Genomic DNA, 57,671 nt, shown 5'->3' on the forward strand with positions numbered 1-57,671 from the left:
AAAAACGGAATGTACTTGAGTTTCTTATTTAGTTTTGAGAGGTCTTGTGGGGCCTTAGCTCAGCTGGGAGAGCGCCTGCTTTGCACGCAGGAGGTCAGCGGTTCGATCCCGCTAGGCTCCATTGAATCGAAAGATTCAAGTATTGTCCATTGAAAATTGAATATCTATATCAAATTCCATATGTAATTAAATACATATAGATAGTAACAAGAAAATAAACCGAAACGCTGTGAATATTTAATGAGTTAGGTCGAAAGACCAAAATAAGGTTAAGTTAATAAGGGCGCACGGTGGATGCCTTGGCACTAGAAGCCGATGAAGGACGTGACTAACGACGAAATGCTTTGGGGAGCTGTAAGTGAGCAATGATCCAGAGATGTCCGAATGGGGGAACCCGGCAGGTAATGCCTGTCACTCATTACTGTTAAGGTAATGTAGAGGAAGACGCAGTGAACTGAAACATCTAAGTAGCTGCAGGAAGAGAAAGCAAAAGCGATTGCCTTAGTAGCGGCGAGCGAAACGGCAAGAGGGCAAACCGAAGAGTTTACTCTTCGGGGTTGTAGGACTGCAACGTGGACTTAAAGATTATAGAAGAACTACCTGGGAAGGTAGGCCAAAGAGAGTAATAGCCTCGTATTCGAAATAGTCTTTATACCTAGCAGTATCCTGAGTACGGCGAGACACGAGAAATCTCGTCGGAATCTGGGAGGACCATCTCCCAACCCTAAATACTCTCTAGTGACCGATAGTGAACCAGTACCGTGAGGGAAAGGTGAAAAGCACCCCGGGAGGGGAGTGAAATAGAACCTGAAACCGTGTGCCTACAACAAGTTCGAGCCCGTTAATGGGTGAGAGCGTGCCTTTTGTAGAATGAACCGGCGAGTTACGATATGATGCGAGGTTAAGTTGAAGAGACGGAGCCGTAGGGAAACCGAGTCTTAATAGGGCGCATTAGTATCATGTCGTAGACCCGAAACCATGTGACCTACCCATGAGCAGGTTGAAGGTGAGGTAAAACTCACTGGAGGACCGAACCAGGGCACGTTGAAAAGTGCTTGGATGACTTGTGGGTAGCGGAGAAATTCCAAACGAACTTGGAGATAGCTGGTTCTCTCCGAAATAGCTTTAGGGCTAGCGTCGATGTTAAGTCTCTTGGAGGTAGAGCACTGTTTGGGTGAGGGGTCCATCCCGGATTACCAATCTCAGATAAACTCCGAATGCCAACGAGATATAATCGGCAGTCAGACTGCGAGTGCTAAGATCCGTAGTCGAAAGGGAAACAGCCCAGACCACCAGCTAAGGTCCCAAAATATATGTTAAGTGGAAAAGGATGTGGGGTTGCACAGACAACTAGGATGTTAGCTTAGAAGCAGCTATTCATTCAAAGAGTGCGTAATAGCTCACTAGTCGAGTGACCCTGCGCCGAAAATGTACCGGGGCTAAAACATATTACCGAAGCTGTGGATACCTTTATAGGTATGGTAGGAGAGCGTTCTATGTGCGAAGAAGGTGTACCGTGAGGAGTGCTGGAGCGCATAGAAGTGAGAATGCCGGTATGAGTAGCGAAAGACAGGTGAGAATCCTGTCCACCGTAAGACTAAGGTTTCCAGGGGAAGGCTCGTCCGCCCTGGGTTAGTCGGGACCTAAGGAGAGACCGAAAGGTGTATCCGATGGACAACAGGTTGATATTCCTGTACTAGAGTATATAGTGATGGAGGGACGCAGTAGGCTAACTAAACCAGACGATTGGAAGTGTCTGGCCAAGCAGTGAGGTGTGATATGAGTCAAATGCTTATATCTATAACATTGAGCTGTGATGGGGAGCGAAGTTTAGTAGCGAAGTTAGTGATGTCACACTGCCGAGAAAAGCTTCTAGCGTTAATTATACTCTACCCGTACCGCAAACCGACACAGGTAGTCGAGGCGAGTAGCCTCAGGTGAGCGAGAGAACTCTCGTTAAGGAACTCGGCAAAATGGCCCCGTAACTTCGGGAGAAGGGGCGCTGACTTATGGTCAGCCGCAGTGAATAGGCCCAAGCAACTGTTTATCAAAAACACAGCTCTCTGCTAAATCGTAAGATGATGTATAGGGGGTGACGCCTGCCCGGTGCTGGAAGGTTAAGAGGAGTGCTTAGCAATAGCGAAGGTATGAATTGAAGCCCCAGTAAACGGCGGCCGTAACTATAACGGTCCTAAGGTAGCGAAATTCCTTGTCGGGTAAGTTCCGACCCGCACGAAAGGCGTAATGATTTGGGCACTGTCTCAACGAGAGACTCGGTGAAATTTTAGTACCTGTGAAGATGCAGGTTACCCGCGACAGGACGGAAAGACCCCATGGAGCTTTACTGCAGTTTGATATTGAGTATCTGTACCACATGTACAGGATAGGTAGGAGCCTATGACCTCGGGACGCCAGTTTCGAGTGAGGCGTTGTTGGGATACTACCCTTGTGTTATGGCTACTCTAACCCAGATAGGTTATCCCTATCGGAGACAGTGTCTGACGGGCAGTTTGACTGGGGCGGTCGCCTCCTAAAAGGTAACGGAGGCGCCCAAAGGTTCCCTCAGAATGGTTGGAAATCATTCGCAGAGTGTAAAGGTATAAGGGAGCTTGACTGCGAGAGCTACAACTCGAGCAGGGACGAAAGTCGGGCTTAGTGATCCGGTGGTTCCGCATGGAAGGGCCATCGCTCAACGGATAAAAGCTACCCTGGGGATAACAGGCTTATCTCCCCCAAGAGTTCACATCGACGGGGAGGTTTGGCACCTCGATGTCGGCTCGTCGCATCCTGGGGCTGTAGTCGGTCCCAAGGGTTGGGCTGTTCGCCCATTAAAGCGGCACGCGAGCTGGGTTCAGAACGTCGTGAGACAGTTCGGTCCCTATCCGTCGCGGGCGTAGGAAATTTGAGAGGATCTGCTCCTAGTACGAGAGGACCAGAGTGGACTTACCGCTGGTGTACCAGTTGTTCTGCCAAGAGCATCGCTGGGTAGCTATGTAGGGAAGGGATAAACGCTGAAAGCATCTAAGTGTGAAGCCCACCTCAAGATGAGATTTCCCATGATTTTATATCAGTAAGAGCCCTGAGAGATGATCAGGTTGATAGGTTAGAAGTGGAAGTGTGGTGACACATGTAGCGGACTAATACTAATAGCTCGAGGACTTATCCAAAGAAAGTAACTGAGACATATTGACAACGATTTGGTTTCTTGATATAGTATAGATATTCAATTTTGAGTTGAGAATACTCAGAGTTAAGTGACGATAGCCTAGGAGATACACCTGTTCCCATGCCGAACACAGAAGTTAAGCCCTAGTACGCCTGATGTAGTTGGGGGTTGCCCCCTGTTAGATACGGTAGTCGCTTAGCTTTTATCCGCCATAGCTCAGTTGGTAGTAGCGCATGACTGTTAATCATGATGTCGTAGGTTCGAGTCCTACTGGCGGAGTATAGGTTTCATTGCTGGATGTAGGTCTAGCTTTTTTTTGTTTTTATCACCTTTTATAGTGACATATATGTCGCTATTTTATTTCTTATCTATCTCTTATAATAGGTTTCGTAATTAATTTAATTACAAAAATTATATCTATTAATAGGAGGTTGAATGGAACAAGAAGTTTTTGTTCATGCATATGAAGTTGTAAGGCCGATTGTACTTAAGGCTAGTAGACAATATTTCATCCAACTTTGGGACCTTGCTGATATGGAGCAAGAGGCTATGATGACGCTTTATCAGCTTTTAGAAAAGTTTCCTGAATTAAAGTCTGATGATGATAAGTTACGGCGTTATTTTAAAACGAAATTTAGGAATAGGCTTAATGATGAGGTTAGAAGGCAGGAGTCTGTAAAACGACAAGCTAATCGACAATGTTATATTGAAATTTCAGATATTGCTTTTTGTCTTCCGAATAAAGAGTTAGATGCTGTTGATAGGCTTGTTTATGATGAGCAGCTTAATGCTTTTCGTAATCAGTTGTCTTCGGAAGATGCTACTAAGTTGGACCGTTTGCTAGCTGGGGAGTGTTTTAGAGGTCGAAAAAAGATGATTCGAGAGTTAAAATTTTGGATGGTTGATTTTGATCCTTACAATGAAGATGATTAATTCTTAATATAGAACCTTGGCTGGCAATATTGTTTAATATGAATAAAAAACACTTCGAAAGTAGATTCATCTTATCTATCTTTTGAAGTGTTTTTAATGTAATGAATTTATTTTACTGCTATAGGGTTTCCAATAAATCTTGGAAGTTCAATATTTTCTTTGATTAGGGCTTCTTGGTAAAGTTTCAAGAAGTCTGCATAGATATGAGTTTGTTGTCCATTTTTTGTAAAGATATCAATACGAAATACCAGTTGTCCAGAAGGAGTTGTGCTTAAACCAATGATATTTGGTGCTCCACAGATTTGAGGATAGTTTTCAATGTTTTCTTGATTTACTTCTTGGATGATGCTTGTCATCTTATTGATATCGGTTGACGGATAGACTGGGATATCAATTTGAGCTCTCATATTCCCTCGAGATTTGTTGGATACAATTGTGATATTTCTGTTAGGTATAAAATGAAGAGTACCATCAAATCCTCGAATTTGAGTAGTGCGAATACCTACGGTTGAAACAAGACCTGTAACGGTTCCTACTTCAACTGAGTCGCCGACTTCAAACTGGTTTTCTAATAAGATGAAAAAACCATTAACGACATCTGATAGGAAGCCTTGAGCTCCTAGACCAAGAGCAACCCCAGCAAGTCCTGCACCAGCAAGGAGGCTTGATACTGGAACCCCAAGGATACTAAGAAGCCAGTAAACAAGGAAAAAGTATAGCACGTAGTTCATGCAATTGTGTAGTAAACGTTCAATGGTTTTTTGTCGAGCAGGTGTTTGAATTGTCCAAGCTAGAGAGCGTCCGACTGTATGTTTAAAAAGGAAGTTGATAATCTTCTTACTAAGAAGAAAGATGATGAGAAGAATGAGGAGCTTAATTCCTTTTGTAATGAGTACCATTAGGGTCTCTTCAAAATTAAATTGTTGGACGTATCTTTGTAAAATATTCATAGCTTTAGTTTATCAAAAATTTGAAAAAGTAGCAGTTCCTAACGATTTTCTTGTGATTAAATTGGAGAAAAAAACTTTTAAAAGGCTTTGAAATATGGTAAACTAAACTGTATCTATAAAAAATTTTAAGGAGAATGACTACATGTCTGTATCATTTGAAAACACAGCCACTAACCGTGGTGTGGTGACATTCACTATCGGTCAAGATAAAATTCAACCAGCTTTGGATCAAGCGTTTAACAAGGTTAAAAAGAATTTGAACGCTCCAGGCTTCCGTAAAGGACACATGCCTCGTGCCGTATTTAACCAAAAATTTGGTGAAGAAGCTCTTTACGACGATGCTTTGAATGCAATTCTTCCAGCAGCTTATGAAGCAGCGATTGCTGAACTTGGTCTTGATGTTGTTGCACAACCAAAAATTGATGTAAAATCAATTGAAAAAGGTCAAGATTGGACACTTACTGCAGAAGTTGTTACAAAACCTGAAGTAAAACTTGGTGCATATAAAGATCTTGAAGTTTCAGTTGAAGCTTCTAAAGAAGTTACTGATGAAGAAGTTGATGCTAAGCTTGAAAACGAACGCAAAAACTTGGCTGAATTGGTTGTTAAAGAAGGTGCAGCTGAAAATGGCGACACTGTTGTTATCGACTTTGTTGGTTCAGTAGACGGTGTTGAATTTGATGGTGGTAAAGGTGAAAACCACTCTCTTGAACTTGGTTCAGGTCAATTTATCCCAGGTTTCGAAGACCAATTGGTTGGAGCAAAAGCTGGTGATGAAGTAGAAGTTAAAGTAACTTTCCCAGAAGACTATCAAGCTGCTGACCTTGCAGGTAAAGCTGCTGTATTTGTTACTAAAGTTAACGAAGTTAAAGCTAAAGAAGTTCCAGCTCTTGATGATGAGTTGGCTAAAGATCTTGACGATGAAGTTGAAACTCTTGACGAGTTGAAAGCTAAATACCGTAAAGAACTTGAAGCAGCTAAAGAAATCGCATTTGATGACGCTGTTGAAGGTGCTGCACTTGATTTGGCTGTTGAAAACGCTGAAATCGTTGAATTGCCAGCAGAAATGGTTGAAGACGAAGTTCACCGTGCTATGAACGAATTCATGGGTAACATGCAACGTCAAGGTATCTCTCCTGAAATGTACTTCCAAATCACTGGTACAACTCAAGAAGATCTTCACAAACAATATGAAGCTGACGCTGACAAACGTGTGAAAACTAACCTTGTTATCGAAGCTGTTGCTGCTGCTGAAGGATTCGACGCTACAGAAGAAGAAATCCAAAAAGAAATTAACGATCTTGCAGCTGAGTACAACATGGAAGTATCACAAGTTTCTGCACTTCTTTCACCTGAAATGCTTAAACACGATATCACTATGAAGAAAGCTGTTGAAGTTATCACAAGCACAGCAAAAGTTAAATAATATGACTAAAATCAAGTTTCTGTTGAGACTTGATTTTTTCTTCTATAAATGCTTTGACTATTGACTCTTTTTAGCGTAAAATAAAAGGTAGCGAAAAATTGATTGCTGAGCTATTTCTGATAGAAACTAGCTTGAGTAAGAATGAAGGAGAACCACTTTGGAACTAGACGTATTTGCTGGACAAGAAAAAAGTGAATTATCAATGATTGAAGTGGCCCGTGCTATCTTAGAAACACGTGGTCGTGATAATGAAATGTATTTCAATGATTTGGTCAATGAAATTCAAAATTACTTAGAAAAATCGGATGCTGATATCCGCAATGCTTTGCCATTCTTTTATTCAGATTTGAATACGGATGGAAGTTTTATTCCACTAGGTGATAACAAATGGGGCTTGCGTTCATGGTATGCAATTGATGAAATCGATGAAGAGGTCATCACATTGGAAGATACTGATGAAAATGCACCAAAACGTAAGAACAAGAAAGTTAATGCCTTCATGGATGGTGATGAAGATGCCATCGATTATAATGACGATGATCCAGAAGACGAGAACTTTACACCTGATTCTGATAGTCTTGAATATGACGATGATAGCGAAGATGATGAGAAAGCCGAAGTGGAATCTTATGACTCTGAGTTGAATGAAATTATTCCAGATGATGATTTGGATGATGTTGAGTTGTCAGAAGAAGATGATGACGATGACTATGAGGATGAGTCAAACGATTAAGTTTTCATTGACAAATGGTCTTGGATAGTTTAGACTATTTATCGGGCACCTCTTTTGAAGAGGTCATGATTAAGGCTCCCAGAGTAAAACTCTTGGGGGTCATTTTTGTTTTCAGTCATTTACTGGACTTGTCTAAGGTGAGGTACTTTGTACGGCTCCCATCAGGTACTAGGGAAGGACTATCGTGATTATCTGAGTGGGTAATCAATCTGCTATCTGTAGTTGTTTTGAATTATATTATAAGGAGTTAACATGACAAAATATATTTTCGTCACTGGTGGTGTGGTATCTTCAATTGGTAAAGGGATTGTAGCTGCAAGTCTTGGGCGTTTGCTTAAGAATCGTGGTCTTAAGGTTACGATTCAAAAATTTGATCCTTACATCAATATTGACCCAGGAACAATGAGTCCTTACCAACACGGTGAAGTTTATGTCACTGATGATGGTACTGAAACTGACCTTGACCTTGGTCACTACGAACGTTTTATTGATATCAATCTTAATAAATACTCTAACGTGACTACTGGTAAGATTTATAGCGAAGTTTTGCGTAAGGAACGTAAAGGAGAGTATCTTGGTGCGACTGTTCAGGTGATTCCGCATATCACAGATGCTTTGAAAGACAAGATTAAGCGCGCAGCGACAACAACTGATTCAGATGTCATTATCACTGAAGTTGGTGGTACGGTTGGTGATATTGAAAGTCTTCCATTCCTTGAAGCGCTTCGTCAAATGAAGGCTGATGTGGGCTCTGACAATGTTATGTATATCCACACAACGCTTCTTCCTTATTTGAAGGCTGCTGGTGAAATGAAGACAAAGCCAACGCAACACTCTGTTAAGGAATTGCGTGGTTTGGGTATCCAACCAAATATGTTGGTTATTCGTACAGAACAACCTGCTGGTCAAGGAATCAAGAATAAATTGGCTCAATTCTGTGATGTTGCACCTGAGGCTGTTATCGAATCACTCGACGTGGAACATATCTATCAAGTGCCACTTAATATGCAGGCTCAAGGTATGGATCAAATCGTTTGTGATCATTTGAAACTGGATGCTCCAGCTGCAGATATGACAGAGTGGTCTGCTATGGTTGATAAGGTGCTTAACCTTAAGAAAACAACTAGAATTGCTCTTGTTGGTAAGTATGTGGAGCTTCACGATGCTTACTTGTCAGTAGTTGAGGCACTTAAACACTCAGGTTTGGCAAATGATACTGCCATTGATATTGACTGGGTCAATGCTAATGATTTGACTGCTGAAAATGTTGCTTCTCGTTTGGCTGATGCTGATGGTATTATTGTTCCTGGTGGTTTCGGTCAACGTGGTACTGAAGGTAAGATTCAAGCTATTCGTTATGCACGTGAAAATGATGTGCCAATGTTAGGTGTCTGTCTCGGTATGCAATTGACATGTATTGAGTTTGCTCGCCACGTTCTTCACTTGGATGGCGCTAATTCAGCTGAGCTTGATCCAAACACAAAATATCCAATTATCGATATTATGCGTGATCAAATTGACATTGAAGACATGGGTGGTACTCTTCGTCTTGGTCTTTACCCATGTAAGTTGAAACCAGGTTCTAAGGCAGCTGCCGCTTATGGCAACCAGGAAGTTGTTCAACGTCGTCACCGTCACCGTTATGAGTTTAATACCAAGTTCCGTGAACAGTTTGAGGCTGAAGGCTTTGTCTTCTCAGGTGTGTCACCAGATAATCGTTTGATGGAAGTGGTGGAGCTCCCAGACAAGAAATTCTTTGTGGCAGCACAATACCACCCAGAATACCATAGCCGTCCAAATCATGCGGAAGAACTTTACAGTGCCTTTGTGACAGCAGCGGTTGAAAATGCTAAATAATTATCTAAGACAGAGTGGGATAGCCTACTCTGTTTTTTATTGGCTCCTTTTATGCTAAAATAAAGGGAATAATAAGAAAGAACGAGGAAAACAAATGGCTAAATTCGGCTTTTTGTCAGTATTAGAAGAAGAACTGGATAAGCACCTGGACTATGATTTTGCGATGGACTGGGATAAAAAGAATCATGCTGTGGAAGTAACGTTCATCCTAGAAGCGCAAAACAGTAGTAATGTGGAGACTATTGATGATAAGGGTGAAGTGTCTGATGAAGATGTCATTTTTGAGGATTACGTGCTCTTTTATAATCCAGCAAAATCACGTTTTGATGAAGAGGACTACCTAGTGACAATTCCATATGAACCTAAGAAAGGTCTATCTCGTGAGTTTTTGTCCTATTTTGCGGAGACCTTGAATGAGGTGGCAACAGAAGGATTGAGTGACTTGATGGATTTTCTATCTGATGATGGACCTGAGGAATTCGGTTTGGTTTGGGACAAAGAAGCTTTCGAAAAAGGGAAAGCTCAACTTGAAGAGAAGGAATTTTTTGCTTATCCAAGGTATTAAAGGGAGCGAAAAGGGATGGATGCTTATTTAAAAGATCAGTTCGATTTTACAGGTGTTAAAGCTGCCTTACTCGTAGAGCAAAGTATTTTAGTCATTCTCAGAGATAATAAACCAGATATTCCTTGGCCAAATACATGGGAGTTGCCAGGTGGTGGAAGAGAAGGTCAAGAAACGCCTCTTGAATGTCTTCAACGTGAGGTCTGGGAGGAGCTGGGCTTGACTTTGAAAGAGGAATCTATTATTTGGTCGAAAATCTATCCTAGTATGTTGGATAAAGATAGGTCAGCTGTTTTTGTGGTTGGTCAAATTAGCCAAGAGCAGTATCGTGAGATTCGTTTTGGTGACGAGGGACAGGAATTTAAACTAATGCCTATAGAGGATTTTATAAAAGCAGAAGGAGTCATTCCCCAGTTGCAGGAACGCTTTAAAGACTATTTATCAGAAAAGGAAGAAAATAATATATGGACAAATGGCAAGAACTAACGATTGAGGTTAATCGTGAGGTCGAAGAGGTGGCTTCTAATATTTTAATTGAATCTGGAAGCCAGGGTGTGGCTATTGATGATAGTGCAGATTATTTGGAAAATGCGGACCGTTTTGGTGAGCTTTATCCTGAGGTTGAACAGGTTGAGACGGTTAAAATTACGGCTTACTATCCGGAGTCAGCAGATATCGAAGCTATTACTAAGCAGGTTAATGAGCGTTTGGCTGAGTTGACGGATTTTGGTCTTGAAACTGGAGATATTCACTTGGCTACTCAAGAATTGGTTGAAGAAGACTGGGCTGAGAATTGGAAGAAGTACTATGAACCAGCTCGCATTACCCACGATTTGACTATCGTACCGTCATGGACGGATTATGAGGCATCAGTAGGTGAGAAGATTATCAAGCTAGATCCTGGCATGGCCTTTGGAACCGGAACACACCCAACGACTAAGATGAGTCTTTTTGCACTCGAACAGGTGCTTCGTGGTGGCGAGACGGTGATTGATGTGGGAACTGGTTCAGGTGTCCTCTCGATTGCTAGCTCTCTTCTTGGAGCTAAGGAAATCTACGCCTATGACCTTGATGATGTGGCGGTTCGAGTGGCACAGGAAAACATTGATATGAATCCTGGCATGGAAAATATCCACGTTGCTGCAGGTGATCTTTTGAAGGGTGTAACTCAAGAAGCTGATGTTATCGTGGCTAATATTCTGGCGGATATTCTCATTCACCTGACGGAAGATGCCTACCGTTTGGTTAAGGACGAAGGTTATTTGATTATGTCAGGGATTATCTCTGAAAAATGGGATATGGTGCGTGCATCGGCTGAGAAAGCAGGTTTCTTCCTAGAAACTCACATGGTTCAGGGAGAGTGGAATGCTTGTGTCTTCAAGAAGACAGATGATATTTCAGGTGTGATCGGAGGCTAAATGCAACAGTATTTTATAAAGGGGCAGGTTGAAAATCCAGTAATCATCAAAGACAAGGATACTGTGAAGCATATGTTTAACGTTATGCGTTTAACAGAAGCTGATCAGGTTGTCTTGGTTTTTGAAGACGGTATCAAGCGTCTTGCGCGTGTGACTGACCGTGAGAACCATGTCTTTGAAGTGATTGAAGACTTAAATGATAATGTTGAGATGCCTGTATCTGTAACCATTGCCTCTGGCTTTCCCAAGGGAGATAAGCTAGAGTTGGTGACACAAAAGGCAACAGAGCTTGGAGCTCAGGCTATTTGGTCCTTCCCTGCCGACTGGTCTGTGGTCAAGTGGGATGGTAAGAAGCTTGCCAAGAAGGAAGATAAACTTGCCAAGATTGCTCTAGGAGCTGCAGAACAATCCAAGCGTAATCGTGTTCCAGAAGTTAGATTGTTCGAGAAGAAGGGAGAATTTCTATCAGAATTAGATAATTTTGATAAGATTTTTATCGCCTATGAGGAAACCGCCAAAGCGGGCGAGTTGGCTACTCTAGCTCGTGAGTTGGCTCAGGTAGAGAGTGGTCAGAAAATTCTCTTTATCTTTGGACCAGAAGGTGGTATTTCTCCGTCTGAGATTGATGCTTTTGAGGAAGCTGGTGGCCTTAAAATTGGGCTTGGACCGCGTATTATGCGGACGGAAACGGCTCCTCTCTACGCTTTGAGTAGTGTCAGTTATGCCCTAGAATTGAATAAATAAGAGAAAGTTGGCCTTGTTCCAACTTTTTTTGTATTTGACACTTTTAAGCTAAGATTGCATCTTGCCATTGGTTTTGTATGACAAATCGAGTAATTCTAAAAAAGTTGATAATCTTATTTAGTTTTAATATAATTGTATTATCTTTATAAAAGGGGAAGATTTTTAATGAAAACGAATCGTTATGTGACTCAATCCGCTGTGGTTTTGGGCCTTTTTGCTCTCTTGACTGTGCCACAAGTCGTAGGGCAAGCTGATGAAGCAACGGCACCTGTACCAACTGCTTCTACCGAAACTGTGGCAGATAGTGGTGCATCAGTAGTATCAGGACAAGGAACTTCTGGGACAGCTGTTCAAGGAGGAACAGAGACTGTCTCTGCTACACCAACAACAGTAGCGACAAATGCGTCTACAGAGCCATCAGCTAATACCTCAACGAACCAAGCAAGTCAAGAAGCCAGTGCTGTTTTGACCAATGCTAACCAGGTGACACCAGCAGTACCAGTACAGGCTGAACCGGTTACAGAGCCTGCTCATGAGGGGCAGACCGTTGATATGCAGATTTTGTCAACAACAGACCTTCATACCAACTTGGTTAACTATGACTATTATCAAGATAAGCCGTCTCAAACAGTTGGTTTGTCTAAAACTGCTGTCCTTATCAAAAAAGCTCGTGAAACTAATCCCAATACGGTCTTAGTGGACAGTGGGGATACGATTCAGGGAACTCCTTTTGGGACTTATAAGGCTTTGATTGATCCTGTTGCCCAAGGTGAGACTCACCCTATGTACAAGGCTTTTGAGATGCTTGGGTATGACGCCGAAACGCTTGGAAACCACGAGTTTAACTATGGTCTAGAATTTTTGGATCGTATGGTTAAGGCTGCTAAGATTAACATTATTAATGCCAATGTGCGTAATGCTCAGACTGGTGATTACTATTACAACCCTTATAAGATTGTTAACAAGACCTTTACTGATACGGACGGCAAACAGGTAACACTAAAAATCGGTATTACTGGTGTCCTTCCAACACAGATTTTGGTTTGGGATAAGGCCAACCTTGAAGGTAAGGTAACTGTTGATGATCCAATGGAGGCTGTTAAGGCTATCGTTCCTAAGATGAAGGCTGCAGGAGCTGACTTTATCCTTGTTGCTGCTCACTCTGGTATTGGTGACAATGAATACACTAAGAATGAGGAAAATGAAGGTTACCAAATTGCTGGTATCGAAGGCGTTGATGCTGTTGCGACAGGGCATTCTCACGCTGATTTCCCAAATGGAGATGGCACAAGTTTTTATGCAAAATACCCTGGTGTAGATGATGTCAATGGTCTCATCAATGGGAAGCCCGTGGTTATGGCTGGTAAATTCGGAGATCATCTAGGTATCATGGATGTCAAATTGACTTACACGGACGGCAAATGGAAAGTTGTCAATAGTAAGGCTAAGCTTGAAAAGATTGATACTAAGTCAGATGTTGCGGACAAGGACTTAATTGACATGGCAGCTCATGACCATAATGGAACAATCAACTATGTACGTAAGGAAGTTGGTGAGACTACTGCACCAATTACTAGCTACTTTGCTCAGGTTCAGGATGATCCATCTATTCAAATCGTTAATAATGCACAACTATGGTATGCTAAAAAACAAGTAGCGGGAACAGCAGATGAGAATCTTCCACTCCTCTCAGCTGCAGCACCTTTCAAGGCAGGGACTCGTGGGGATGCGACCTACTATACCGATATCCCAGCTGGCCCATTGGCCATTAAGAACGTCGCAGACCTCTACCTCTACGACAATGTTACTGCCCTACTCAAAGTGACTGGGGCACAAATTAAAGAATGGTTGGAAATGTCTGCAGGACAGTTCAATCAAATTGATCCTAACAGCAAAGAACCACAGCAACTCATTAACAGTAGCTATCGCTCATACAATTATGATGTGATTGATGGGTTGACTTATAAGTTTGATTTGACACAACCTAACAAATACGATCGCGAAGGTAAGTTGGTTAACCCAGACGCTAGCCGTGTTCGTGACTTGGCTTATCAAGGTAAACCTATTGATTTGAATCAGACTTTCCTTGTCGTGACTAACAACTATCGTGCGACTGGTAACTTCCCTGGTGTTAAAGATGCTGCCGAAAAACGCCTCCTCAATCTTGAGAATCGTCAGGCCATCATTGATTATATCGTTAGCGAGAAGACAATTAACCCAACTGCCGATGGAAATTGGAGTTTCGTCCCTAATATTACGAATGCAGATATCCGTTTTGCCTCATCTGACAATGCGCGTGCCCACCTTGCTGGTCAGGATGCCATTAGTTATGTAGGACCATCAACACAAGCAGGATTTGCAGAGTACCGCTTGATTGTTAAGGAAAAGACAAATCAAGTTGAGGATACGACTAATAAAGAATCTGAGAAGTCACCAAAAGGTTCTGAGACAGCGGATCAAACTAAGCGTGAGACACCAAAAGCTACTGTAGGTGCCAGCGTGGCTAAACCTGCCCCAGCTATCCAATTGTCAAATGCTCAAGTCGTTATCTTGCCTCAAGCTCAAGTACAAGAAGCTCAAGGTTCAAGTTCAGTTAAGGCCTTGCCAAACACTGGTTCAGACGAATCTGTGTCAGCAACTTTAGCTGGTCTGGTTCTTATGACCTTGGCTGGGTTCTTTGGAATTAAAAAACACGAAAAAAATTAAGCAAAGGAAAAAGCCCCTGACAGGGCTTTTTTGCTCTAGTTTTAGCGTTGGTTAAAGTTCTTTTGGGCTTCTAGGATAATAGGTGCCAGACGTTCGATATCAGACTGTGTGCCGCGTAGCTCGAAGTCTCCCAACATTGGGAAGCCAAAACGTTGACTGTACTGTTTGGCGGTTAGGCAGTACTGGTTATTGAAGTTACGGTTACCAGAACCGATGATACCAAAACAACGTTCGTGATTGCCATGGGCCGCGATAAAGTCACCCAGTGGATTGGTTAGGATCTCAACATCTCCATTGTCAACGCCATTTCCACCTTCAAGGTAGGTTGGCAAGAGTGCGACAAAGGGTTCATCTACTTGGAAGGTTTCATGATTAAGCTCTTTAATATTGATTTGGCGACATTCAATCCCGTGGTTGAGGGATAGGTAGTCAGACATACGTTTGACAAAGCTTTGGGTATTGCCACTTAGACTAATATAAACGAGGGTAAGTTGAGACATAAGCGTCCTCTTTCTATCTATATCTTGTGTTTGCTCAATCATTCTAACACAAGATATTGTGCTTTTCAAGTTGGCTCCTTTTGGCTCCTTGCAGTTAATAATTGCCTATCTAGCTCTTTTTCTTTACTTGTAAAAGTGATAAAATAAAGGTTATTAAAAGAAGCGAAGGAAGAAATCATGGCTAAAGATAAAAATGTAACAGGAGAAGAAATTTTAGATATTTGCTCGGCCTACATGTCAGCAGATGATTTGAAATTAGTTGAAAAAGCCTGGCATTATGCGACAGATGCTCATAGTGGGCAATCTCGTCAGTCAGGAGAACCTTATATTATTCACCCTATTCAAGTGGCAGGTATCCTGGCAGACCTTCATCTTGATGCAGTGACAGTAGCCTGTGGTTTCTTACACGATGTCGTTGAAGACACCGAAAAAACGCTCGATGATTTGGAAACGGATTTTGGTACGGATGTACGAAATATCGTAGACGGTGTTACTAAGCTTGGTAAGGTTGAGTACAAGTCCCACGAGGAGCAGTTGGCTGAAAACCACCGTAAGATGCTTATGGCCATGTCTAAGGATATCCGTGTCATCTTGGTTAAATTGGCCGACCGTTTACACAATATGCGTACCCTAAAGCATCTTCGCAAGGATAAGCAAGAGCGCATTTCTCGTGAAACTATGGAAATCTATGCTCCTTTGGCTCACCGTCTGGGTATCAGTCGTATCAAATGGGAATTGGAAGATATGTCCTTCCGTTACCTTAATGAGGTGGAATTCTACAAGATTTCTCACATGATGAAGGAAAAACGTCGTGAGCGTGAGGAACTTGTGGACGAGATTGTCGATAAAATTAAGACCTACACAGCTGAACAAGGACTTGTTGGTGATATTTATGGTCGTCCAAAGCATATCTACTCTATTTATCGTAAGATGCGCGACAAGAAAAAGCGCTTCGATCAAATTTATGATTTGATTGCCATCCGTTGTGTCATGGAGACGCACAGTGATGTTTATGCCATGTTGGGATACATTCATGAGCTCTGGCGCCCCATGCCTGGCCGTTTCAAAGACTATATTGCCAATCCTAAATCCAATGGTTACCAGTCTATCCATACAACGGTTTATGGACCAAAAGGACCTATTGAAATCCAAATCCGTACCAAGGAAATGCACCAAGTTGCCGAATACGGGGTTGCAGCTCACTGGGCTTACAAGAAAGGGATCAAGGGCAAGGTAGATTCGAAAGAGTCCGCTTTGGGAATGAACTGGATTAAAGATCTTGTTGAACTTCAAGACGCCTCAAATGGTGATGCTATGGGGTTTGTTGACTCTGTTAAAGAGGATATCTTCTCAGAGCGTATTTATGTCTTTACGCCAAATGGTGCTGTTCAGGAACTGCCTAAAGATTCAGGACCTATTGACTTTGCCTATGCCATCCATACCCAAGTTGGTGAGAAGGCCACAGGTGCTAAGGTTAATGGCCGTATGGTGCCCTTGACAGCCAAACTCAAGACAGGTGATGTGGTTGAGATTGTAACTAATGCCAATTCCTTTGGTCCTAGCCGTGACTGGATTAAGATGGTTAAGACCACCAAGGCCAGAAATAAAATTCGTCAATTCTTTAAAAATCAAGACAAGGAAGCTTCTATCACCAAGGGTCGTGAGCTTTTGATTGCCTACTTCCAAGAGCATGGCTATATTGCCAATAAGTACCTAGACAAGAAACATATTGAGGAAATTCTCCCTCGTATGAGTGTGCGTAGTGAAGAAGCTCTCTATGCCGCTGTTGGTTTTGGTGAAATTAGTGCTGCTGCTGTTTTCAATCGTTTGACAGAAAAAGAACGCCGTGAGGAAGAGCGTGCTAAGGCAAAAGCTGAAGCTGAAGAGCTAATGAACGGTGGCGAAGTTAAGACTGAGAAGAAAGAAGTTCTCAAGGTTAAGAGTGAAAATGGCGTCATCATTCAAGGTGCTTCAGGCCTCCTCATGCGTATCGCTAAGTGCTGTAACCCAGTACCTGGAGATGAGATTGAAGGTTATATCACCAAGGGACGTGGAATTGCTATTCACCGTTCCGATTGTAATAATATCAAGAGTCAAGAAGGTTATGAGCAACGTCTAATCGAAGTGGAGTGGGATGAGCGTAATGCCAATAAATCTTATTTGGCAGAGATTGACATCTATGGCCTTAACCGTTCTGGTCTGTTGAATGATGTTCTTCAAATCTTGTCAAATACGACCAAGAGCATTGCTACGGTCAATGCACAACCGACTAAGGACATGAAGTTTGCCAATATTCACGTTAGCTTTGAAATTGCAAACCTTATTGAATTGACTGGTCTTGTGGATAAGATTAAAATTATCCCTGATGTTTACAGTGTTAAACGTACGAATGGGTAAGGAGTTACTGCGATGAAGATTGTAATTCAGCGCGTGCAAAGTGCCTCTGTAGTTATTGAGGATTCTACGGTTGGCGCTATTAAGCAGGGACTTTTACTCTTGGTTGGAGTTGGTCCAGAGGACACCAAAGAGGACCTAGAGTATGCAGTTCGTAAGATTGTCAATATGCGCATTTTTTCAGATGAAGATGGCAAGATGAATCTTTCTGTTAAGGATATTGGCGGTCAGATTTTGTCGATTTCTCAGTTTACGCTTTTTGCAGATACAAAAAAAGGGAATCGACCGGCATTTACAGGTGCTGCAAAGCCCGACATGGCTAGCCAGTTATATGACGATTTCAACCATTCCTTGTCAACTCATGTTCCTGTAGAAAGAGGACGCTTTGGCGCAGATATGCAGGTTAGCCTGGTTAATGACGGACCTGTGACCATTATTTTAGATACCAAAAATCGATAAACAAACCATTTCTCGCCTTGTGTGAGAGGTGGTTTTTTTATTCTCTCACATGAACTATTTAGGTGATGGATTTTCATTATTTGGGATTTATTTTTGTCATTTAAAGTAGACTGAATCAAGTGAATATTTAATGAAATTAGAAAATGTTGTTCTCAAATTTCTGAAAAAACCTGACCATTCATGATGAAAAAATTACCGTTTACGAGGATTACCGGAAATTCCCTTGTCTTACAAAAAAGATTAAGTTAACATTAGTTTCATAAGAAACACCAAGCGATTTTTATGAAACTAAAAATAACTCGAGTTTACAGCATGCAAATACAAATAGTGATAATTTGAAACGCCGAGGTGATTTAAACTTTTTTAGAGGGATAGAGAGATATGTCAAAGAAAGTAGCGTCAACTAAATTATTATCAGGTTTGTTTGTAGCCGGTGGTGTCCTAGGGATGAATCAGGTTGCCAAGGCAGATAACGTGGTCAGTTCAGAAGCAACAAAACCAGTTATTACAACTGAAGCAGATAACTTGGTGGTGGTACCAACTGAGGCCGTTGCTCCAGTAGCGACAACAGAAGTAGGTCCATCATCTGCTGCTGTTGCGACAGATACTGCAACAACAGCGACAGCTTCTACAATCTTTTCACAAGCTGTGCCAGCAGAAAGTGCTAGCTCAGAAACGCTTGTAGCCAGTGAAGCACTAGCTCCTGAGTCAGCTGCTGTGGAAACCATCACATCATCATCTGATAATGCTACTGAAGCAGGACGCCATTCAACTGCTCAAGTAACACCAGTTACAGAAGTGACAGAGCAAAACTTGAATGGTGATGCTTACTTGACAGATCCAGAAACAACAAAAGCAGCTTATAGCAAGACAGATGGTGATATTAATTATTCCGTTGTTGTGTCTAATCCAACAGCAGAAACTAAGACGATGACTGTCAACTTGACACTTCAACATGCTTCAGAAATTATCGGTCAAGATAACGTTGATCTTACGCTAGCGGCAGGAGCTTCAGCTAAGGTTTCAAACTTGACAGTAGCGTCAGAGTGGTTGACAAACAATACAGGTTATTTGGTGACAATCAGTGTCAATGATAAATCTGGTAGTACTTTGTCAAGCAAGCGTGCTGGTTTGTCTGTTGAAGATGATTGGACAGTTTTCCCACGTTACGGTATTGTAGCAGGTTCGCCAACTGATCAAAACAGTATTCTTGTTAAAAATCTTGAAGCCTACCGTAAAGAGCTTGAGCTCATGAAGTCTATGAATATCAACTCATATTTCTTCTATGATGCTTATAACGAAGCTACAGATCCTTTCCCAGAGGGTGTCGATAGCTTTGTTCAAAAATGGAATACCTGGAGTCACACTCAGGTTGACACTAAGGCTGTTAAAGAATTGGTTGACCAAGTTCATAAGTCAGGTGCTGTTGCCATGCTTTATAACATGATTTCAGCAGATTCAAATCCAAAGAATCCAACCCTTCCACTTGCTGCTTTGGCTTATAACTTCTACGATAGCTTTGGTAAGAAGGGTGAACCGATGACTTACACTATCGGTGATAACCCAACTCAAGTTTACTATGATCCAGCGAATCCAGATTGGCAAAAATATATCGCAGGTGTCATGAAATCAGCTATGGATCGTATGGGATTCGATGGTTGGCAAGGTGATACAATTGGTGACAACCGTGTGACTGATTATGAGCACCGTAACAGCACAGACGAGGCTGACTCACACATGATGTCTGATTCATATGCATCATTTATTAATGCCATGAAGGACCTCATCGGTGAAAAGTACTACATCACAATCAATGATGTTAATGGTGGTAATGATGATAAACTAGCCAAGGCACGTCAAGATGTTGTTTATAATGAGCTTTGGACAAATGGTGGTTCAGTTATTCCAGGACGTATGCAGGTTGCCTATGGTGATTTGAAAGCACGTATCGATATGGTACGCAATAAAACTGGTAAATCACTTATCGTTGGTGCCTACATGGAAGAACCAGGTATTGACTATACTGTTCCTGGTGGAAAAGCAACTAACGGTGCAGGTAAAGATGCCCTTGCTGGTAAGCCATTGCAAGCTGATGCGACTCTTCTCGTAGATGCGACAGTAGCTGCAGCCGGTGGTTATCACATGTCCATTGCAGCCCTTGCCAATGCTAATGCAGCCCTTAACGTTCTTCAAAGTGCCTATTACCCAACTCAATACCTCAGTGTGGCTAAGGACACTATTCGTAAGCTTTACAATTACCAACAGTTCATCACTGCTTATGAAAATCTTCTCCGTGGTGAGGGTGTGACTAACAGCACTCAGTCTGTATCTACCAAGAATGCTTCTGGTGAAATCCTTTCTAAAGATGCTCTTGGTGTGACAGGAAATCAAGTTTGGACATTTGCTAAATCAGGAAAAGGTTTCTCAACTGTTCAAATGATTAACATGATGGGCATCAATGCGGGCTGGCATAATGAAGAGGGTTATGCGGACAATAAAACACCGGACGCACAAGAAAATCTCACAGTTCGTCTTAGTCTAGCAGGTAAAACAGCTCAAGAAGCAGCTAAAATTGCTGATCAAGTCTATGTGACATCACCAGATGATTGGGCAACTTCAAGCATGAAGAAGGCACAAGCAAGCCTTGAAACAGATGAAAATGGTCAACCAGTGCTTGTCATTTCAGTTCCTAAACTAACTCTTTGGAACATGCTCTATATCAAGGAAGACACAACAGCAACACCGGTAGAACCAGTTATCTTGAAACCAGTTACTAACCAAGCTGGTAAGAAAGTAGATAATACAGTAACATCTGAAGCAAGCTCAGAAACAGCTAAATCAGAAAATACAACAGTAAATAAAGGTTCAGAGGCTCCAACTGATACGAAACCATCTGTTGAAGCTCCTAAACTAGATGAAACAACTAAACCAGCACCATCAGTTGACGAGTTAGTAAACTCAGCAGCTGTTCCAGTGGCGATAGCTGTGTCAGAGACCGCACATGATAAGAAAGATGACAACTCAGTATCTAATACGGATCAAGGTACAGTAGCATCAGATTCAATCACTACACCAGCTTCAGAGGCTGCAAGCACAGCTGCCTCAACAGTCTCATCAGAAGTATCAGAAAGTGTAACAGTATCATCGGAAGCATCAGAAACTGAAAATAGTTCAGTAGCATCAACTTCAGAGTCAGCAATTTCAACGACGACAGCAATTTCAGAATCACATACAGTAGTTGAACCAGTGGCTTCTTTGACAGAATCAGAGAGTCAGGCAAGCACTAGCCTTGTTTCAGAAACTACTAGCACAATTGTCTCAGTTGCTCCGTCAGAAGTATCAGAAAGCACAACAGTATCATCGAAGGTCTCAGAAACTGATATTATCTCAGCAGCATCAACTTCAGAGACTTCAGCATCTGAATCAGAGAATTCAATCAGCACAGTCGTTTCAGAATCAGAAGTAGTTGAAGAACCAGCTGTTTCATTGACAGAATCAGAAAGTCAAGTGAGCACTTCAGAAGTGACTTCGGCGATTTCAGAAACAGTAAGCACATCAGAGGAAGTCATCCTTGATGGACTATCAGAAAACATCAATAGTTGGAATAGACTCTCTGTAGCTCCTCGCGTCTCAGAAACCTTACCAAGTACTTCTGAAACGATTACAGAAGCAGCATCACTCTTTAGCAACTATGCAAGATATTCAGAAACAGCAAGCTCAGAATCTCACTCTATGGTAGCAGCTTCTTCAGAAGTTTCTATTGAAAAATTAGCAGTATCTATCTTGAAAGATACTGAGGGTGGCTTGTACGATGCTACAACAATCAGAAATATTGTTGAGATGATTGATAGCATTACAACAAATGTCAGCTATACTCGCAGTAGCCGTCAAGACCTTGTCAATACAGCTTCGTCAGATAATACTTACAATGGTAGTCAAGATCTTAACCTTGCAAGTAAGACAACGACGCAAGCAGGTGAAAAAGGAACAACTGAAGATCTTAAGGCTACAATTGCTAAAACAGCAAAATCTCACAAGTGGGGAGAACATGCTGTAGCTATCCTTACAGCTATTGTCCTTGCAGGTGCGGCAACCCTTGCAGCTCTTCGTAACTTCTTGATGTCAAAAAAAGTTGATAAATAATAAGTAGAACTCTTTGTGTAAACAAGGAGTTTTCTTTATACTGGCTGCTATTTTTTCTGAAAATTGTGATACAATAGAAATAGTTTGAATATTGTGTCAAAGGAGAGCCAATGATTACTGCAAATGATATCGTAAAGGCTAATGAAGTCTTAAAAAACGTGGTGGAACGCACACCACTAGATTTTGATCGCTACCTATCTGAAAAATACGGGGCGACCATTTATATTAAAAAAGAAAATATGCAAAAGGTACGCTCTTTCAAATTGCGTGGAGCCTACTATGCTATCCATCAATTGAGTGATGAGGATAAGGCGCGTGGTGTGGTTTGTGCATCAGCCGGAAACCATGCTCAGGGGGTTGCCTACACTTGTAACGAGATGAAGATTCCGGCAACCATCTTTATGCCAGTAACAACACCTCTCCAAAAAATTGGTCAAGTCCGTTTCTTTGGTGGCAAGTTTGTAACAATCAAATTGGTGGGAGATACCTTTGATGCTTCTGCCCAAGCAGCGCAGGAATATACCAAGTCTGAAGGGATGACTTTCATTGATCCATTCGACGATTATAATGTCCAAGCGGGGCAAGGAACTGTTGCTTATGAAATTTATGAGCAGGCTCAAGAGGAAGGTGTTTCCTTCGATAGTATCTTGGTTCCAGTAGGTGGTGGCGGCCTTATCTCTGGTGTAGCTACCTATATCAAGGATGTAGCACCGTCTATGGAGGTTATTGGTGTTGAGGCTAGTGGTGCTCGTAGTATGCGTGCTGCCTTTGACCGTGGTTATCCTGTAAAACTCGAAGAAATTGATAAGTTTGCGGACGGGATTGCTGTTCAAAAGGTAGGTGTCAAGACCTATGAAGTCGCACGTAAATATGTTGACCGCCTCTTGGGAGTTGATGAAGGATTGATTTCAGAAACCCTAATTGATATGTACTCTAAGGTTGGTACCATTGCAGAACCCGCAGGTGCGGCATCAGTGGCAGCTTTGGAAGTGATCAAAGATGAGATTAAAGGAAAAACCATCGTCTGCATCATTTCAGGTGGTAACAATGACATCAACCGTATGCCAGAGATGGAAGAACGTGCGCTTATCTACGATGGTATCAAGCATTACTTTGTGGTTAACTTCCCACAACGTCCTGGTGCCCTTCGTGAATTTGTAAATGATATCTTGGGACCAAATGATGATATCACTCGTTTTGAGTACATCAAACGTGCTAATAAAGGAAAAGGTCCGGTTCTCATTGGTATAGCTCTTAGTGATAAGAACGACTATGATGGACTTCTCGAGCGTCTTTCGGCCTTTGACCCAAGTTATATCAACCTTCACGGTAACGAAACACTATACAATATGCTTGTCTGAGGACAGGTTCAGACAATGAAAAAAGAATCGACGAAAGTCGGTTCTTTTCTACTTTGACTTAGCTATAAAGTGGCACTAAGGCCTTATCTTCAAACTAAAACCCCAGTATTTCTACTGAGGTTTTCTTTATTCGATAATTAAGAGTCCATCTTTGATGGCGAATGGATTGTCTTTATTGATGCGGTCGTAGAACATGATACCGTTAGTATGGTCGATTTCATGTTGAACAACGATTGAGTTGTAACCACGGAGTTTAACACGTTGCTTTTCGCCCTCTTTGTTGAAGTATTCAACAGTTACACGAGCATGACGAACCACGTAACCAGGAACGTCGCGGTCAACTGAGAGGCATCCTTCGCCATCGCCCAAAGCAGCATCCTGAACAGAATGGGCAACTACTTTAGGGTTGTACATGATTTCTTGAAGGCTATATGCTTCTTTTGGTGGATTACCTTCAGCGTCTTCAGGATTTGGAACGAGAACGGCGATAATGCGTTTTGAAATATCTAATTGTGGGGCTGCAAGACCGACTCCCCCACGAAGCCCCATTTTTTCGGCAATAACAGGATCTTGTGAGTTACGAAGAAACTGCATCATTTTTTCACCTAGGATAATGTCTTCGTCTGATAGTGGGAAGGTTACATCTTCAGCGACAGCACGCAAGGTTGGATTTCCTTCGCGAATGATATCATTCATATCAATCATATGGCTGGCGCGGATAATTTTGGTTTGAGCGTCCATTTGTTTACCTCTATTTTCTTTGATTTACTTGTTTATAACTATAGCACAAAAGGGTTGAAAATTAAACCATCAAGGATTAAGGTGAGGCTTTTTCTAATCGATAAAAGCCAGTTTTTCCAAGGTTTGTCTCTCTAAAATACGATAGGTCTTAAAAGCCTCTTTTTCGATAATCCCCTGGTCGATAAATTGTTTGATGACTCGCTGTACATGACGATAGCTAGTCCCAAAACGGGAAGCTAAAATGGATGGCGATAATTGAAAGATATTCTCTTCTTCACTATTCAAAATATGGGTGGCCAGACGCTCTTTGACTGAGTAACTCGCATTCGTTGAGGCAGTGATACCTTGCTTATGTAGTGCCATAGCTAGGTTACGTCCAATTTGGTAGAGAAAAACAGGGTCTTTGAGGAGTTCTTCTTTATTATTTAATGGGAGCTGTACTGCTTGAACCTCTTCTAAAGCAATGACTGATGATCCTGCTGGTTGGTTGGTCATGAGTTCTACATCTCCCAATATCTGAGGCTGATTGAGCGTTTCTAGGATATGTTCTTTACCATTGAAGAGAGAACGAACAATTTTTACCTTTCCTGATAAAATGTAGGTCAGCTCAGTGATAGCTTGCCCTTGGGTACAAATATAATCGTTCTTTTGAAAGGTGACTTTCTGTAATTGGTTGAGGTAGGGGGGTGGAAAGACCTGGTCAAGTTGAGGTCTTATGGCATGATTACGCATACATCTCCTTTTTTAGGACCTAGGTCCTATTTTTTAAAGTCTCCTTAGATTATAATGAAAAAATAACTATTAGACAAGTAAGGAAAGGATGTTCTTATCCCTATATTATGACACGAATTTTAGAAAAAATGAGCCTGCTTGGGCTATCCTTGCTCTTGATTTCGGCCTTTTCGATTTCAACAGCGTTACCACCTATGTTGGACTACTATAGCGCAACCTTTTCTGCCGCGCAAGTGGAGCTTTTAGTATCTGTCCCTTCATTTTCCGTAGTCGCGATGCTCTTACTTAATTCATTTATTGACAAATGGCTAAGTGATAGACAGCTAATTGTGACTGGATTACTCTTACTTAGTAGTGCTGGGATTTTTCCTTTTTTTGTACAAGACTATCCTCTTGTCTTACTGTCACGTATTGCTTTTGGAATGGGGATTGGTCTTATCAATGCTAAGGCGATTGCCATCATCAGTCAACGTTATCAAGGTAAAGAGCGGGTTCAGATGTTAGGTATTCGTGGCTCCATGGAGTTGATTGGTGGAGCTTCTTGTTCTCTTTTGGTTGGACAGTTACTAAAAATTCATTGGACCTTTGCCTTCCTTATCTATGGTTTTGGTTTTGTGATTTTGATTATGTATCTCCTTTTTGTGCCAACGATGGAGCAGGTGGAGAAGAAGCAGATTACAAAAAGAAAACAGGTTCTGAACAAAAAAGACCTTGGTATGATTATTGGCATGGCTCTTTTAGCAGGTTTTGTCATCTGTATCAATTCTTCGATTAGTTTGCGCGTGCCTCTGTTTCAAGTTGCTGGTAAGACTATTGAGAGTGGTCAATCAGCCTTAGTACTGAGTTTAGAGCAGGGAATTGGAATTGTAGCTGGACTGAGTTTCGCCTCGCTTATAGGACATTTTAAAAATCGTCTTTTGCCTATAGTGATGTTCTTGTTAGCGGTTTGTCTCTTTGGGATGTCAGTGGCTAGTAACTTACCGATTTTGATTTTATCTTCAGTTGGTGTTGGTTTCTTCTATAGCACTGTTTTGACAATTATCTTTAACCGACTTTCTGAGTCTATTGATAGAAATCTGTTGAACAAGGCGACAGCCTATGTCCTCTTAGGGTGTAACCTAGGGTCAGCCATTTCCCCTTATGTTTTGAAATTATTGGCACTCATATCTCCAAGTTTTAGTTGGATTTTTCTAGCCTATGCAATCGTAAGTTTCCTACTTTTCCTTGGATTCTTTCTGAATGCAAAAATGACCAAAAAAGTCTAAGCTTCAAAAACTTAATCAGTGAAATCTTGCGATTGACAAAGATTAGTAGATGAGCTAAAATAGAGAGGTCGTAAAGACAAACCAACTCTTTCTTGGTTTTAGGAGAGCCAATCCTAAGACTCGGATGGAGCAAAAAAAGGAGAAAAAACATGGCAATCTCAAAAGAGAAAAAAAATGAAATCATTGCTCAATACGCACGTCACGAAGGTGACACTGGTTCAGTAGAGGTTCAAGTTGCTGTCCTTACTTGGGAAATCAACCACCTTAACGAACACATTAAACAACACAAAAAAGACCACGCTACTTACCGTGGTTTGATGAAAAAAATCGGTCACCGTCGTAACTTGTTGGCATACCTTCGCCGCACAGACGTTAACCGTTACCGTGAGTTGATCAGCTCACTCGGACTTCGTCGTTAATTCAAGATACAAGTGCTTAGGCCTTGTTCAATTGAATACACGAAAATGGAACTGCTCTATGATGGGGCAGTTTTTTTATTCACTAGGATTTTAGCCCGAGTTCAAAACAGCTCTCTAGATATAGAGGGCTGTTTTTCTGTATTCATATAAAACTTTCTGACGATGATTAATCTATAGAGCAAAAAAACTCCAAAATTAATTCTGGAAGTTTTTTAACTTAAAATCTTTTTGATAATTGTTTGAAATTGAGGGAGTTGATGAATAGCAGTTCCGATAAGGATACCTAACATATTTAAGGTGATATCTCCCAAATCAAAGACTCCTAAATGTCCGAAGTACTGAATGGATTCGACGGAGAAAAGGGTAAGGAGACAGAGTAGGAGATTACTCAATCGTGAAGAAAAGAGGAGTCCCAGAGGGATGAACATTAACAGGTTCATGATGGGAACGAAGTGGCTACCCCAGTATAATTCCCGAGCGAAGGAAAGGGGGTTAAGTGAGAGACCTTGGGTACCAATGTTTTTCAAGAAAAGTAGGTAGAAGAGAGCAAGAAAGTAAATGAAGTAGAGTAGGAGTAGTGTCTGTTTTTTCAGCTTTCTAGTAAGAAGTAGTTTCAAAAAAGCGTAGACAAAGTAACTCAGTAGGACAATAATGACTAGGTTGAGTAAGACTTGAAAGTAGGAGCCATAATGGGCGATGTAATGAACGTACTGTTCGAGATGCCCCCTATAAAACCAATAAGACAAGGCCAGTGAGAGGATTCCTAGTAAGATGTTACTCAATGTTTTTAATGTTTTTGCCACTTTGCTCCTCCATTTGCATATGATGAGTACACATTATATCAAAAAAACGTTTAAAGAAAGTTAAGAAACTGTAACGAAGTTTTGATAGAATAAAAGGATAAGGCAGAATCAAAGACTAAAAAAGGACTTTGAAACAGCAACTCTACTTTTGACTAACAATTTAATGATTTTTGTAAACAGGCTATGAAAGCTTATAAAATAATTAAATTTTAAAAATTAGGAGTCAGCACCTTGTTTCGAGATTATTAAAATGTTATTATATAGTAGTGAATTTTTAACATAAAAAGGAGTTCGTCTTATGAATAAAAAGGTTTTGGCGACAGCTGGAATTGCAGCACTTGCAGTTTCTGCTACAGTTGCTAAAGCTGATGAGGTAACGACAAACGATCAAGCCTCAACAACAGCATCAGTATCATCGACAGCTACACAAGCTGTCCCAACTCAAGCCCAAGTCGAAGCGGCTAGAGAACAAGCCAGCGCTGCAAATCAAGCAGTATCGCAACAAGAGTCAGTTGTTGCTAATCATGAAGTAGCTGCAAACCAGGCTCAAGCAAACCTAGCGACAGCAGATTCTAACTTGCAAAAGGCACAAACAGCAGCCGATGAAGCAAGTCCAGAAACTATTGCTGCCGCTCAAGGTCAAGTAACTACTGCTGAAAATGCAGCTAAGGAAGCTAAGTCAGCAGTCGAAACAGCTCAATCAGCAGAAAAAACTGCTAAAGATGCAGCAGACAAACAGCAAGCTGTCGTTAATACAGATCAAGCTAATGTCAATGCTAAAGCTACTGAAGTGGCTAATGCTCAAAAATCAGTAGATGCCGCTAAAGTAGCTCTTAATGGTTCTAGTGCTTCTGAGGCAGCTTCTAACCAAGCTAAAGCGCAATCAGCTTTTGATGCTGCAACAGCAGCTGAGAAAAAAGCTCAAGAAGAATTGGCAGCCGCTCAGGCAGCTGATAAAGAAAAAGCTACTGCTATTTCAGCTAAAGAAGGGCAATTGACTGCAGACCAAAATGCAGCAAACCAAGCTAAAGCAGCTTATGAGACTGCTCAAACAGTAGCTAATGAAAAGGCAGCCGCACTTGCAGCCGCTGAAGCAGCTAAGAAAAAAGCAGAATCTTCAACAACTTCAACAGCTAATGTTCGTCAAAAATTCTCAGTGTCACAAGAGTATGTCAATGCTCTTAAGATTCATGAGTCTAAAACAGCGACCGCAGCAGAAAAAGCTCAAGCTGAACAAGTCTTGAAGAACGTTAATAAACGTGATCGTGGTAACAATAGTTATCAAGATAATGAAGCGGATAAAAATGTTAAAATTAGTGATTTGAATAATCTTAGTGAAGCTCAAATTACAGATTTGTCATTGTATGCTTCAAGTTTGATTAACCAAATTCGTACAGCCTTTGGTACAACTCAAACATCTGTTTCAAAAGGTAGTGTTCTTGCGGCTGACCGTGTTTCAGATGGTTATGTAGCAGATAACTGGGGTTGGGAAGCTATTACCCATCAACGACATGATAGTGCCGCCCTTGACCGTGCTGGTAAGTCATTTAATAGTGTAAGTATTGGTGAAAACCTTAATACATGGCAAGGTTTGACAGGACCATTTACCCTTAACGACATTAAGAAATATGTCTATGAAGCTATGCTTGACTTCATGTTTAACGGTAATGAGTGGAACCATGCTCGTTCTATCTCTGGACTTACAGCAGATGGTGGTGAGTCTTACATTGGAACAGACATCAGTGTTGTTGCCGGTGCCTTTAACGTTCACGTAAACAATGTCAATAAAAATTCTATCGCTTCTGATAGTAGCTTTGACACAACTAAGATTGCTAACCCATATGAAGGTAACCAATCTCAATCATCTTCAAATGCAAATCTTGCTGCTGCAAAAGCAGCTTATGAAGCTGCTAAGCAAGCTAACGATCAAGCTCAAAGTGACTTGGCTAGCAAGAAAGCGGCTTCTGAGTCAGCAACTCTTAAGCTTAAGAATACTCAGTCAGAACTTGCAGCTCTTAAAGCGACTGCAAGCAAGTTGGCAGCTGCTCAGAATAACCTTTCTGAAAAACAAGCAGCCCTTGCAACTGCTAAATCAGAATTGGAAAAAGCTAACGCTGCAGTTGAAAACCTTAATGCTAACGCACAAGAAAAAGCAGCAGCCCTTAGCAAAGCTCAAGCAACTCTTGATGAAAAACAAGCAGAGCTTAAAACAGCTAAAGATAAACTTGCGACAAGTTCTGCAACCTTGCAACGTTTGACAAATGCCTACAACGCTGCTAAGCAAGATACTGCTAAGAAACAAGTAGCATTGACACAAGCTAACCAAGCCTTGACTGCTGCTAAGAACCGTCTAGCAGCCCTTACAAATGCTTCAGGTAACCTAGCTAAGGCTAAAGCAGAACGTGCAACAGCCTTTGCCAAATTTACTGCGGCGAAAGCAGCTCTTTCAACTGAACGTGCGAAACTTGTTGAATTGTCAGCTAAGCGTGATAAATTAACGAGCGAATACACGACTGTTCAAACAGCCTTCGATAACTACATGAAAGCTAAGGCAGACAAAGAGCGTCAAACACAATTGGCTAAAGAGTTCGCTAACATTACATCCAAAGGTCTTACACCAGTACCTGTTTACGATGTAGATGGTAAAGTTATTGCTTTCACAACACAAGAACAAGCAGCTCAAACTGTAGCTCAAGTTCCTGTAAATTATGGTCAAACAAAAGCTGAGAAACAAGCTCCTGTACAAGCAGCAGACAGCTTGCCAGAAACAGGTGAGTCAACTGCAGCAGGATTCAGTCTTGTAGGTCTCTTCATGACACTATTGGCCTTCCTTGGTTTCGTTGACAGACGTACACGTCGTAACTAATCATTATAGACAAAAAAACGGCAACTGCCGTTTTTTTGTATGTCTGAGAATCTAAAAAAGTTAAGGTCGAAACCTTAACTTTTTCGTTTTTAACCCAAGAAACGTTTGAGGAATTCCTTAGTACGTTCTTCTTTAGGATTTTCAAAGATTTGTTCTGGGCTACCTTGTTCAGCGATTACCCCTTTATCCATGAAGATGACACGGTCTGAAACATCACGTGCGAACTCCATTTCATGGGTAACGATAATCATGGTCAAACCAGTTTCAGATAGCTCCTGCATAGTCTTGAGTACTTCCCCTACCATTTCTGGGTCAAGGGCTGAAGTTGGCTCGTCAAAGAGGATGGCTTCTGGATCAACAGAGAGGGCACGGGCAATGGCCACACGTTGTTTTTGTCCCCCTGAAAGTTGTTTGGGTTTAGCTTTCCAGTATTGTTCCCCCATACCAACTTTCTCCAAGTTAGCTTTGGCGATGCTTTCAGCTTCTTTACGGTCACGTTTGAGAACAGTTGTTTGAGCTACGATAGCATTTTCCAAGACATTAAGGTTTTCAAAGAGGTTGAAGGATTGGAAAACCATACCGAGTCTTTCACGATAGGTAGTGAGGTCGTAACCTTTTTCAAGGACGTTGTCCCCATGATAGAGGATTTCACCACCTGAAGGTGATTCTAGTAGGTTAATAGAGCGAAGGAAGGTTGATTTCCCTGAACCTGAAGAACCAATAATTGAGATAACCTCACCCTTTTTGACACTGAGGGAGATATCTTTGAGGACTTCATTTTTTCCGTATGATTTTTTGAGGTTTTTAATTTCTAAAATCGTCTCAGTCATTAGTGAACCCCTCCTTGTGTGTAAGTATCTTGATCCAAACGGCGTTCTACATAACGCAAGATGCGTGTCACTGTGAAGGTAAGGACAAAGTAGATTGCTGCGATAACAAAGAATGTTTGGAAGTATTGATAAGTTTGGCTTGCGACAGTGTTACCTGCGAAGTAAAGTTCCACAACAGAGATAACGTTCAAAACAGAGGTATCCTTGATATTGATAACGAACTCATTACCAGTAGCTGGCAAGATGTTACGGATAACCTGTGGAAGAACAATCTTACGCATGGTTTGACCATGGGTAAATCCAAGAGCAGTTGCAGCTTCAAATTGTCCTTTATCTACAGCGAAGATACCACCACGAACGATTTCACTCATGTAGGCTCCGGTGTTGATAGAAACGATGAAGACAGCTGCTAGGGTACGGTCAATATTGATACCAAAGGCCTGGGCAGTACCGTAGTAGATAACCATAGATTGTACAATCATTGGCGTACCACGGAAAACTTCGATATAGACATTAAGCACCCAACCGAAGAGTTTTTGGAGCAAGGCTACAAATTTATTAGCAGCCTTAGGAGCTGTACGGTAAACACCAATCATAAGACCGATGAAAGTACCCACAACTGTACCGATAATTGAGATAAGAAGGGTAATTCCTGTACCACGTAAGAATTGTGGCCAGTTCTTAGCGATGATAGTGCTCATCTGACTAAAGAAGTTTCCTTTTTTAGCCTCATCAGTCTTATCTGCAGGTTGGATGTTAATGATGTGATCCATCAGTTTGACACGTTCCTCTTGGCTGATTCCAGCAAGGACCTTATTGACTTGCTCCATTTGTTGGCTGTCTCCTTTGCGAAGACCGACGGCCAAGGATACGTCATCATCTGAAACCTGGAAACCACCATCTTTAAGTGTAATCATCTTATATTTTGAGCTAGCTTCTTCGGCAGTTTTTGCTTCAGGACGCTCTGAAACATAGCCATCGATGATACCAGATGCAAGGGCTTGGCGCATAGCACCGAAGTCACCCATAGCGGTTTGTTTGCTGACACCTGGGATTTGGTCAATCAAATTATAAAGATAAACCCCTTGTTGAGCTGTGATTTTAGCATCCTTGAAGTCTTTGAGGCTCTTAGCGTTGGCATAATCACCGTCTGAGCTGACAACCATGACAGGTTCGCTTCGGTAGTAGCTATCTGAAAAGTCGATTTCTTGACGACGTTCAGCTGTTGGGCTCATACCTGCGATGATCATATCGATTTTGCCGGAAGTGAGGGCAGGAATCAAACCTGTCCAAGCGGTTTTGACCACCAAGGGTTTCTTCCCTTGGGCTTCAGCGATTTTTTTAGCGATTTGCACGTCATAACCGTTGGCATACTGTTTAGTACCTTCGATTGGAACGGCTCCGTTTGAGTTATCGTCCTGCGTCCAGTTGAAAGGTGCATAGGCAGCCTCCATACCGACACGGAGATACTCGTCTGCTTGAGCGCTTGATACTCCCCCAAAAACGAGGAGGAGCGCTGCAAAGCAGGCTACAATAATTTTTTTCATTGAAACAATGTCTCCTATAAAAATGTCATACCTTACTATTTTACAGGAAATTAAGATTAATGACAATAAGTTGGGATTAGAAAAACAATCTCTATACCAAGATTGTCTTCAAATACAAGTTGTAATTTGATATAATGGGAAGGACGATTTGGAGCCTTGATCATTTTTGGTGTGATGAGGCTAGCATTTTAAAACGGAGATAATTATGCAAACGGCACAATTTATTATTGAATTACTAAAAGCAGTCTTTCTTGGGATTGTCGAAGGTATCACTGAGTGGCTACCGATTTCATCTACAGGTCACTTGATTTTGGTGAATGAATTCTTGAACTTGAGACAAAGTAAAGATTTCATCGATATGTTTAATATCGTTATCCAACTTGGTGCTATTCTTGCGGTTATGGTCATTTACTTTAAACGTTTGAATCCCTTCCAACCTGGTAAGACAGCACGTGAAGTGCAATTGACTTGGCAACTTTGGCTCAAGGTGGTCATTGCCTGTATTCCTTCAGCCTTCTTTGGTCTACTTTTAGATGACTGGATGGAGGCCCATCTCAGTAATTTCTTTGTAGTAGCTATCATGTTGGTGGTCTACGGGATTGCCTTTATTTGGATTGAGGACCGCAATCGACGTGTAGAACCTAAGGTAACGGATTTGGCACGTATGTCTTACAAGACAGCTTTCTATATTGGTCTTTTCCAAGTCTTGAGTATCATTCCAGGGACAAGCCGTTCAGGTGCTACTATTCTTGGGGGTATCATCGTTGGTACGAGTCGTAGCGTAGCTGCTGACTTTACCTTCTTCCTTGGTATTCCAACCATGTTTGGTTACAGTGGTCTTAAGGCAGTTAAGTACTTTATTGATGGGAATACCTTGACAGGTGGACAAGTGGCTATTCTCTTGGTAGCTAGTGTGACAGCCTTTGTTGTCAGCTTGTTCGTGATTCGCTTCTTAATGAACTATATTAAGAAACATGATTTCACAGTTTTCGGAAAATACCGTATCGTACTTGGTATTATTGTGCTTCTCTATGGAGCAGTCAAACTTATTTTCGGATAATTACTTCTAAGTAAACTGAAAAGGACTTCGATTGAAGTCCTTTTTAGCTGGTTTAGAGATTATTTGTGGAGAAGTTTTCCAAAGATAAGGTAAGCTAGCAACCATAGGACCAGTCCGCAAGTCAAGAAGCTAGCTAGGATTTTCAAGAAGTCCACGATATTATGCAAGGGATACCATCCAGATAAACAGAGAATTGGAAGGATGGTAACACACATGAGAGAGAAGTGGAGAAGAGATTGCTGTTTGAGCGATAAACGGTTATCGTCGTAAATGGGTGCAGTTGCTAGTATGATGACAACGATCAGTCCTGTAAGAAAGGTAGATTTGTTTACTTGATAAGGTTGCCCCGATAAGTAGAGAAAGAGCGTCAATAAACTCGTTATTCCTCCAGCAATGCTAGCTCGTAGCCACCCTTTTTTATAGGCAGTCATGGTCATCACCTCCATGTATATCTTCACTTTTATTATACTCCAATCTAGGATAGATGACAGGTATAAATGGGGAAATACAAGGTTTTGTTAGTATTAAGAAGTTTTTAGAAATCCTTTCCAAAATAAGACTCAAACTTACTCAGAAATTGCTATCTCTTGGCTTTTCTAGTATAATGAAATAACTACTCGTGCGAGGTTTTTTACATATGGAAATGAAACAAATAAGCGAGACAACTCTAAAAATCATGATTACCATGGAAGATCTTGAAGAACATGGTATGGAATTGAAAGATTTCTTGATTCCCCAGGAAAAAACAGAGGAATTTTTCTATACTGTCATGGATGAGTTGGACTTGCCTGATAACTTTAAAAATAGTGGGATGCTGAGCTTCCGTGTCACGCCACGCAAGGATCGTGTGGATGTCTTTGTGACTAAATCAGATCTTAAGGAAGACCTTGATTTCAACGATTTGTCAGATATGGATGACTATTCAGGGCTTTCTCCAGAAGAGTTCCTCAAGGCCCTTGAGGGTAACTTTATGGACAAGGGTGACATCGAAGCACACCATAAGCTCGAAGAGCTTGAAAAGACCTTGGAAGAGGTTGATAAGGCTATGACAGAGCCTACCAAGGAAGTGGCTGAAGAAAATATTCGTGAAGACTATACCCACTATGTCTTGGCCTTCTCTGACTTTGATCAAGTGGTGACTTTTACGCAAGGTTTGAAGGATATACCTGTTGAAGGTTCTGAGCTTTATAAACTTGGGGATGTCTACTACATGACGATCCTTCTTTACTTGGCTGATGAGCCTGATTATTACGCGAACAATATGTATGCGCGTTTTCTTGAATATGCGAATGTGGCAGACCGAACACGTGCCTACCTACAAGAGCATGCAACAATCTTGATGGAAGAGGACGCCTTACCGGTACTACAAGCAACGAAATGGAGCTAAGACATGCCTTGGACCATTAACTATATATTCGTTTTGATTGGGACCTTTTTGATAGCTATCGTGACGACCCCTTTGGTACGCTCTTTGGCCTTACGTGTCGGAGCGGTTGACAATCCCAATGCAAGACGTATCAATAAAAAGCCCATGCCTAGTGCTGGCGGTCTAGCTATTTTGTTGGCCTTTGTACTGGCGACCTTGATCTTTATGCCTATGATTATCCATAAGGATATCTGGCATGTTTCCTACATCAGGTATATCTTACCGGTTGTTGTGGGAGGATCTGTCGTAGCTCTGACGGGCTTCGTTGATGATATCTTGGAATTAAAGCCCCTACCTAAGATGCTTGGTATTGTTATTGGAGCTGTCATCGTTTGGGCTTTTACAGACTTCCGATTTGATAGCTTTAAGATTCCATTTGGTGGTCCTATGATTCATTTTGGACCAGTCTTGACCTTGATTTTAACGGTATTATGGATTGCGGCCATCACCAATGCCATTAATCTGATTGATGGTTTGGATGGCTTGGTTGGAGGAGTTTCTATCATTTCCCTTATGACTATGGGGGTGATTTCTTATTTCTTCCTCTATGATACTGATATTTTCTTGACCATGACCATCTTTGTCTTGGTGGCTGCCATTATGGGCTTCTTCCCTTACAATTATCATCCAGCAATTATCTATTTAGGTGATACGGGGGCGCTTTTTATTGGCTTTATGATTGGTGTCTTGTCATTGCAAGGATTGAAAAATGCAACTGCAGTGGCTATTTTGTCACCTGTTATTATCCTTGGAGTGCCTATTGTTGACACAGTGGTAGCCATTGTCCGCCGTAAGTTGTCAGGGCGCCCAGCCATGGAGGCTGACAAGATGCACTTGCATCATCGCCTTCTAGCTATGGGCTTCACTCATCGAGGAGCGGTTCTGGTGGTTTATGCCATCGCTATCCTCTTTTCATTGATTGCCCTCTTGTTAAACGTTTCCAGTCGTCTCGGTGGTATTCTCTTACTCTTGAGTTTGATTTTGGGAATGGAAATTCTGATTGAAGGGCTTGAGATTTGGGGCGTTGGTCGAACACCTCTCTTCAATTTCCTAAAATTTATCGGGAATAGCGATTATCGTCAAGCAACCATGTTAAAATGGAAGCAAGGGCGAAAAAATTAAACATTTGAAAAGCCAAGTAATGGCTTTTTTGTTATAATGATTCTAATTAAGGAAAATGGAAGTTCTCTTTTTATTTTCCAGAAAATAGTAAGACTATTTTCAAAAAAATAATGCAAATTAGCGAGCAAGTGCTCGCTGTATATATGAAAAAAGGAGTATACAATGTCTGTACTTGAAATCAAAAATCTTCATGTTTCTGTTGAAGATAAAGAAATCTTGAAGGGTCTTAATTTGACTCTTAAAACTGGTGAAATTGCTGCTATCATGGGGCCTAACGGAACTGGTAAATCTACCCTTTCAGCTGCTATCATGGGTAACCCAAACTATGAAATCACAGAAGGGGACATCCTTTTTGATGGCGAAAGCATCCTTGATTTGGAAGTTGACGAACGTGCACGCCTAGGTCTTTTCCTTGCTATGCAATACCCAGCTGAAATCCCAGGAATCACAAATGCTGAGTTCATCCGTGCGGCTATGAACGCTGGAAAAGAAGATGACGAAAAGATTTCTGTTCTTGATTTCATCACTAAGTTGGATGAAAAGATGGAATTGCTTGGTATGCGTGAAGAAATGGCTGAGCGTTACCTTAATGAAGGTTTCTCAGGTGGTGAGAAAAAACGTAACGAAATCCTTCAATTGCTCATGTTGGAACCTAAGTTTGCTCTTCTCGATGAGATTGACTCAGGTCTTGATATTGATGCCCTTAAAGTGGTTTCAAAAGGGGTTAACGCTATGCGTGGCGAAGGCTTCGGTGCTATGATTATCACTCACTACCAACGTCTCTTGAACTACATCACTCCAGATGTCGTACACGTAATGATGGAAGGTAAAGTGGTTCTTTCAGGCGGTCCTGAATTGGCTGCTCGTCTTGAGCAAGAAGGTTATGCGAAAATCGCTGAAGAGCTCGGTTACGAGTACCACGAAGAAGCGTAAGTCTGTTACTCGAAATAACTAGAAAAGGAGTAACCTATGTCAAAAGAATCTATTATCGCTTTTTCACAAGCAAAGGCAGAGCCACTTTGGTTGCAAGACCTTCGTCAAGCAGCCTTTGATAAGATTGAAAGTTTGGCTCTTCCAAAAATTGAGCGTGTTAAATTCCACCGTTGGAATCTCGGTGATGGAACGATTACTGAAAATGAACCATCAGCAAATGTGCCTGATTTTACAGCGCTTGGAAACAACCCTAAATTGGTCCAAGTAGGAACAAATACTGTACTTGAACAATTGCCAGCTGACTTGATTAGTCAAGGTGTGGTCTTCACAGACCTTACGACTGCTCTTGAGGAAATCCCAGAAGTCGTTGAAGCCTTCTTTGGTAAGGCTGTAGCCTATGACGAGGACAAATTGGCAGCTTATAACTATGCCTATTTCAATAGTGCAGCAGTCCTTTATGTACCAGATAATGTTGAAGTTGACTTGCCAGTTGAAAGCTATTTTTACCAAGATGGAACTTCAAATGTTCCATTTAACAAACACGTTTTGATCGTGGCTGGTAAAAACAGTAAATTGACTTACCTTGAGCGCTTTGAAACGCTAGGTGAAGCGACTGAAAAAGCTAGTGCCAATATTTCAGTTGAAGTCATTGCTCAAGACGGTGCACAAGTCAAGTTTGCGGCTATTGACCGTTTGGGTGAAAACGTCACAACTTATATTAGTCGTCGAGGTCGTATCGGTCGTGATGCCAGCATTGACTGGGCTCTCGGGATCATGAACGAGGGCAATGTTATTGCTGACTTTGATAGTGACTTGATTGGCAATGGAAGTCATGCCAACCTTAAAGTTATTGGTCTTTCATCAGGTCGTCAGGTTCAAGGGATTGATACTCGTGTGACGAACTATGGTAACAACTCTGTGGGACATATCCTCCAACATGGTGTTATTTTGGAACGTGGTACTTTGACTTTCAATGGTATTGGTCACATTGTCAAAGGTGCTAAGGGTGCTGATGCACAACAAGAAAGCCGTGTGCTTATGCTTTCTGACAAGGCACGTTCAGACGCCAACCCAATCCTCTTGATTGACGAAAACGAAGTTACAGCAGGACATGCTGCTTCAATCGGTCAGGTAGATCCAGAGGATATGTATTACCTTATGAGTCGTGGACTTGATCAAGACACTGCAGAACGTTTGGTTATTCGCGGTTTCTTAGGAGCAGTTATTACTGAAATCCCAGTTAAAGAAGTGCGCGATGAAATGATTTCTGTAACTGATACAAAACTAAACAAACGTTAGGAACTATCGACACAGATAGTCTAACCTATGATATATCTAGATAGGGAGATAAGATGTCAGCTTTAGATGCCTATAAGATTCGACAAGATTTTGCCATTTTAGATCAGGTAGTTAATGATGAACCTTTGGTATACTTGGATAATGCAGCAACGACTCAGAAGCCTCAAGTAGTTTTGGATACTCTCATGGCCTACTATCATGAGGACAATGCCAATGTTCACCGTGGTGTGCACACTTTGGCTGAGCGTGCAACAGCTGCTTACGAAGCTAGTCGTGAAAAGCTTCGTCAGTTTATCAATGCTAAATCAACCAAAGAGGTCCTCTTTACACGTGGAACGACAACTGGTCTTAACTGGGTTGGTCGTTTTGCAGAGCAGGTTCTTGAGCCAGGAGATGAGGTGGTTATTTCAATTATGGAACACCACTCGAATATCATTCCTTGGCAGGAAGCTTGTAAGAAGACGGGGGCTAAACTTGTTTATGCCTACTTGAAAGATGGCCAATTGGATATGGAAGATTTGGCCAACAAGATTACTGAAAAGACAAAATTTGTCAGTCTAGCTCAGGTCTCTAACGTTTTAGGCTGCATCAATCCTGTCAAAGAAATTGCCAAGCTCGCCCACCAAGTTGGTGCCTATATGGTGGTGGATGGTGCCCAATCGGCGCCCCACATGGCCATTGATGTTCAGGATTTGGATTGTGATTTCTTTACCCTTTCTGGACATAAGATGTTAGGTCCAACAGGGATTGGGGTTCTTTATGGCAAGGAAGAGATTCTTAACCAGATGAATCCTATTGAATTCGGTGGTGAGATGATTGATTTTGTTTACGAACAGGAAGCCACTTGGAAGGAATTGCCTTGGAAATTTGAGGCTGGTACACCTAACATTGCGGGGGCTATTGCTCTTGGTGCTGCTGTGGACTACCTCTCTGCTTTAGGTATGGAAAATATTCATGCTTACGAGCAAGAATTGGTAGACTATGTTTTGCCTAAGCTTCAGGCGATTGATGGTCTGACAGTCTACGGGCCAGAAGATCCTAGTCAGCATGCAGGTGTTATTGCCTTTAATATTGATGGGCTTCACCCTCATGATGTGGCGACAGCTCTTGATTATGAAGGAGTGGCAGTGCGTGCGGGTCACCACTGTGCTCAGCCTTTAATTAATCATTTAGGAATCTCATCAGCTGCCCGAGCAAGCTTCTATATTTATAATACTAAAGAGGATTGCGACAAGCTTGTAGAGGCAATTCTTGCGACGAAGGAGTTTTTCAATGGCACTCTCTAGACTAGATAGTTTATATATGGCTGTTGTGGCCGATCACTCTAAGAGCCCTCACCATCATGGTGTCCTACCTGATGTGGAGCAACTTCAACTGAATAATCCGACTTGTGGAGATGTTATCAATCTGTCAGTTAAATTTGATGGTGACGTGATTGAAGACATTGCCTTTGCTGGTGATGGTTGTACCATTTCTACAGCTTCATCAAGTATGATGACGGATGCTGTTATAGGTAAAACCAAGGCAGAGGCCTTAGAACTAGCGGAGATTTTCTCTCTTATGATTCAAGGAGATCATAAAGATGAAGATAAGCTGGGCGAAGCCAAGCTCTTGGCGGGGGTTTCTAAATTTCCACAACGTATCAAATGTGCAACACTCTCTTGGAATGCCCTTAAAAAAGCCATAGAGAGAAGCGAGCTTTAGGAAGTCAGGGAGCAGTTAGTCTCCTTGCCCAAGCAAAAAAGAAAATGAATCAAACCTTTAATAAAGGAAAATACTATGACTGAAACAAATGAAAAAGTAGAACCAAAACCCATTGATTTGGGAGAATATAAATATGGTTTCCATGACGATGTGACACCAGTCTTTTCAACAGGAAAAGGAATCAGTGAAGATGTGGTCCGTGCCATGTCTGCTGAAAAAGGGGAGCCTGAGTGGATGCTTGAATTCCGCTTGAAATCATTGGAAACCTTTAACAAAATGGCCATGCAAGAGTGGGGACCAGACCTTTCTGGTATTAACTTTGATGACTTGACATATTTCCAAAAAGCATCAGACAAACCTGCTCGTGACTGGGAAGACGTTCCTGAGAAAATCAAGGAAACTTTTGAACGTATTGGTATCCCAGAAGCAGAGCGTGCCTATCTTGCTGGAGCCTCAGCTCAGTATGAATCAGAAGTGGTTTACCACAACATGAAAGAAGAGTATGACAAGTTGGGTATTATCTTTACAGATACGGACTCAGCTCTCAAAGAGCATCCAGAGCTCTTTAAGAAGTACTTCTCAAAACTGGTTCCGCCAACAGACAATAAATTTGCGGCCCTTAACTCTGCCTTTTGGTCAGGTGGTACCTTTATTTATGTACCTAAAGGCGTCAAGGTGGATATTCCGCTTCAAACCTACTTCCGTATCAATAACGAAGCGACTGCTCAGTTTGAACGTACCCTTATCATCGTAGATGAAGGTGCCAGCGTTCACTATGTTGAAGGATGTACAGCACCAACATACACAACGGCTAGCCTTCATGCAGCCATTGTTGAAATCTTTGCGCTTGATGGTGCCTACATGCGCTACTCAACTATCCAAAACTGGTCAGATAGCGTCTACAACTTGGTAACTAAACGTGCTACTGCTAAGAAAAACGCAACTGTTGAGTGGATTGATGGTAACCTTGGTGCCGAAGTTACTATGAAGTACCCATCTGTTTACCTTGATGGAGAGGGTGCGCGTGGTACTATGCTTTCAATCGCCTTCGCCAATGCGGGTCAACACCAAGATACAGGAGCTAAGATGATTCACAATGCACCGCATACATCATCATCTATTGTCTCTAAATCAATTGCTCGTAATGGTGGTAAGGTTGACTACCGTGGACAAGTTACTTTCAACAAGGATTCTAAGAAATCGGTATCTCACATCGAATGTGACACCATCTTGATGGATGACTTATCTAAATCAGACACTATCCCATTCAACGAAATCCACAATTCACAAGTTGCGCTTGAACACGAAGCTAAAGTTTCTAAGATTTCTGAAGAACAGCTCTACTACCTCATGAGCCGCGGACTTTCAGAACAAGAAGCAACTGAAATGATTGTTATGGGATTTGTGGAACCATTTACCAAAGAACTTCCAATGGAATATGCTGTTGAACTTAACCGCTTGATTAGTTATGAAATGGAAGGATCAGTTGGGTAAGAACTCTGATAATCTAAAGGGACCGGATGGTCCTTTTTGTTTTGCTTGAAAAATGAGGTAATGAGCTCTAGCTTAATGTTAGTGAAGCGCAATTGCAATATTTGGAAAGCGTTTACAACTGATATTTAAAAAGATATAATAGATTTGAACAGCAAGTAATGGAGGTGACTAATATGGGAGTATATAACAGTGACTGGCTACTCAATCAGATTCGAGGGACAGCTAATGTCGTCAGCAAGGCGTTTAAATTTGAGACTCTGGATATTGATTTAGGTCAGGTGGAAGATGAGCAAGGGCATACTGTTGATGGAAATGACTACATTGATGATTTGTTAATTCACGAAAAGTATGATCAGGCGACAGCCTTCATTCATAGTCAACTCAAACGTTTGACGACTAATGACTATAATCTCCTTGTCAGCATCTATATTGAGTATTTGGAGAATTTGCCGCCATTAATAAAAGAAAAACATCAGCTTGATAATCGCCAAATAATGGACTGGAAAGCTAAACTGTCCGAGTTTTCATGGTAATTTGCTAGAGAGAGTGGGAGAGGAAACGCCAAGCGTTTACGACTTTTCCACCCTCTTTTTTGTGTTATAATAGAGACACTATGGATAAATTAATTAAAACAATTTCAGAATCAGGTTCTTTCCGTGCTTATGTTCTTGATAGCACTGAAACAGTTAGAACCGCACAAGAAAAACACAATACATTATCATCATCAACAGTTGCTTTGGGGCGTACTCTTATTGCCAATCAAATCTTGGCTGCTAACCAAAAGGGTGAAAGCAAAATTACAGTTAAGGTTATCGGAAACAGCTCTTTTGGTCATATCATCTCTGTAGCTGATACCAAAGGACATGTTAAGGGCTACATCCAAAATCCAGGTGTGGACATCAAGAAAACAGCGACTGGTGAAGTTTTGGTGGGTCCTTTCATGGGTCAAGGGCAGTTTGTCTCAATCATCGATTATGGAACTGGTAATCCTTACACGTCCTCAACACCACTTATTTCTGGTGAAATCGGTGAAGACTTTGCCTACTATTTGACAGAATCTGAGCAAACACCATCTGCTGTTGGTCTTAATGTACTTCTTGACGAAGAGGATAAGGTTAAGGTTGCTGGTGGTTTCATGCTTCAGGTCTTGCCAGGGGCTAGCGAGGAAGAAGTCGCTCGTTACGAAAAACGCATCCAAGAGATGCCAGCCATTTCAACGCTTTTGGAGTCTGATGACCATATCGAAGCTCTCTTGAATGCTATTTATGGGGATGAGCCTTTCAAACGTTTGTCTGAAGAGGAGCTGAGTTTTGACTGTGATTGCTCACGTGAACGCTTTGAAAATGCCCTCTTGACGCTTGGTAAGGATGAACTTCAAGCTATTAAAGATGAAGATCACGGTGCTGAAATCATCTGCCAATTCTGCCAAAACAAGTATGAATTTTCAGAAGCTGACTTGGAGGAACTCATCAATGACTAAACTTAATTCGTCCTTCATGATTGGAAATGTAGAGATCCCTCACCGAACAGTCCTAGCTCCTATGGCAGGCGTGACCAACTCTGCCTTTCGTACCATTGCAAAAGAGTTTGGTGCTGGTCTTGTGGTGATGGAGATGATTTCTGAAAAAGGTCTCCTCTACAATAATGAGAAAACTCTTCACATGCTTCACATCGATGAGAATGAACATCCAATGTCTATCCAGCTTTTCGGTGGTGATGCTGAAGGCTTGAAGCGAGCAGCCGACTTTATCCAGACCAATACGAAGGCTGATATCGTTGATATCAACATGGGTTGTCCGGTCAATAAGGTAGTCAAAAATGAAGCTGGTGCCAAGTGGCTCAAGGATCCAGATAAGATTTACCACATTGTCAAGGAAGTAACGTCAGTACTTGATATTCCTTTGACTGTTAAGATGCGTACGGGTTGGTCAGACAGTGATTTGGCTGTGGAAAACGCTCTTGCAGCTGAGTCTGCAGGTGTTTCTGCTCTTGCTATGCACGGTCGTACCCGTGAACAAATGTATACTGGTCACTGTGACCATGAGACGCTGGCTCGTGTTGCTAAAGCTATTACTAAGATTCCATTTATCGGAAACGGTGATGTTCGTAGCGTTCAAGACGCTAAACTCATGATTGAAGAACTTGGTGTAGATGCGGTTATGGTGGGGCGTGCAGCTATGAACAACCCATACATCTTCACGCAAATCAATCACTTCTTCGAAACGGGAGAGGAATTGCCAGAGCTTCCATTTGATAAGAAGCTGGACATCGCTGAAGACCACCTCAAACGTTTGGTGGACCTTAAAGGTGAAAAGATTGCTGTTCGTGAATTCCGTGGTCTGGCACCACACTATCTTCGTGGAACAGCAGGAGCAGCTAAGGTTCGTGGCGAAGTCTCACGTGCCGAGTCTGTTGCTCAGGTCGAAGAAATATTTGCGACTTTGCGATAAATGTATATACATAATGAAAACTTGACCAACTTGGTTAGGTTTTTATTTTACTCTTATTCTTCCCTGATATTGATGACAGCGAACTGCTAATCTTTTTCTAGGTCTTCCCTTGCAAAACCTCTGTGTTTTCGATATAATTAACTGGTTAAGTAAATGGAGAAAGAAATGCTAGAACTAGAAGAACAAGTCAATCAATTGATTAACCAAATTTTGCTTAAGGCTGAGAATCAGCATGAGCTCCTTATTGGTCAGTGCCGTAGTCAGGTTAAGTTGACCAACACCCAGGAGCATATTCTCATGCTTTTGTCTGAGGGGCGAAAGACCAATTCTGAGTTGGCTAAGACTCTCAATGTCAGTCAGGCTGCTGTTACCAAGGCGGTAAAAACCTTGGTCAAAGAGGGCATGTTGGAGGCTAAGAAAGACAAGGATGATGGGCGCGTGACCTACTTTGTCTTGACACAAGAAGCTCAACCCATAGCCCGAGAGCATGAGGAACACCACCAAGAGACCTTGGGGGTTTATCGGTCTGTATTGGATCAGTTCGATAATCAAGAGCGTCAGGTTATTGGACGTTTCTTGACAACATTAGCAGAAAAAATCGAGGAATAAGATGCGTTATATTACAGTTGAAGGACTGAGCTTCCAGTATGATGCGGAGCCCGTTCTGGACAATATTCACTATCATTTGGATTCTGGGGAGTTTGTGACCCTGACTGGGGAAAATGGAGCTGCCAAGTCAACGCTTATTAAGGCTACCCTAGGAATTCTCAAGCCTAAGAAAGGGACTGTGACGATTTCTGATATTAACAAAGATGGTAAAAAGCTTCGTATGGCCTATCTTCCACAGCAGATTGCCAGCTTTAATGCAGGTTTTCCAAGCACGGTATACGAGTTTGTTAAGTCTGGCCGTTATCCTCGTCAGGGCTGGTTCCGTCGTTTGACGAAACACGACTTGGAGCATGTTCAACGTGCCCTAGAGTCTGTTGGTATGTGGGAAAATCGTCACAAGCAGATTGGACATCTCTCAGGTGGCCAAAAGCAGCGTGCTGTTATTGCGCGTATCTTTGCTTCAGATCCTGATATCTTTGTTTTGGATGAACCAACGACAGGGATGGATGCAGGAACAGCCAATACCTTCTATGAACTCATGCACCACTCTGCCCATAAGCATGGCAAGTCTGTCTTGATGATTACCCACGACCCAGAGGAAGTCAAGGAGTACACAGACCGTAATATTCATCTGGTTCGTAACCAGAAATTGCCTTGGCGTTGTTTCAACGTCCATGAAAAGGATGGAGAGGAGCACAAACATGATTAGTGAATTATTAGCCTATGATTTTATGCAACGTGCTATTCTCGCCGTGATTGCTATTAGTATCTTTTCGCCAATTTTGGGGCTCTTCTTAATTCTTCGTCGTCAGAGCTTGATGAGTGATACGTTGAGTCACGTGTCCCTAGCTGGGGTGGCTGTTGGGATTTTCTTGGGACAATCAACCACTTGGATGACCCTTGTGGTTGTGGTTATTGCCGCTTTGGTCTTGGAATATCTCAGGGTCAGTTACAAGCATTATATGGAGATTTCAACGGCTATCCTCATGTCAATGGGATTGGCAGTGGCTCTTATTCTTAGTAACAAGGCGGGTAGCAGTAGCATGAGTCTGGATAGCTATCTTTTTGGTTCTATCATCACGATTAGCTCTGAGCAGGTTCATGCCCTCTTTGTGATTGCGGCTATTGTACTGGTCTTGACGCTACTATTTATTCGTCCTATGTATCTTTTGACCTTTGACGAGGACACTGCTCATGTAGATGGCTTACCAGTACGTCTCATGTCGCTTCTCTTCAATATTGTGACAGGTATAGCGATTGCTCTGATGATTCCAGCAGCAGGATCACTTTTAGTTTCTACCATCATGATTCTTCCAGCAGCTATTGGTATGAAAATAGGTCAAACCTTTAAATCTGTCATTTTTTGGGCTATTGGTATTGGTTTGGTTGGCATGCTCTCTGGTATTTTTATTTCCTATTATTGGGAAACACCAGCTAGTGCAACTATTACCCTTATCTTCATCGCCTTCTTTGGTCTGGTATCCATCTTTGAACCTCTCTTAAAAGCAGAGTAAATAATAGAAGAAAAGGGCTTGAGAAATCAAGCTCTTTTTGTGATATACTAAAGTGGTTTTTGAGAGAAGTTAAAATAAGAATGGTAGATTTCTAGGCAGAAAAAATGATTAGTTTTTTCTGGTGTCTACTATTATTTGTAACAGTAACAAAAAAGGAGAAAACATGGAAATCTTTTTAACGAGTATATCGGGAATCCTAGTCATCTTAGGTATGATTTTAGTGGGATTCGTTATGGGCGAAAAAGGCTGGTTTGACGACAAGTCACGTGGTCTTATAGCGAAGCTAGTCACTCAAATTGCCCTGCCTTGTTACATGCTCTATACGATCACACAGCGTTTCACAGCGACAGACCTACTTAAAATGTTGCCAGAATTGCGTTTTCCTGCACTGTCCATGGTGATTTTACTTGGGATTGCGACAGCGGTGGCTAGTATTTTTGCAGTGAAAAAGGAGCGTCGTGGTCTCTTTATCTCCATGTTTTTTAATTCAAACACCATTTTTGTGGGGCTCCCTATCAATCAAGCCCTCTTTGGCGATGCTAGTATTCCCTATGTTCTTATCTATTATATGTGCAATACGACCTTTTTCTGGACCTTGGGAACATACCTTATTCAGCGGGATGGAGAAGGAGAGGCAGAATTTGATTTAAAAACAAGTCTGAAAAAGATCTTCTCACCCCCTCTAATGGGCTTCATGTTAGGTCTTATTATTGTTATCCTTCATATTAAATTACCAACTTTTTTAGCCAGTGACTTGCAGTATTTGGGTAGTTTGACGACTCCTTTATCTATGATTTTCATCGGTTTGTCGGTATCCAATGCAGGTGTGAAGCAGTTGGTTCTTAAAAAGGACCAGTTATTAATTTTGTTGGGACGCTTTGTAGTTGCTCCTCTTTTGATGGCTGCCATTGTTTACTGGGCACCTCTCCCAACTTTGATGAAACAAGTTTTTATCATCCAGTCTGCCATGCCTGTCATGACTAATGCTCCAGTAGTTGCTAAACTCTATGGAGCTGATAGTGATTACGCAGCTGTTATGGTTACTGAGACTACCCTTGCGACCATGATTGTTATCCCAATTCTCATGGTTCTGATGGCTTAATAAATGCCTGAGTCCCCCAGTTTTTGCTAGGGGGCTTCTCTTTGTAAAAAAAAATCAAAAAAGTTTAAGAAAACGCTTTACAAATCGTAAAAAGATGCTATAATAATTACATAAGTTATGCAAGCGTTTGCATCGAAACGTAGGAGGAAATGAAATGAATAAGCTAAAAGAAAAATTTGGCTTTGAGTTCTGGCAAAAATTCGGTAAAGCCCTCATGGTTGTTATCGCAGTTATGCCAGCAGCAGGTCTCATGATCTCACTCGGTAAAACAGTTGCCATGATTAATCCAAACGTGGCACCACTCGTTATTACTGGTGGATTTCTTGAGCAGATTGGTTGGGGGGTTATTGGTAACCTTCACATCTTGTTCGCCCTTGCCATTGGTGGTAGCTGGGCTAAGGAACGTGCAGGCGGTGCCTTTGCGGCAGGTCTTGCCTTTATCTTGATTAACCGTTTGACTGGTTCAATCTTTGGTGTTACTTCAGATATTCTTGCTGATAAGGCTGCTACAGTCCACACCATTTTTGGTCAATCAATCAAGGTATCTGATTACTTCATCAGTGTTATGGAAGCTCCAGCCCTCAACATGGGTGTGTTCGTAGGTATCATCTCTGGTTTCATCGGAGCTACTGCCTTCAACAAATACTATAACTTCCGTAAATTGCCAGAAGCTTTGTCATTCTTCAATGGTAAACGTTTCGTACCATTCGTAGTCATTCTTCGTTCAGCTATTGCAGCTATCGTTCTTGCTATTGTATGGCCAGTTATCCAATCTGGAATCAACGGCTTCGGTATGTGGATTGCCAACTCAAAAGAAACTGCTCCAATCTTGGCACCGTTCTTGTTCGGTACTTTGGAACGTCTTCTCTTGCCATTTGGTCTCCACCACATGTTGACTATCCCAATTAACTACACTCAATTGGGTGGTACTTACCACGTATTGACTGGTGCCGCTAAAGGTACTGAAGTATTGGGTCAAGACCCACTCTGGCTTGCTTGGGTTACTGACCTTGCAAACCTTAAAGGTGCACACCCAGAACAATACAAACACCTTCTTGAATCTGTTACACCAGCCCGCTTTAAAGTTGGTCAAATGATCGGTTCATTCGGTATCTTGATGGGTATCGTAGTAGCCATCTACCGTAACGTCGATGATGATAAAAAACATCAATACAAAGGGATGTTGACTGCAACTGCACTTGCAACATTCTTGACAGGGGTAACAGAGCCAATCGAGTACATGTTCATGTTCGTGGCTACTCCACTTTACATCGTTTATGCTTTGGTACAAGGATGTGCCTTTGCCATGGCTGATATCGTTAACCTTCGTGTTCACTCATTCGGTTCTATCGAGTTCTTGACACGTACACCACTCGCTATTAACGCTGGTTTGGCGATGGATATCGTTAACTTCATTTGGGTAACTGTACTCTTTGGTGTTATCATGTTCTTCATCGCAAACTTCATGATTAAGAAATTTGACTACGCTACACCAGGACGTAACGGTAACTACGAGCAAGGTGATGATGCCCCTGCAGGAGATGGTGCAGCAGCAAGTGCTGGAACAAGCTCAGCAAGCTCACAAGTTATCAATATCATCAACCTTCTTGGTGGACGTGCTAACATCGTCGACGTTGACGCATGTATGACTCGTCTCCGTGTTACTGTTAAAGAAGCTGATAAAGTCGGAACTGAGGAACAATGGAAAGCTGAAGGAGCTATGGGTCTTGTCATGAAAGGACAAGGGGTTCAAGCTATCTATGGTCCTAAAGCAGACGTATTGAAATCTGATATTCAAGACGTTCTTGATTCAGGTGAAGTTATTCCTGAAACACTTCCAAGTCAAATGACTGCTGTTCAAAAAGCAGAAGCTAACTTCAAAGGTGTGACAGATGAAGTGCATTCAGTTGCTGATGGTCAAGTTATCAACATCGAAGATGTTAAAGACCCAGTATTCTCACAAAAAATGATGGGAGACGGATTTGCAGTTGAGCCTGAAAATGGCCACATCGTTTCACCAGTAGCTGGTAAAGTGACAAGCATCTTCCCAACTAAACACGCTCTTGGTTTGGTAACAGACAATGGTCTTGAAGTTTTGGTTCACATCGGACTTGACACTGTTAGTCTTGAAGGTAAACCATTCGACGTTAAAGTTACTGAAGGTCAAACAGTTGCTGCAGGTGACCTCTTGGTTGAAGCAAACCTTGATGCTATCCGTGAAGCAGGTCGTGAAACATCTACAGTTGTTGTCTTTACAAATGCAGATGCAATCAAATCAGTTAAAGTAGAACATACAGGTAAATTGGCTGCTAACGCTCCAGTTGCAAAAGTAGAACTTTAATTTGCTAAACGATAAACAAGCAGACAGCCCTTGGGCTGTTTTGTTTGTAAATGACCCTATGTCATTTCTAGATGCAAGTCAGAAGAGGGATAAACTTATGAAATTTCTAACTTTAAATACTCACAGTTGGATGGAAGAAGATGCTGAAGGAAAATTCCAAACCTTAAAGGAACAGATCCTAAAGGCTAAGTATGATATTATTTGCTTCCAGGAAGTTAACCAAGAAATAGAGACTTCTGTTGTGGACACGGATGCTTACTATCATGCACTTCCATCAGCAACACCAATCCACCAAGATCACTTTGTCCGTCTTCTTGTGGAAAAGTTAGCTGAAGAAGGTCTTCAGTACCATTGGACTTGGGCCTATAATCACATTGGTTATGATCACCTTAATGAGGGGGTTGCCGTCTTGTCACGTCAACCATTGACAGCGAGCGAAATCTTGGTTTCAGATGTTGATGATCCAACTGACTACCATACACGCCGTGTAGCAGTTGCTGAAACTACTGTAGATGGCCGAGAAGTTGCTGTTGCTAGTGTTCACCTTTCATGGTGGGACAAAGGTTTCCAAGAAGAGTGGGCACGTATTGAGGAACGTTTCAAAGCTATTGGGAAACCGCTCATCCTAGCAGGTGACTTTAATAACCCAGCAGGTCGCGAAGGTCATCAAGCCATCTTGGCTAGCTCGCTCAATCTTCAAGATAGTTTTGAAGTAGCTAAAGAAACAACTGGTAGCTATACAGTTGGACCAGGTATCGATGGCTGGAAGGGCAATGAAGAGCCTTTACGTATCGATTATGTCTTTGCTAGCCAAGATTGGACAGTAGAGCGCCTTAGCGTGATTTTTGATGGCAATAATCAACCTTTGGTAAGTGACCACTACGGTCTTGAAGCAGAATTAACATTTAAGTAGAAACTGTATCCTATTATGACCTAATAAGGGTAAAAAACATTGTCAAAAGACAAATAAAAGAGTAAACTAGAAGCTATAATTGAATTTTTATAAGGAGAGACTAATGGCTCATATTACATTTGATTATTCAAAAGTTTTGGATAAATTTGTAGCACCACACGAAGTGGACAACCTTCAAGCACAAGTAACAGTAGCAGACGAAATGATTCGCAAAGGAACTGGCCCAGGGGCAGACTTCCTTGGATGGCGTGACCTTCCAGAAAACTACGATCGTGAAGAATTTGATCGTATTTTGAAAGCTGCTGAAAAAATCAAAGAAGAAAGCGATGTTTTGGTTGTTATCGGTATCGGTGGTTCTTACCTTGGTGCCAAAGCAGCTATTGACTTCTTGAATCATCACTTTGCTAACCTTCAAACAAAAGAAGAACGCAAAGCTCCACAAATCGTTTACGCTGGTAACTCAATTTCATCAACTTATCTTGCAGACTTGCTTGAGTATGTTGAAGATAAAGACTTCTCAGTTAACGTTATCTCTAAATCAGGTACAACAACTGAACCAGCTATCGCTTTCCGTGTTTTCAAGGAACTCCTTGTTAAGAAATACGGTCAAGAAGAAGCAAACAAACGTATCTACGCAACAACTGACCGCCAAAAAGGTGCCGTTAAAGTTGAAGCAGATGCTAATGGTTGGGAAACTTTCGTTGTTCCAGATGACATCGGTGGACGTTTCTCAGTATTGACAGCTGTAGGTCTCTTGCCAATCGCAGCTTCAGGTGCTGATATCAAAGCCCTTATGGAAGGTGCTAACGCTGCACGTAAAGAGTATTCTTCATCTAAAATCTCTGAAAACGAAGCTTACCAATACGCTGCACTTCGTAACATCCTTTACCGTAAAGGTTACACAACTGAAATCTTGGCTAACTACGAACCATCACTTCAATACTTCTCAGAATGGTGGAAACAATTGGCTGGTGAATCTGAAGGTAAAGACCAAAGAGGTATCTACCCAACATCAGCAAACTTCTCAACAGACTTGCACTCTCTTGGACAATTTATCCAAGAAGGTACACGTAACCTCTTTGAGACAGTTGTTCGTGTGGAAAAACCACGTAAGAACGTGATTATCCCTGAATTGGAAGAAGATCTTGATGGACTTGGTTACCTCCAAGGTAAAGATGTTGACTTTGTTAACAAAAAAGCAACAGACGGTGTTCTTCTTGCTCACACAGATGGTGATGTGCCAAACATGTTCATCACTCTTCCTGAACAAGATGCCTTTACATTGGGTTACATCATCTACTTCTTTGAAATTGCTATTGCCCTTTCAGGTTATTTGAATGCTATCAACCCATTCGACCAACCAGGTGTAGAAGCATACAAGAAAAACATGTTCGCCCTTCTTGGTAAACCAGGATTTGAAGAACTTGGAGCAGAACTTAACGCTCGCTTGTAATTCTCAGATAAGATCAGCTTTGGCTGGTCTTTTTTTATACATTTGTAGGCTAAAACCCTCCATTAATGATTTCTTGTAGGTTAATTTACGAATTTTCATTTTAAACTTTTTGGACTGGCTAGTTGGGTTTTGTGGCTCTTTAATTTAGAAATGATTGTTGCTATAATTAGTTCAAGTATAGGAGGATGAATCATGATTGGACCTGTGGAAATGGGTGCTTTGTTGAAAAAAATTCGTTTATCAAAGAATTTGACATTGAAAGAACTTGCTAGTGATTATTTATCAGTATCTTTCCTATCAAAATTTGAACGTGGAGAATCTGATATCTCATTATCTAGATTTTTTCTTTTGTTAGATAAATTGGATGTCAGTATTGAAGAGTTCTATGGTATTTTATCTCAAGATAATCCAACTCATACTGAAAAGTTATTAGAAAGTGCTAGTAAGGCTTATTATCAAAACGATAGTTTATTGTTACAGAAGTACGCTGGAGAAGAGCGTCATAAATTTGAGCTCACACAAGACAAATCATTTCTCTATAACAGTATTATGCTAGAATCTTTTTTGGTAAGTGTTTCAAATAAAGAAGTTGATGAAAATAAGGTAAGGGAATTAACAGACTATCTTTTTAGCATTGAACAATGGGGAAAAAGAGAGTTAATCATATTAGGAAATAGTATGTCGTTTATTTCCACCCAGACACTTAATGTTTTGACCAAGGAGATCGTGTATAGAACTAGCCTTTTTGGAAAGAGCGACTCAAATCAAAGAATTCGACTTAGTCTTCTTATTAATGCAGCTTATGAGTTTTTACGGCGTGATGAACTAGATTCTGCGAAATACTACTTAGATTTAGTCAATGATAGTGGAATTCCTGAGGTTTTATTATATGAAAGACATGAGTTGATATTTGTAATGGGAACCTACTTGATAAAGTCAGGTGAAGTTACTGAAGGGAGAAATCTAATTGAGGGGTGTTTAGAAACTCTTAGGACTTTAGGTGCGGAAAATTTATTGCTTACTAAGGAATCAGAGTATCAAGAGTTGCTAAATTCCACTATATGACAATTTTATAGAGTGAGTTAAAAAATAGAATAAACTAAGACCATAGTACGATATCACTATGGTTTTTAATTTTCAATGGATATATTGAGTTCCCATGTCTTCAATTTATCCAACTGACTAAATACCAAGGTGATTTAGATTGTGAGGAAATCTATGAGAACCTATATTCTTAAATACAAATATGAAAATTTAGTTCATATCTTACTGTTAGCCTTGACTGCTGCTATTTTCGTGAGTGCTTCGGTAACCTTGGCTTTAATGACTAATCAGCTGGTATCGAAGCGAATCCAATCCTTTTTAGCTTTATTAGGTTTAGAGATAGGGCTTTACGTTATTTATTTAGTTTTAAATTATATTATTGCTGTAAATCAAACAAAACTAATCCAGAAAATGACTTTGTCTATTCGTCAGTCTTATCTTAGTAAAATTATTCACCATTCTTTTAGTGAATTCAGAAAGAGTGATATTGGAGAGCATCTCTCAGTATTAAATAATGATATCCAATTGATTGAATCAAATGGCTTTACAAGTATTTATACCCTTTGTTCAACAGTATTCACTACTTTGTTTTCAATTATTGCCTTATTAAGTTATGATGTAAGGATTGTTCTGTTAGCCATTTTTTTAACTTTGTGTCTGACCTATCTTCCCAAACCATTTACCAATAAAATGCAGAAATCAATGGAGAAATTTTCCCAAGCGAATGAGGAGCTTGTTTCTGGAATAAGCGATCAGTTATATGGATATGCGGATGTTTATTACGCCAGTCGTAAACAGATATTTCTTAGACAAGTGAGGTCCATTGTTGAGAAATATATTGTACAAAAAATTATTTTTACAAAAAGAAATACTAGCACAGAGACGCTGATGGCTTTATTTTCAGTTGCCGCTCAGATGTTGATACTTCTTCTAACTGGCTTGTTAATTATTTTTGGGAATATTGCCGTAGGTACCATTGCTTCTGTGGGTCAGATATCAGGTAATATTTTTAACTCTCTATCCACCATTAATCAGCTGCAAGTGACAATTAAGTCTGTCGATCCTATCTTAAAAAAATTTCACGATTTTCCAGAGGGTCCAAAGACTTGCATAGCGACTATTCAGGATGTTCGCTTTGAGAATGTAAGTTATCATTTTGGAGATAAGGCTATTTTTGAGGGATTCACCCAAACCTTTAAAAAAGGAGGTAAGTATGCTATTACTGGATGCTCAGGTAGTGGGAAGTCAACCCTGCTTAATATATTCCTAGGTAATCTTAAAGATTACGAGGGAAAAATCTTGTTTGGAAAATTGGAGTCAAAAGAGATTGATGAGAACTCAATCGTGTCTGAATGTGCCTATATTGGGAGTCAAACTCATATCTATAATGATACCTTGAGGAACAATCTAACCCTTTGGAATGAAGCTATTACTGATACACAAATCAAGAAAGTTCTTGAAAGAGTTAATCTTTTATCTTTCTTAAACCGTATAGATGAGCAAGTAAGCGACGGTAGCTTTTCGGAGGGTCAAAAACAAAGAATAGGCCTGATAAGAGCGTTTTTAAAAGGAAGTTCTGTTGTGATTTTTGATGAAGCCACTGCAAATCTTGACCATAATAATGCTACTCGTATTGAGCACCTTTTATTAAGTGATCCTAATATCACTTATATCACGGTTACCCACCATCTTATAAAGGAAAATGAACCATATTTTGATAAGATTATTCGTTTGGGAGAGGGGACTGAGTAAATGTTTCATATGATAAATGCTTAGGATTTATTTCAATTTTACTAACGGCAGTCAAAGTGCTATAATGTAAGGGATTGTGAATTTAGCAAGCTTTGCTATTTTCAAAAAAGAAAAAACAAATCAGAGATACAAATCTCTTAGAAGAGGTGAATCCCATGGGACGTAAATGGGCTAATATCGTTGCTAAGAAAACTGCTAAAGATGGTGCAAACTCTAAGGTTTACGCTAAGTTTGGTGTCGAAATTTATGTGGCTGCTAAACAAGGTGAACCAGATCCAGAATCAAACTCAGCTTTGAAATTTGTTTTGGAGCGTGCTAAACAAGCGCAAGTGCCAAAACACGTTATTGATAAGGCCATTGATAAGGCTAAAGGTAACACTGATGAAACTTTCGTTGAAGGACGTTATGAAGGTTTTGGACCAAATGGTTCTATGATTATCGTAGATACTTTGACTTCAAACGTTAACCGTACAGCTGCTAACGTACGTACTGCCTTTGGTAAAAACGGTGGTAACATGGGTGCTTCAGGTTCTGTTTCATACATGTTTGATAAAAAAGGTGTTATCGTTTTTGCAGGTGAAGATGCAGACGCAATCTTTGAACAATTGCTTGAAGCAGATGTAGAAGTTGAAGATGTAGAAGCAGAAGATGGTACTATCACTGTTTATACTGAGCCAACAGATCTTCACAAAGCTTTGGAAGCTCTCCGTGCTAACGGACAAGAAGAGTTCCAAGTGACTGAACTTGAAATGATTCCACAAACTGAGGTTACTCTTGAAGGTGAAGACCTTGAAGTTTTCGAAGGACTTATTGATGCGCTTGAAGCAGACGATGATGTTCAAAAGGTATATCACAACGTAGCAGATATGTAATCTCATTCAACACTTTCCTTACGATGGAAAGTGTTTTTATGTGGTCTGCCTAAGGATTTGTCTTGCTTGTCCTGCCTTAATCTGATATAGTAGTAGCCAAGTGAATTATTGGAGGAATACGAAATATGAATATGATGCTAGTTTTGGCCATTTATGTGGTCGCAATTGTTGCTTATGTAGCTTTCAGCCGTCGTCGCCAAGCAAAGGCCCAGGAAGATCGTTTTGCAGGTCTTGCTAAGGGTGCTGAGGTTGAAACAATCGGTGGTTTGATTGCTATTGTTGATGAGATTGACAAAGAGAATAACCGTATCGTTTTGGATGCAGAAGGTGTCTTCTTGACCTTTGATTTGAGTCGTTCAATCATGAAAGTAATCACACCAGCACCAACTACAGAGGCAGCAGAAACAACTAAAAAGACAATTATCGAAGAAGATTCAGCAATTGAGTCTGCTGATGAAAACTAAGATGTGTATTTGAGACTAGGTTAAATCCTGGTCTTTTTGCGTTTTCTAATCTTATCGGTATTAAAAGCTGTTCAGAACCCCTGAAAATGTGGTAAAATAAAGGGTAAACTATATTTAGAGGATATTCCATGTTTAAATTTAGAAAAAAATCTCATCAAGAGGTTCTAGACAATATTCCCAACCATATCGGTATTATTATGGATGGAAATGGCCGTTGGGCTAAAAAGCGTCTACAACCACGTGTGATGGGGCATAAGGCTGGGATGGACGCCTTGCAAAAGGTAACTATCGAAGCGTCACAACTTGGAGTTAAGGTATTGACAGTGTATGCCTTCTCAACTGAAAACTGGTCACGCCCACAAGATGAAGTGAAATTCATCATGAATTTGCCAGTTGAATTCTTTAACAAGTATGTACCAGAATTAGACAAAAACAATGTTCGTATTTTGACAATCGGAGATAACAGTCGTCTGCCTAAGGAAACCTTAGATGCTCTTGAAAAGGCAGTTGAGCAGACAAAACATAATTCCGGTTTGGTTCTCAACTTTGCACTGAACTATGGTGGTCGTGCGGAGATTGTATCTGCAGTTCAAGCGATTGCTAAAGAGGTTGAAGCAGGCAAACTCAGTCCTGAAGCTATTGATGAAGATCTCATTGCTAAGCATTTGATGACAGATAAATTGCCTTACCTCTACCGTGATCCAGATTTGATTATCCGTACGAGTGGCGAGCTTCGTCTTAGTAACTTCTTGCCTTGGCAATCTGCCTACAGTGAGTTTTACTTCACAGATGTTTTCTGGCCAGATTTTGACCAGCAAGGGCTACGTCAAGCCATCTCTGACTACAATAAACGTCACCGTCGCTTCGGTGGTGTCTAGAAAGGACCTCTCATGCAAGAACGTTTAATTGGTGGGGGTGTGGCAGCAGTCATTTTCCTCCCATTGCTCTTTATCGGTGGTCTTCCTTTCCAACTTTTGGTTGGAGCCATGGCCATGGTTGCAGTGTCTGAGATGCTTCGCATGAAGCACTTGGAAATTTTCTCTATCGAGGGTATTTTATCAATGGTGGCAGCCTTTATCTTGGCTGTGCCGATTGATCAGTATTTTATCAGTCTTCCAACAAATGCTAGTGTGACAGGTTTTGCTGTTATTTCATTTTTGATTCTAGCAGGGACTGTCCTTAATAGCGACCACTATTCTTTTGATGATGCAGCTTATCCAATCGCATCTGCCTTTTATGTTGGTTTTGGTTTCCAAAATCTCATTGCGGCACGTTTGGATAGTTGGGAAAAAGTTCTCTTTGCCCTTTTTATTGTTTGGGCAACAGATATTGGAGCTTACCTTTTTGGTCGTCAATTTGGTCAGAATAAGCTATTGCCAAAAGTATCACCAAATAAGACTATTGAGGGTAGTGTCGGTGGTATCTTATCCGCAATCATTGTGGCTCTTATCTTTGGTTTGATTAACCACGGCGTTTATGCCCCTCATAACTTCTTCTGGTTGCTTATCTGTACGATTCTCTTTAGTATCTTTGGTCAATTTGGTGATTTGGTTGAATCAGCTAT

Annotated in this window: 48 protein-coding genes, 2 tRNA genes and 2 rRNA genes (1 of these 52 running past the window's edge); 44 read left to right on the top strand and 8 right to left on the bottom strand. The window is 41.2% G+C overall.

Going from position 1 to position 57,671, the window contains the following annotated elements; genetic code table 11:
- Positions 1-48 precede the first annotated feature (48 nt).
- From A6J31_RS10145 to A6J31_RS10165, 5 genes are all read left to right on the top strand, one after another.
- Positions 49-121: transfer RNA gene (locus A6J31_RS10145), tRNA-Ala, on the top strand.
- A 146-nt stretch (positions 122-267) separates the two neighbouring features.
- A 23S ribosomal RNA gene (locus A6J31_RS10150) occupies positions 268-3,167 on the top strand.
- Positions 3,168-3,250: 83 nt separating this feature from the next.
- Positions 3,251-3,366: ribosomal RNA gene (rrf, locus tag A6J31_RS10155) — 5S ribosomal RNA — on the top strand.
- 5 nt (positions 3,367-3,371) lie between these two features.
- Positions 3,372-3,445: transfer RNA gene (locus A6J31_RS10160), tRNA-Asn, on the top strand.
- A gap of 156 nt (positions 3,446-3,601) precedes the next feature.
- Positions 3,602-4,099 carry a sigma factor gene (locus A6J31_RS10165; protein WP_002885610.1) on the top strand — a complete coding sequence of 166 codons (498 nt, stop codon included), beginning with the start codon at positions 3,602-3,604 and terminating at the stop codon, positions 4,097-4,099.
- A 107-nt stretch (positions 4,100-4,206) separates the two neighbouring features.
- On the opposite strand, the gene A6J31_RS10170 is transcribed toward A6J31_RS10165, so the two are convergent.
- Positions 4,207-5,049 carry a mechanosensitive ion channel family protein gene (locus A6J31_RS10170; protein ID WP_080611109.1) on the bottom strand — a complete coding sequence of 281 codons (843 nt, stop codon included), beginning with the start codon at positions 5,047-5,049 and terminating at the stop codon, positions 4,207-4,209.
- Positions 5,050-5,191: 142 nt separating this feature from the next.
- On the opposite strand from A6J31_RS10170, the gene tig reads away from it, so the two are divergent.
- From tig to A6J31_RS10210, 8 genes are all read left to right on the top strand, one after another.
- On the top strand, positions 5,192-6,475 hold the full coding sequence (tig, locus tag A6J31_RS10175; protein WP_002889721.1) for a trigger factor: 1,284 nt from the start codon (positions 5,192-5,194) through the stop codon (positions 6,473-6,475).
- 157 nt (positions 6,476-6,632) lie between these two features.
- Positions 6,633-7,208 carry a DNA-directed RNA polymerase subunit delta gene (gene rpoE / locus A6J31_RS10180; RefSeq protein ID WP_002885605.1) on the top strand — a complete coding sequence of 192 codons (576 nt, stop codon included), beginning with the start codon at positions 6,633-6,635 and terminating at the stop codon, positions 7,206-7,208.
- A 252-nt stretch (positions 7,209-7,460) separates the two neighbouring features.
- The gene (locus A6J31_RS10185) at positions 7,461-9,065 is read left to right on the top strand and encodes a CTP synthase (RefSeq protein ID WP_080611110.1); all 1,605 of its coding nucleotides are present in this window, start codon (positions 7,461-7,463) and stop codon (positions 9,063-9,065) included.
- Between the two features lie 94 nt (positions 9,066-9,159).
- Positions 9,160-9,630, top strand: a complete 471-nt coding sequence (locus A6J31_RS10190) for a DUF3013 family protein (protein WP_037598883.1) — start codon at positions 9,160-9,162, stop codon at positions 9,628-9,630.
- 15 nt (positions 9,631-9,645) lie between these two features.
- Positions 9,646-10,113, top strand: coding sequence for an NUDIX hydrolase (locus tag A6J31_RS10195; RefSeq protein ID WP_080611112.1), 468 nt, complete (start codon positions 9,646-9,648; stop codon positions 10,111-10,113).
- Positions 10,092-11,045, top strand: a complete 954-nt coding sequence (prmA, locus tag A6J31_RS10200) for a 50S ribosomal protein L11 methyltransferase (RefSeq protein ID WP_080611114.1) — start codon at positions 10,092-10,094, stop codon at positions 11,043-11,045. Before A6J31_RS10195 ends, prmA begins: the two co-directional genes overlap by 22 nt.
- Complete coding sequence (locus A6J31_RS10205; protein WP_080611116.1) at positions 11,046-11,789, top strand: 16S rRNA (uracil(1498)-N(3))-methyltransferase; 744 nt, start codon at positions 11,046-11,048, stop codon at positions 11,787-11,789.
- Between the two features lie 165 nt (positions 11,790-11,954).
- Positions 11,955-14,495, top strand: coding sequence for a bifunctional 2',3'-cyclic-nucleotide 2'-phosphodiesterase/3'-nucleotidase (locus tag A6J31_RS10210; RefSeq protein WP_064521118.1), 2,541 nt, complete (start codon positions 11,955-11,957; stop codon positions 14,493-14,495).
- Positions 14,496-14,536: 41 nt separating this feature from the next.
- Here A6J31_RS10210 and nrdI read toward each other — a convergent pair whose 3' ends face one another.
- A complete protein-coding gene (gene nrdI / locus A6J31_RS10215; RefSeq protein WP_002883589.1) occupies positions 14,537-14,995 on the bottom strand; it encodes a class Ib ribonucleoside-diphosphate reductase assembly flavoprotein NrdI in 459 nt (152 codons plus the stop codon).
- A 177-nt stretch (positions 14,996-15,172) separates the two neighbouring features.
- Here nrdI and A6J31_RS10220 point away from each other — a divergent pair, with 177 nt between their 5' ends.
- The 4 genes from A6J31_RS10220 to ilvA all read left to right on the top strand — a co-directional run bounded on the left by A6J31_RS10220 (position 15,173) and on the right by ilvA (position 23,352).
- Positions 15,173-17,392: a RelA/SpoT family protein gene (locus tag A6J31_RS10220; protein ID WP_080611117.1), complete on the top strand. Its 2,220-nt coding sequence runs from the start codon at positions 15,173-15,175 to the stop codon at positions 17,390-17,392.
- Between the two features lie 12 nt (positions 17,393-17,404).
- Positions 17,405-17,848, top strand: coding sequence for a D-aminoacyl-tRNA deacylase (gene dtd, locus A6J31_RS10225; protein WP_064521122.1), 444 nt, complete (start codon positions 17,405-17,407; stop codon positions 17,846-17,848).
- 381 nt (positions 17,849-18,229) lie between these two features.
- Positions 18,230-21,991, top strand: a complete 3,762-nt coding sequence (locus A6J31_RS10230) for a glycoside hydrolase family 66 protein (protein WP_080611119.1) — start codon at positions 18,230-18,232, stop codon at positions 21,989-21,991.
- 110 nt (positions 21,992-22,101) lie between these two features.
- Positions 22,102-23,352 carry a threonine ammonia-lyase IlvA gene (ilvA, locus tag A6J31_RS10235; RefSeq protein ID WP_002883616.1) on the top strand — a complete coding sequence of 417 codons (1,251 nt, stop codon included), beginning with the start codon at positions 22,102-22,104 and terminating at the stop codon, positions 23,350-23,352.
- A gap of 126 nt (positions 23,353-23,478) precedes the next feature.
- On the opposite strand, the gene def is transcribed toward ilvA, so the two are convergent.
- Positions 23,479-24,093 (bottom strand): peptide deformylase, encoded by a 615-nt coding sequence (def, locus tag A6J31_RS10240; RefSeq protein WP_002883663.1) that lies wholly within the window; start codon positions 24,091-24,093, stop codon positions 23,479-23,481.
- A 93-nt stretch (positions 24,094-24,186) separates the two neighbouring features.
- A complete protein-coding gene (locus A6J31_RS10245) occupies positions 24,187-24,825 on the bottom strand; it encodes a Crp/Fnr family transcriptional regulator (protein ID WP_013989967.1) in 639 nt (212 codons plus the stop codon).
- A 107-nt stretch (positions 24,826-24,932) separates the two neighbouring features.
- Between A6J31_RS10245 and A6J31_RS10250 the strand changes: the two genes are divergently transcribed.
- A complete protein-coding gene (locus A6J31_RS10250; protein ID WP_080611121.1) occupies positions 24,933-26,090 on the top strand; it encodes an MFS transporter in 1,158 nt (385 codons plus the stop codon).
- A gap of 149 nt (positions 26,091-26,239) precedes the next feature.
- Complete coding sequence (gene rpsO, locus A6J31_RS10260; RefSeq protein WP_002883618.1) at positions 26,240-26,509, top strand: 30S ribosomal protein S15; 270 nt, start codon at positions 26,240-26,242, stop codon at positions 26,507-26,509.
- Positions 26,510-26,721: 212 nt separating this feature from the next.
- Here rpsO and A6J31_RS10265 read toward each other — a convergent pair whose 3' ends face one another.
- Positions 26,722-27,312, bottom strand: coding sequence for a VanZ family protein (locus A6J31_RS10265; RefSeq protein ID WP_080611124.1), 591 nt, complete (start codon positions 27,310-27,312; stop codon positions 26,722-26,724).
- Between the two features lie 298 nt (positions 27,313-27,610).
- Between A6J31_RS10265 and A6J31_RS10270 the strand changes: the two genes are divergently transcribed.
- The gene (locus A6J31_RS10270; protein ID WP_080611125.1) at positions 27,611-30,178 is read left to right on the top strand and encodes an SEC10/PgrA surface exclusion domain-containing protein; all 2,568 of its coding nucleotides are present in this window, start codon (positions 27,611-27,613) and stop codon (positions 30,176-30,178) included.
- A gap of 89 nt (positions 30,179-30,267) precedes the next feature.
- On the opposite strand, the gene A6J31_RS10275 is transcribed toward A6J31_RS10270, so the two are convergent.
- Complete coding sequence (locus A6J31_RS10275; RefSeq protein ID WP_002886432.1) at positions 30,268-31,008, bottom strand: amino acid ABC transporter ATP-binding protein; 741 nt, start codon at positions 31,006-31,008, stop codon at positions 30,268-30,270.
- A complete protein-coding gene (locus A6J31_RS10280) occupies positions 31,008-32,555 on the bottom strand; it encodes an ABC transporter substrate-binding protein/permease (protein ID WP_080611127.1) in 1,548 nt (515 codons plus the stop codon). Before A6J31_RS10280 ends, A6J31_RS10275 begins: the two co-directional genes overlap by 1 nt.
- 205 nt (positions 32,556-32,760) lie before the next feature.
- On the opposite strand from A6J31_RS10280, the gene A6J31_RS10285 reads away from it, so the two are divergent.
- Positions 32,761-33,615 (top strand): undecaprenyl-diphosphate phosphatase, encoded by an 855-nt coding sequence (locus tag A6J31_RS10285; protein WP_002883622.1) that lies wholly within the window; start codon positions 32,761-32,763, stop codon positions 33,613-33,615.
- Between the two features lie 59 nt (positions 33,616-33,674).
- Here the strand turns inward: A6J31_RS10285 and A6J31_RS10290 are convergent, their stop codons facing one another.
- The gene (locus A6J31_RS10290; protein WP_080611128.1) at positions 33,675-34,046 is read right to left on the bottom strand and encodes a DUF3021 family protein; all 372 of its coding nucleotides are present in this window, start codon (positions 34,044-34,046) and stop codon (positions 33,675-33,677) included.
- Positions 34,047-34,252: 206 nt separating this feature from the next.
- Between A6J31_RS10290 and mecA the strand changes: the two genes are divergently transcribed.
- The 23 genes from mecA to A6J31_RS10405 form a co-directional block, all read left to right on the top strand.
- Positions 34,253-35,002: an adaptor protein MecA gene (mecA, locus tag A6J31_RS10295; protein WP_014633817.1), complete on the top strand. Its 750-nt coding sequence runs from the start codon at positions 34,253-34,255 to the stop codon at positions 35,000-35,002.
- A gap of 3 nt (positions 35,003-35,005) precedes the next feature.
- Positions 35,006-36,163: a glycosyltransferase family 4 protein gene (locus A6J31_RS10300; RefSeq protein ID WP_080611130.1), complete on the top strand. Its 1,158-nt coding sequence runs from the start codon at positions 35,006-35,008 to the stop codon at positions 36,161-36,163.
- A 162-nt stretch (positions 36,164-36,325) separates the two neighbouring features.
- Positions 36,326-37,096 carry a Fe-S cluster assembly ATPase SufC gene (sufC, locus tag A6J31_RS10305; protein ID WP_002883600.1) on the top strand — a complete coding sequence of 257 codons (771 nt, stop codon included), beginning with the start codon at positions 36,326-36,328 and terminating at the stop codon, positions 37,094-37,096.
- 36 nt (positions 37,097-37,132) lie between these two features.
- Entirely contained in the window at positions 37,133-38,395 is a 1,263-nt protein-coding gene (sufD, locus tag A6J31_RS10310; protein ID WP_013989976.1) for a Fe-S cluster assembly protein SufD, read from the top strand.
- A 53-nt stretch (positions 38,396-38,448) separates the two neighbouring features.
- Positions 38,449-39,681 (top strand): cysteine desulfurase, encoded by a 1,233-nt coding sequence (locus tag A6J31_RS10315; RefSeq protein ID WP_002886438.1) that lies wholly within the window; start codon positions 38,449-38,451, stop codon positions 39,679-39,681.
- The gene (gene sufU, locus A6J31_RS10320) at positions 39,668-40,099 is read left to right on the top strand and encodes a Fe-S cluster assembly sulfur transfer protein SufU (RefSeq protein WP_002883658.1); all 432 of its coding nucleotides are present in this window, start codon (positions 39,668-39,670) and stop codon (positions 40,097-40,099) included. Before A6J31_RS10315 ends, sufU begins: the two co-directional genes overlap by 14 nt.
- A 75-nt stretch (positions 40,100-40,174) precedes the next feature.
- On the top strand, positions 40,175-41,593 hold the full coding sequence (gene sufB / locus A6J31_RS10325; protein ID WP_002883666.1) for a Fe-S cluster assembly protein SufB: 1,419 nt from the start codon (positions 40,175-40,177) through the stop codon (positions 41,591-41,593).
- Between the two features lie 173 nt (positions 41,594-41,766).
- A complete protein-coding gene (locus tag A6J31_RS10330) occupies positions 41,767-42,126 on the top strand; it encodes a hypothetical protein (protein ID WP_013989977.1) in 360 nt (119 codons plus the stop codon).
- A gap of 80 nt (positions 42,127-42,206) precedes the next feature.
- Positions 42,207-43,073: an Hsp33 family molecular chaperone HslO gene (gene hslO, locus A6J31_RS10335; protein WP_037600144.1), complete on the top strand. Its 867-nt coding sequence runs from the start codon at positions 42,207-42,209 to the stop codon at positions 43,071-43,073.
- A complete protein-coding gene (gene dusB, locus A6J31_RS10340) occupies positions 43,066-44,043 on the top strand; it encodes a tRNA dihydrouridine synthase DusB (RefSeq protein WP_002883588.1) in 978 nt (325 codons plus the stop codon). Before hslO ends, dusB begins: the two co-directional genes overlap by 8 nt.
- A 165-nt stretch (positions 44,044-44,208) precedes the next feature.
- On the top strand, positions 44,209-44,652 hold the full coding sequence (locus A6J31_RS10345; RefSeq protein ID WP_037600147.1) for a zinc-dependent MarR family transcriptional regulator: 444 nt from the start codon (positions 44,209-44,211) through the stop codon (positions 44,650-44,652).
- A gap of 1 nt (position 44,653) precedes the next feature.
- Positions 44,654-45,361, top strand: a complete 708-nt coding sequence (locus A6J31_RS10350) for a metal ABC transporter ATP-binding protein (RefSeq protein ID WP_037600153.1) — start codon at positions 44,654-44,656, stop codon at positions 45,359-45,361.
- Complete coding sequence (locus A6J31_RS10355; RefSeq protein ID WP_037600154.1) at positions 45,354-46,166, top strand: metal ABC transporter permease; 813 nt, start codon at positions 45,354-45,356, stop codon at positions 46,164-46,166. The genes A6J31_RS10350 and A6J31_RS10355 overlap by 8 nt, the downstream gene beginning before the upstream one ends.
- Positions 46,167-46,329: 163 nt before the next feature.
- Positions 46,330-47,268, top strand: a complete 939-nt coding sequence (locus A6J31_RS10360) for an AEC family transporter (RefSeq protein ID WP_080611132.1) — start codon at positions 46,330-46,332, stop codon at positions 47,266-47,268.
- A 154-nt stretch (positions 47,269-47,422) separates the two neighbouring features.
- On the top strand, positions 47,423-49,609 hold the full coding sequence (locus tag A6J31_RS10365) for a PTS transporter subunit IIBC (RefSeq protein WP_105291385.1): 2,187 nt from the start codon (positions 47,423-47,425) through the stop codon (positions 49,607-49,609).
- Positions 49,610-49,706: 97 nt separating this feature from the next.
- Complete coding sequence (locus A6J31_RS10370) at positions 49,707-50,522, top strand: endonuclease/exonuclease/phosphatase family protein (protein ID WP_021143492.1); 816 nt, start codon at positions 49,707-49,709, stop codon at positions 50,520-50,522.
- Between the two features lie 103 nt (positions 50,523-50,625).
- Positions 50,626-51,975, top strand: coding sequence for a glucose-6-phosphate isomerase (locus A6J31_RS10375; RefSeq protein ID WP_002883580.1), 1,350 nt, complete (start codon positions 50,626-50,628; stop codon positions 51,973-51,975).
- 192 nt (positions 51,976-52,167) lie between these two features.
- A complete protein-coding gene (locus A6J31_RS10380) occupies positions 52,168-53,040 on the top strand; it encodes a helix-turn-helix domain-containing protein (protein ID WP_013989987.1) in 873 nt (290 codons plus the stop codon).
- 153 nt (positions 53,041-53,193) lie between these two features.
- Positions 53,194-54,771 carry an ATP-binding cassette domain-containing protein gene (locus A6J31_RS10385; RefSeq protein ID WP_080611134.1) on the top strand — a complete coding sequence of 526 codons (1,578 nt, stop codon included), beginning with the start codon at positions 53,194-53,196 and terminating at the stop codon, positions 54,769-54,771.
- A gap of 155 nt (positions 54,772-54,926) precedes the next feature.
- Entirely contained in the window at positions 54,927-55,643 is a 717-nt protein-coding gene (locus A6J31_RS10390; RefSeq protein WP_002883635.1) for a YebC/PmpR family DNA-binding transcriptional regulator, read from the top strand.
- 125 nt (positions 55,644-55,768) lie between these two features.
- Positions 55,769-56,107: a preprotein translocase subunit YajC gene (locus A6J31_RS10395; protein WP_014633826.1), complete on the top strand. Its 339-nt coding sequence runs from the start codon at positions 55,769-55,771 to the stop codon at positions 56,105-56,107.
- 128 nt (positions 56,108-56,235) lie between these two features.
- The gene (locus A6J31_RS10400) at positions 56,236-56,985 is read left to right on the top strand and encodes an isoprenyl transferase (RefSeq protein WP_002886457.1); all 750 of its coding nucleotides are present in this window, start codon (positions 56,236-56,238) and stop codon (positions 56,983-56,985) included.
- Positions 56,986-56,997: 12 nt separating this feature from the next.
- A protein-coding gene (locus A6J31_RS10405; protein WP_080611136.1) for a phosphatidate cytidylyltransferase crosses the window boundary here: on the top strand, positions 56,998-57,671 show its 5' portion. Its footprint extends 121 nt past the window's final position; only the first 674 of its 795 coding nucleotides appear in the window; it begins with the start codon at positions 56,998-57,000; its stop codon lies beyond the right edge, outside the window.

Source organism: Streptococcus sp. FDAARGOS_192 (assembly GCF_002073815.2).
GTDB lineage: Bacteria > Bacillota > Bacilli > Lactobacillales > Streptococcaceae > Streptococcus > Streptococcus salivarius_H.

Coding starts and splice junctions, on each gene's coding strand:
- A6J31_RS10165 (WP_002885610.1), top strand. CDS start 3,602: ATGGAACAAGAAGTTTTTGTTCATGCATATGAAGTTGTAAGGCCGATT.
- A6J31_RS10170 (WP_080611109.1), bottom strand. CDS start 5,049: ATGAATATTTTACAAAGATACGTCCAACAATTTAATTTTGAAGAGACC.
- tig (WP_002889721.1), top strand. CDS start 5,192: ATGTCTGTATCATTTGAAAACACAGCCACTAACCGTGGTGTGGTGACA.
- A6J31_RS10185 (WP_080611110.1), top strand. CDS start 7,461: ATGACAAAATATATTTTCGTCACTGGTGGTGTGGTATCTTCAATTGGT.
- A6J31_RS10190 (WP_037598883.1), top strand. CDS start 9,160: ATGGCTAAATTCGGCTTTTTGTCAGTATTAGAAGAAGAACTGGATAAG.
- A6J31_RS10195 (WP_080611112.1), top strand. CDS start 9,646: ATGGATGCTTATTTAAAAGATCAGTTCGATTTTACAGGTGTTAAAGCT.
- prmA (WP_080611114.1), top strand. CDS start 10,092: ATGGACAAATGGCAAGAACTAACGATTGAGGTTAATCGTGAGGTCGAA.
- A6J31_RS10205 (WP_080611116.1), top strand. CDS start 11,046: ATGCAACAGTATTTTATAAAGGGGCAGGTTGAAAATCCAGTAATCATC.
- A6J31_RS10210 (WP_064521118.1), top strand. CDS start 11,955: ATGAAAACGAATCGTTATGTGACTCAATCCGCTGTGGTTTTGGGCCTT.
- nrdI (WP_002883589.1), bottom strand. CDS start 14,995: ATGTCTCAACTTACCCTCGTTTATATTAGTCTAAGTGGCAATACCCAA.
- A6J31_RS10220 (WP_080611117.1), top strand. CDS start 15,173: ATGGCTAAAGATAAAAATGTAACAGGAGAAGAAATTTTAGATATTTGC.
- dtd (WP_064521122.1), top strand. CDS start 17,405: ATGAAGATTGTAATTCAGCGCGTGCAAAGTGCCTCTGTAGTTATTGAG.
- A6J31_RS10230 (WP_080611119.1), top strand. CDS start 18,230: ATGTCAAAGAAAGTAGCGTCAACTAAATTATTATCAGGTTTGTTTGTA.
- ilvA (WP_002883616.1), top strand. CDS start 22,102: ATGATTACTGCAAATGATATCGTAAAGGCTAATGAAGTCTTAAAAAAC.
- def (WP_002883663.1), bottom strand. CDS start 24,093: ATGGACGCTCAAACCAAAATTATCCGCGCCAGCCATATGATTGATATG.
- A6J31_RS10245 (WP_013989967.1), bottom strand. CDS start 24,825: ATGCGTAATCATGCCATAAGACCTCAACTTGACCAGGTCTTTCCACCC.
- A6J31_RS10250 (WP_080611121.1), top strand. CDS start 24,933: ATGACACGAATTTTAGAAAAAATGAGCCTGCTTGGGCTATCCTTGCTC.
- rpsO (WP_002883618.1), top strand. CDS start 26,240: ATGGCAATCTCAAAAGAGAAAAAAAATGAAATCATTGCTCAATACGCA.
- A6J31_RS10270 (WP_080611125.1), top strand. CDS start 27,611: ATGAATAAAAAGGTTTTGGCGACAGCTGGAATTGCAGCACTTGCAGTT.
- A6J31_RS10275 (WP_002886432.1), bottom strand. CDS start 31,008: ATGACTGAGACGATTTTAGAAATTAAAAACCTCAAAAAATCATACGGA.
- A6J31_RS10280 (WP_080611127.1), bottom strand. CDS start 32,555: ATGAAAAAAATTATTGTAGCCTGCTTTGCAGCGCTCCTCCTCGTTTTT.
- A6J31_RS10285 (WP_002883622.1), top strand. CDS start 32,761: ATGCAAACGGCACAATTTATTATTGAATTACTAAAAGCAGTCTTTCTT.
- A6J31_RS10290 (WP_080611128.1), bottom strand. CDS start 34,046: ATGACTGCCTATAAAAAAGGGTGGCTACGAGCTAGCATTGCTGGAGGA.
- mecA (WP_014633817.1), top strand. CDS start 34,253: ATGGAAATGAAACAAATAAGCGAGACAACTCTAAAAATCATGATTACC.
- A6J31_RS10300 (WP_080611130.1), top strand. CDS start 35,006: ATGCCTTGGACCATTAACTATATATTCGTTTTGATTGGGACCTTTTTG.
- sufC (WP_002883600.1), top strand. CDS start 36,326: ATGTCTGTACTTGAAATCAAAAATCTTCATGTTTCTGTTGAAGATAAA.
- sufD (WP_013989976.1), top strand. CDS start 37,133: ATGTCAAAAGAATCTATTATCGCTTTTTCACAAGCAAAGGCAGAGCCA.
- A6J31_RS10315 (WP_002886438.1), top strand. CDS start 38,449: ATGTCAGCTTTAGATGCCTATAAGATTCGACAAGATTTTGCCATTTTA.
- sufU (WP_002883658.1), top strand. CDS start 39,668: ATGGCACTCTCTAGACTAGATAGTTTATATATGGCTGTTGTGGCCGAT.
- sufB (WP_002883666.1), top strand. CDS start 40,175: ATGACTGAAACAAATGAAAAAGTAGAACCAAAACCCATTGATTTGGGA.
- A6J31_RS10330 (WP_013989977.1), top strand. CDS start 41,767: ATGGGAGTATATAACAGTGACTGGCTACTCAATCAGATTCGAGGGACA.
- hslO (WP_037600144.1), top strand. CDS start 42,207: ATGGATAAATTAATTAAAACAATTTCAGAATCAGGTTCTTTCCGTGCT.
- dusB (WP_002883588.1), top strand. CDS start 43,066: ATGACTAAACTTAATTCGTCCTTCATGATTGGAAATGTAGAGATCCCT.
- A6J31_RS10345 (WP_037600147.1), top strand. CDS start 44,209: ATGCTAGAACTAGAAGAACAAGTCAATCAATTGATTAACCAAATTTTG.
- A6J31_RS10350 (WP_037600153.1), top strand. CDS start 44,654: ATGCGTTATATTACAGTTGAAGGACTGAGCTTCCAGTATGATGCGGAG.
- A6J31_RS10355 (WP_037600154.1), top strand. CDS start 45,354: ATGATTAGTGAATTATTAGCCTATGATTTTATGCAACGTGCTATTCTC.
- A6J31_RS10360 (WP_080611132.1), top strand. CDS start 46,330: ATGGAAATCTTTTTAACGAGTATATCGGGAATCCTAGTCATCTTAGGT.
- A6J31_RS10365 (WP_105291385.1), top strand. CDS start 47,423: ATGAATAAGCTAAAAGAAAAATTTGGCTTTGAGTTCTGGCAAAAATTC.
- A6J31_RS10370 (WP_021143492.1), top strand. CDS start 49,707: ATGAAATTTCTAACTTTAAATACTCACAGTTGGATGGAAGAAGATGCT.
- A6J31_RS10375 (WP_002883580.1), top strand. CDS start 50,626: ATGGCTCATATTACATTTGATTATTCAAAAGTTTTGGATAAATTTGTA.
- A6J31_RS10380 (WP_013989987.1), top strand. CDS start 52,168: ATGATTGGACCTGTGGAAATGGGTGCTTTGTTGAAAAAAATTCGTTTA.
- A6J31_RS10385 (WP_080611134.1), top strand. CDS start 53,194: ATGAGAACCTATATTCTTAAATACAAATATGAAAATTTAGTTCATATC.
- A6J31_RS10390 (WP_002883635.1), top strand. CDS start 54,927: ATGGGACGTAAATGGGCTAATATCGTTGCTAAGAAAACTGCTAAAGAT.
- A6J31_RS10395 (WP_014633826.1), top strand. CDS start 55,769: ATGAATATGATGCTAGTTTTGGCCATTTATGTGGTCGCAATTGTTGCT.
- A6J31_RS10400 (WP_002886457.1), top strand. CDS start 56,236: ATGTTTAAATTTAGAAAAAAATCTCATCAAGAGGTTCTAGACAATATT.